General features: G+C 73.7%; 46 protein-coding genes and 1 tRNA gene (1 of these 47 cut by a window edge). 17 read left to right on the forward strand and 30 right to left on the reverse strand.

Going from position 1 to position 56,434, the window contains the following annotated elements; genetic code table 11:
* Positions 1–236: 236 nt before the first annotated feature.
* From M0638_RS18970 to M0638_RS18980, 3 genes are all read right to left on the reverse strand, one after another.
* On the reverse strand, positions 237–2,402 hold the full coding sequence (locus M0638_RS18970; RefSeq protein ID WP_248668578.1) for a DUF6311 domain-containing protein: 2,166 nt from the start codon (positions 2,400–2,402) through the stop codon (positions 237–239).
* Positions 2,403–2,721: 319 nt separating this feature from the next.
* Complete coding sequence (locus tag M0638_RS18975) at positions 2,722–3,438, reverse strand: methyltransferase domain-containing protein (RefSeq protein WP_248668579.1); 717 nt, start codon at positions 3,436–3,438, stop codon at positions 2,722–2,724.
* A gap of 3 nt (positions 3,439–3,441) precedes the next feature.
* Positions 3,442–4,470, reverse strand: a complete 1,029-nt coding sequence (locus tag M0638_RS18980; protein WP_282572160.1) for a glycosyltransferase family 2 protein — start codon at positions 4,468–4,470, stop codon at positions 3,442–3,444.
* 243 nt (positions 4,471–4,713) lie between these two features.
* On the opposite strand from M0638_RS18980, the gene M0638_RS18985 reads away from it, so the two are divergent.
* Positions 4,714–4,965: a hypothetical protein gene (locus M0638_RS18985; RefSeq protein ID WP_248668580.1), complete on the forward strand. Its 252-nt coding sequence runs from the start codon at positions 4,714–4,716 to the stop codon at positions 4,963–4,965.
* Between the two features lie 24 nt (positions 4,966–4,989).
* Here the strand turns inward: M0638_RS18985 and M0638_RS18990 are convergent, their stop codons facing one another.
* From M0638_RS18990 to M0638_RS19010, 5 genes are all read right to left on the reverse strand, one after another.
* On the reverse strand, positions 4,990–5,958 hold the full coding sequence (locus M0638_RS18990) for a Bug family tripartite tricarboxylate transporter substrate binding protein (protein ID WP_248668581.1): 969 nt from the start codon (positions 5,956–5,958) through the stop codon (positions 4,990–4,992).
* Positions 5,959–6,099: 141 nt separating this feature from the next.
* The gene (locus M0638_RS18995; RefSeq protein WP_248668582.1) at positions 6,100–7,194 is read right to left on the reverse strand and encodes a glycosyltransferase family 4 protein; all 1,095 of its coding nucleotides are present in this window, start codon (positions 7,192–7,194) and stop codon (positions 6,100–6,102) included.
* Positions 7,195–7,309: 115 nt separating this feature from the next.
* The gene (ppdK, locus tag M0638_RS19000; protein WP_248668583.1) at positions 7,310–9,985 is read right to left on the reverse strand and encodes a pyruvate, phosphate dikinase; all 2,676 of its coding nucleotides are present in this window, start codon (positions 9,983–9,985) and stop codon (positions 7,310–7,312) included.
* Between the two features lie 62 nt (positions 9,986–10,047).
* Complete coding sequence (gene glyS / locus M0638_RS19005; protein ID WP_248668584.1) at positions 10,048–12,219, reverse strand: glycine--tRNA ligase subunit beta; 2,172 nt, start codon at positions 12,217–12,219, stop codon at positions 10,048–10,050.
* 165 nt (positions 12,220–12,384) lie between these two features.
* Positions 12,385–13,284 carry a glycine--tRNA ligase subunit alpha gene (locus M0638_RS19010; RefSeq protein WP_248668585.1) on the reverse strand — a complete coding sequence of 300 codons (900 nt, stop codon included), beginning with the start codon at positions 13,282–13,284 and terminating at the stop codon, positions 12,385–12,387.
* Between the two features lie 226 nt (positions 13,285–13,510).
* Here M0638_RS19010 and M0638_RS19015 point away from each other — a divergent pair, with 226 nt between their 5' ends.
* Positions 13,511–14,005: a nucleoside deaminase gene (locus M0638_RS19015; protein WP_248668586.1), complete on the forward strand. Its 495-nt coding sequence runs from the start codon at positions 13,511–13,513 to the stop codon at positions 14,003–14,005.
* Between the two features lie 55 nt (positions 14,006–14,060).
* On the opposite strand, the gene M0638_RS19020 is transcribed toward M0638_RS19015, so the two are convergent.
* Positions 14,061–14,525, reverse strand: coding sequence for a hypothetical protein (locus M0638_RS19020; protein WP_248668587.1), 465 nt, complete (start codon positions 14,523–14,525; stop codon positions 14,061–14,063).
* A gap of 182 nt (positions 14,526–14,707) precedes the next feature.
* On the opposite strand from M0638_RS19020, the gene M0638_RS19025 reads away from it, so the two are divergent.
* Positions 14,708–15,076, forward strand: a complete 369-nt coding sequence (locus M0638_RS19025) for a hypothetical protein (protein ID WP_248668588.1) — start codon at positions 14,708–14,710, stop codon at positions 15,074–15,076.
* A gap of 136 nt (positions 15,077–15,212) precedes the next feature.
* On the opposite strand, the gene M0638_RS19030 is transcribed toward M0638_RS19025, so the two are convergent.
* Positions 15,213–16,247 (reverse strand): NAD(P)/FAD-dependent oxidoreductase, encoded by a 1,035-nt coding sequence (locus M0638_RS19030; protein WP_248668589.1) that lies wholly within the window; start codon positions 16,245–16,247, stop codon positions 15,213–15,215.
* Between the two features lie 267 nt (positions 16,248–16,514).
* Between M0638_RS19030 and tsaE the strand changes: the two genes are divergently transcribed.
* The 4 genes from tsaE (at position 16,515) to M0638_RS19050 (ending at position 19,546) form a co-directional block, all read left to right on the forward strand.
* On the forward strand, positions 16,515–17,051 hold the full coding sequence (gene tsaE, locus M0638_RS19035) for a tRNA (adenosine(37)-N6)-threonylcarbamoyltransferase complex ATPase subunit type 1 TsaE (protein ID WP_248668590.1): 537 nt from the start codon (positions 16,515–16,517) through the stop codon (positions 17,049–17,051).
* Between the two features lie 8 nt (positions 17,052–17,059).
* Positions 17,060–18,169 carry an aminoglycoside phosphotransferase family protein gene (locus M0638_RS19040; RefSeq protein WP_248668591.1) on the forward strand — a complete coding sequence of 370 codons (1,110 nt, stop codon included), beginning with the start codon at positions 17,060–17,062 and terminating at the stop codon, positions 18,167–18,169.
* Positions 18,166–18,933 (forward strand): nucleotidyltransferase family protein, encoded by a 768-nt coding sequence (locus M0638_RS19045; protein ID WP_248668592.1) that lies wholly within the window; start codon positions 18,166–18,168, stop codon positions 18,931–18,933. The genes M0638_RS19040 and M0638_RS19045 overlap by 4 nt, the downstream gene beginning before the upstream one ends.
* 154 nt (positions 18,934–19,087) lie before the next feature.
* On the forward strand, positions 19,088–19,546 hold the full coding sequence (locus M0638_RS19050; protein WP_248668593.1) for a hypothetical protein: 459 nt from the start codon (positions 19,088–19,090) through the stop codon (positions 19,544–19,546).
* Positions 19,547–19,693: 147 nt separating this feature from the next.
* On the opposite strand, the gene M0638_RS19055 is transcribed toward M0638_RS19050, so the two are convergent.
* Complete coding sequence (locus M0638_RS19055) at positions 19,694–20,380, reverse strand: lytic transglycosylase domain-containing protein (protein WP_248668594.1); 687 nt, start codon at positions 20,378–20,380, stop codon at positions 19,694–19,696.
* A gap of 369 nt (positions 20,381–20,749) precedes the next feature.
* Entirely contained in the window at positions 20,750–21,496 is a 747-nt protein-coding gene (locus tag M0638_RS19060) for an EAL domain-containing protein (protein ID WP_248668595.1), read from the reverse strand.
* 305 nt (positions 21,497–21,801) lie between these two features.
* On the opposite strand from M0638_RS19060, the gene addB reads away from it, so the two are divergent.
* Complete coding sequence (gene addB, locus M0638_RS19065) at positions 21,802–25,071, forward strand: double-strand break repair protein AddB (protein ID WP_248668596.1); 3,270 nt, start codon at positions 21,802–21,804, stop codon at positions 25,069–25,071.
* A gap of 754 nt (positions 25,072–25,825) precedes the next feature.
* On the opposite strand, the gene M0638_RS19070 is transcribed toward addB, so the two are convergent.
* From M0638_RS19070 to M0638_RS19095, 6 genes are all read right to left on the reverse strand, one after another.
* Positions 25,826–25,901 (reverse strand) — tRNA-Lys (locus M0638_RS19070).
* A gap of 65 nt (positions 25,902–25,966) precedes the next feature.
* Positions 25,967–27,112: a rod shape-determining protein RodA gene (rodA, locus tag M0638_RS19075; protein WP_248668597.1), complete on the reverse strand. Its 1,146-nt coding sequence runs from the start codon at positions 27,110–27,112 to the stop codon at positions 25,967–25,969.
* Between the two features lie 4 nt (positions 27,113–27,116).
* A complete protein-coding gene (gene mrdA / locus M0638_RS19080) occupies positions 27,117–29,066 on the reverse strand; it encodes a penicillin-binding protein 2 (protein ID WP_248668630.1) in 1,950 nt (649 codons plus the stop codon).
* Positions 29,067–29,196: 130 nt separating this feature from the next.
* Positions 29,197–29,736, reverse strand: coding sequence for a rod shape-determining protein MreD (mreD, locus tag M0638_RS19085; RefSeq protein ID WP_248668598.1), 540 nt, complete (start codon positions 29,734–29,736; stop codon positions 29,197–29,199).
* Between the two features lie 109 nt (positions 29,737–29,845).
* Complete coding sequence (gene mreC / locus M0638_RS19090; RefSeq protein ID WP_248668599.1) at positions 29,846–30,718, reverse strand: rod shape-determining protein MreC; 873 nt, start codon at positions 30,716–30,718, stop codon at positions 29,846–29,848.
* Positions 30,719–31,074: 356 nt separating this feature from the next.
* Complete coding sequence (locus M0638_RS19095) at positions 31,075–32,118, reverse strand: rod shape-determining protein (protein ID WP_248668600.1); 1,044 nt, start codon at positions 32,116–32,118, stop codon at positions 31,075–31,077.
* Between the two features lie 318 nt (positions 32,119–32,436).
* Between M0638_RS19095 and M0638_RS19100 the strand changes: the two genes are divergently transcribed.
* Entirely contained in the window at positions 32,437–32,679 is a 243-nt protein-coding gene (locus M0638_RS19100; RefSeq protein WP_248668601.1) for a hypothetical protein, read from the forward strand.
* A 368-nt stretch (positions 32,680–33,047) separates the two neighbouring features.
* On the opposite strand, the gene M0638_RS19105 is transcribed toward M0638_RS19100, so the two are convergent.
* The 4 genes from M0638_RS19105 to M0638_RS19120 form a co-directional block, all read right to left on the reverse strand.
* A complete protein-coding gene (locus tag M0638_RS19105) occupies positions 33,048–34,910 on the reverse strand; it encodes an ABC transporter ATP-binding protein/permease (protein WP_248668602.1) in 1,863 nt (620 codons plus the stop codon).
* Between the two features lie 133 nt (positions 34,911–35,043).
* Positions 35,044–35,700, reverse strand: a complete 657-nt coding sequence (locus M0638_RS19110; protein ID WP_248668603.1) for a hypothetical protein — start codon at positions 35,698–35,700, stop codon at positions 35,044–35,046.
* 40 nt (positions 35,701–35,740) lie between these two features.
* Positions 35,741–35,905 carry a DUF1328 domain-containing protein gene (locus M0638_RS19115; protein ID WP_248668604.1) on the reverse strand — a complete coding sequence of 55 codons (165 nt, stop codon included), beginning with the start codon at positions 35,903–35,905 and terminating at the stop codon, positions 35,741–35,743.
* A 179-nt stretch (positions 35,906–36,084) separates the two neighbouring features.
* On the reverse strand, positions 36,085–36,849 hold the full coding sequence (locus M0638_RS19120) for a PhyR family response regulator anti-anti-sigma factor (RefSeq protein WP_248668605.1): 765 nt from the start codon (positions 36,847–36,849) through the stop codon (positions 36,085–36,087).
* Between the two features lie 93 nt (positions 36,850–36,942).
* On the opposite strand from M0638_RS19120, the gene M0638_RS19125 reads away from it, so the two are divergent.
* The 4 genes from M0638_RS19125 (at position 36,943) to M0638_RS19140 (ending at position 40,404) form a co-directional block, all read left to right on the forward strand.
* Positions 36,943–37,548 (forward strand): sigma-70 family RNA polymerase sigma factor, encoded by a 606-nt coding sequence (locus M0638_RS19125; RefSeq protein ID WP_345893050.1) that lies wholly within the window; start codon positions 36,943–36,945, stop codon positions 37,546–37,548.
* A gap of 70 nt (positions 37,549–37,618) precedes the next feature.
* Positions 37,619–38,173, forward strand: coding sequence for a sigma-70 family RNA polymerase sigma factor (locus tag M0638_RS19130; protein WP_248668606.1), 555 nt, complete (start codon positions 37,619–37,621; stop codon positions 38,171–38,173).
* Positions 38,174–38,245: 72 nt separating this feature from the next.
* Positions 38,246–38,464, forward strand: a complete 219-nt coding sequence (locus M0638_RS19135; RefSeq protein ID WP_248668607.1) for a NepR family anti-sigma factor — start codon at positions 38,246–38,248, stop codon at positions 38,462–38,464.
* Between the two features lie 218 nt (positions 38,465–38,682).
* A complete protein-coding gene (locus M0638_RS19140) occupies positions 38,683–40,404 on the forward strand; it encodes a sensor histidine kinase (protein WP_248668608.1) in 1,722 nt (573 codons plus the stop codon).
* A gap of 79 nt (positions 40,405–40,483) precedes the next feature.
* Here M0638_RS19140 and M0638_RS19145 read toward each other — a convergent pair whose 3' ends face one another.
* The 5 genes from M0638_RS19145 to miaA all read right to left on the reverse strand — a co-directional run bounded on the left by M0638_RS19145 (position 40,484) and on the right by miaA (position 47,168).
* Positions 40,484–42,082 carry a 2-isopropylmalate synthase gene (locus M0638_RS19145; RefSeq protein ID WP_248668609.1) on the reverse strand — a complete coding sequence of 533 codons (1,599 nt, stop codon included), beginning with the start codon at positions 42,080–42,082 and terminating at the stop codon, positions 40,484–40,486.
* A 578-nt stretch (positions 42,083–42,660) separates the two neighbouring features.
* Positions 42,661–43,680, reverse strand: coding sequence for a ketol-acid reductoisomerase (gene ilvC / locus M0638_RS19150; RefSeq protein WP_248668610.1), 1,020 nt, complete (start codon positions 43,678–43,680; stop codon positions 42,661–42,663).
* 60 nt (positions 43,681–43,740) lie between these two features.
* A complete protein-coding gene (gene ilvN / locus M0638_RS19155; protein ID WP_248668611.1) occupies positions 43,741–44,265 on the reverse strand; it encodes an acetolactate synthase small subunit in 525 nt (174 codons plus the stop codon).
* A 27-nt stretch (positions 44,266–44,292) separates the two neighbouring features.
* Entirely contained in the window at positions 44,293–46,089 is a 1,797-nt protein-coding gene (locus M0638_RS19160) for an acetolactate synthase 3 large subunit (RefSeq protein ID WP_248668612.1), read from the reverse strand.
* Positions 46,090–46,178: 89 nt separating this feature from the next.
* Positions 46,179–47,168, reverse strand: coding sequence for a tRNA (adenosine(37)-N6)-dimethylallyltransferase MiaA (gene miaA / locus M0638_RS19165; RefSeq protein WP_248668613.1), 990 nt, complete (start codon positions 47,166–47,168; stop codon positions 46,179–46,181).
* Between the two features lie 23 nt (positions 47,169–47,191).
* Between miaA and serB the strand changes: the two genes are divergently transcribed.
* Positions 47,192–48,103: a phosphoserine phosphatase SerB gene (serB, locus tag M0638_RS19170; protein WP_248668614.1), complete on the forward strand. Its 912-nt coding sequence runs from the start codon at positions 47,192–47,194 to the stop codon at positions 48,101–48,103.
* A 303-nt stretch (positions 48,104–48,406) separates the two neighbouring features.
* Here the strand turns inward: serB and M0638_RS19175 are convergent, their stop codons facing one another.
* The 3 genes from M0638_RS19175 to hflK form a co-directional block, all read right to left on the reverse strand.
* Positions 48,407–50,056 carry a DegQ family serine endoprotease gene (locus M0638_RS19175; RefSeq protein WP_248668615.1) on the reverse strand — a complete coding sequence of 550 codons (1,650 nt, stop codon included), beginning with the start codon at positions 50,054–50,056 and terminating at the stop codon, positions 48,407–48,409.
* A 437-nt stretch (positions 50,057–50,493) separates the two neighbouring features.
* The gene (hflC, locus tag M0638_RS19180; protein ID WP_248668616.1) at positions 50,494–51,546 is read right to left on the reverse strand and encodes a protease modulator HflC; all 1,053 of its coding nucleotides are present in this window, start codon (positions 51,544–51,546) and stop codon (positions 50,494–50,496) included.
* On the reverse strand, positions 51,543–52,784 hold the full coding sequence (gene hflK / locus M0638_RS19185; RefSeq protein WP_248668617.1) for an FtsH protease activity modulator HflK: 1,242 nt from the start codon (positions 52,782–52,784) through the stop codon (positions 51,543–51,545). The genes hflC and hflK overlap by 4 nt, the downstream gene beginning before the upstream one ends.
* Before the next feature lie 284 nt (positions 52,785–53,068).
* On the opposite strand from hflK, the gene M0638_RS19190 reads away from it, so the two are divergent.
* The 3 genes from M0638_RS19190 to M0638_RS19200 form a co-directional block, all read left to right on the forward strand.
* Entirely contained in the window at positions 53,069–54,241 is a 1,173-nt protein-coding gene (locus M0638_RS19190; RefSeq protein WP_248668618.1) for an Mrp/NBP35 family ATP-binding protein, read from the forward strand.
* A gap of 109 nt (positions 54,242–54,350) precedes the next feature.
* The gene (locus M0638_RS19195) at positions 54,351–56,075 is read left to right on the forward strand and encodes an acyl-CoA dehydrogenase family protein (protein ID WP_248668619.1); all 1,725 of its coding nucleotides are present in this window, start codon (positions 54,351–54,353) and stop codon (positions 56,073–56,075) included.
* On the forward strand, positions 56,072–56,434 hold the start of the coding sequence (locus M0638_RS19200) for a tripartite tricarboxylate transporter substrate-binding protein (RefSeq protein WP_248668620.1). Its footprint extends 603 nt past the window's final position; the window shows 363 of its 966 coding nt (coding positions 1–363); the start codon lies at positions 56,072–56,074; its stop codon lies beyond the right edge, outside the window. Before M0638_RS19195 ends, M0638_RS19200 begins: the two co-directional genes overlap by 4 nt.

Consider the following 56,434-nt stretch of genomic DNA (forward strand, 5'->3'; position numbering starts at 1 on the left):
ACCCCTCCGGCCAGGGAAGGCGCTGCCTTCCCTGGAACCCATCCGGCAGGAGGGCGAGGCCCTCCTGCACCTCTCTTCGTTTGCTCGCGGGTGTTTCAACAACCCGGATGTCTCTGCCGAAAGGGGCTTCGTCCTTTGGTGGGAGAGGTACGGGAGAGGGCGACGCCCCCCTGCCGGGGCTCGGGGCAGCGCCCCGATGCCCCCGAGCCGGCCGCACGGCCCCTCAGGGCGCCCCCTCAGGGCGTCTCCACCAGCCCGATCGACTTGATCCCCAGCGCCAGCGCCCGGTCGTCGGCGTTCACCTGCGCGTCGATCGGCCGCACCGCGTCCGGGAATTCGCAGCCGAGCCGCAGCAGGTAGCCGCCCGGAATCGGCATCAGCCGGTCGCGCGGCAGGACCATCACATGGTCCATCTCCCGGATCGCGCCGCTGCCGGTGAAGCGCCCGATCTCGTGGCCGCCGACCGAGAAGATCAGCCGCTGGTGCTCCCAGCGCGGCGGCAGGAAGAACATGCCGGTGATGCGCAGGCCCACCCGCTCCGGCAGGTCCGCCGGCAGTCGCAGCACGATCTCGGCATGCTTGCCGTCGTTCCAGGTATGCGTCGACTCGGGCCGCGACCAGCCGACCGAGAGCGCCCCGGTGCCGCTCTCGCCGCTCACCGTGCGCAGCGTCTCGCCGATGCGCAGCGCCGGCAGGACCTGCTCCGGCCGGATCGGCACCGCGCCGACCGCGGCGGGGTCGGGCACGAAGCGCTTCCCGCCCGGCGCCAGCACGTAGAAGCCGTCCACCTGCACCAGCAGGTCGTCGCCCGCCGGGTCGAGCCCGAGCAGCACCGAGGCGGCGAAGGCCGGGTTGCCGAGGATGTAGACCGTCTCCGGGTCGAAGCGCCCGTTCGCCACCATGGACTCGGCCTCGCGGCGCAGCGCCTCCATGTTCCCGAGGTCCCAGCGCGCCAGGTACACCATGTCGAGGCCGAGGCGGTGATCCGCCGCGAGCGTCGCGATGCGCGACCAGCCGGCCGCATCCATCTGCGGCGGCAGCCGGCGGATGCGCCGGTAGTGCGGCAGGACGGCGCCCCAGAACGGCGCCCCGGGCGCCAGATTCCACTGCGCCGGCGCCGCGAGGTAGCGGTTGCGCAGCGGCAGCCAGCCCGGGCTGGTGTCCCACACCTGCAGGGCCAGCGCCGCCGCCAGCACCGCCGAGGCCGCCCGGCTGCCCCAGCGGCGCACCAGCACCAGCACGGCCAGCATCGTCAGCAGGTACAGCATCGGCCAGACGAAGCGCGCGGCGCTGCGCAGCACGTTGGCGATCCGCAGCGCCCAGGGCGGGAAGGGCAGCCAGCGCTCGAAGGTGCCGATGCTGGGGCGGTAGGTGACGGCGAAGGCCAGCAACCCCAGCAGCACCAGCAGCAGCGGCACGTACTGCCAGGAAAGGGCCGGACGCCTGCCGCGCCGGCCGACGAGCAGCGCCACCAGCGCCGCCGCCCAGGCCACGAGGCCGCCGAGGCCGGGGAAGACCGGCGACTCGGTCAGGGTGGTGCCGAGCGGGATCGGCGGCAGCAGCCGCGACCAGCCATCCGGGTGCAGCAGGGCCAGCAGGTTGAAGCGGTACTCGCCGTAGCCGGCCGAGGTGTAGCCGGTGCCGATCAGGAAGAAGCCGCTCAGCCACAGCAGCAGGAACACGCCGAGGACGCCGCAGGCCGCCTCCGCGAGCGTGGCGCCCCAGGAGCGGCCGAGGAGCAGCCGGCGCAGCAGGTCCGCCCCCCACAGCGCCGCCACCATCACCAGGATGTAGGAGTGGATGCCGGCCGCCAGCACCAGCAGCCCGACCCAGAGCACCCCCTGGCGGCGCCAGGGCGGCGCCACCGCCAGCCACAGCGCGAACAGGATCAGCCAGTGCGAGGAGAGCGCGTAATGGCCGCCGATCCGGAACAGGAAGACCGGTGCCGCGACCAGCAGCCCGGTGCCGAGCAGCCGCGGCAGCGGCCGCGTGGTCGCCTGCCCCATCAGCAGCCAGCCGCCGAGCGCCTGCAGCAGGAAGCACAGCAGCACCCACAGGCCGAGATACTGCGGCAGCGGCAGCACGCCCGACAGCGCCTTCAGCGGCATCGCCAGGATCGGGATGATGTCGGCATTGTAGATCGAGGAGCCGAGCTCCAGCCCGTAATCCGGGTTGGCGCCCGGCGGGAAGTGCCAGGGCGACTGCACGAAGAAGCGCCAGGCGAGCACGTAGGTCGACGGGTCGCCCTGGTTGAGCCAGCCGGTGCGCGCCGGATCGAGGATCGCGAGGCCGCCGATCGCCACGAAGGCGCCGAAGCCCATCAGCACCGCGAGCGCGGCGCCGAGAGCGGTGATCCCGGGTGGCTGCGGCTCCATGCCGGCCCGGGGCGCGGCTGAACGCATCGGCTCGATCAAGTTGATCCCCCTGCTGACATCGTGCCGGCCACCCCGCGGCGTCCTGCCGCGTCGGCCCGCACGGAACTGCCCGTCATGCGGCGGGCCGGCCCCCTGCCCGCCCCCTCTCCGGCCCCGGCGTGCCCGCCGCGCCCGCGCGCGGTCCCCTGGCCGGCGTGATCGGGATTCCCGCGGGCCGGCCCGTACCGGTCAGCGCCGGCGCGGACCGGCGCGATTCACCGGTCCGGCGCGCGGCCGGGGCCCGCCCCTCCGGACGGGCCCGCGCGCCATGCCGGTCCGCGCGAGCCGGGGCCCGCGCGGGGCGGCGTCAGTCCTTGCGCGCCCGCACGAAGGCGGAGAGGCCGCCGGCCCGGTTGTAGGGGAACCAGGGCAGCTCGGCGCGGCAGACCGCCTCCAGCGCCGCGTTGCTCAGCGCGCCGTGTTGCCGGAGGCTGCTTTTCGGCGCCGCCTCGTCCTTGCCCAGCACCTTGCCGCCGAGCCGCACCCCGGCCACCAGCGGCAGGATCGAGGCGAAGTAGTAGGCGCCCCGCTCCACGACGAAGCCCGCGCGGCGCAGCACGTCCTCGATCTGCTTCAGGGTGTAGCGGCGCTCGTGGCCGAGGAACACGTCGTGCCCGCTCCACAGCCACTCGAAGGCCGGCACCGTCACCACGCAGCGCGCGCCGGCGGGCAGCTTGGCGAAGTACTCGGCGGCGAGGCCGACATCGTCCGGGACGTGCTCCAGCACGTCCATCATCAGCAGCAGCCCGGCCTCGCTCCGCCCGACCTGCCGGCGGAAGCGGATCGGCTTGCCCGCCTCCTGCTCGTCGTGGTCGTCCGGGTAGTTCGGGTCGACGCAGACCGCCTCGGCCAGCGCCGTGTGCCGCAGCAACTGGCGCGCGAAGAAGCCGGAGCCCGCGCCGACATCGAGCAGCGAGCCGGGCGAGAGATCGGCGGTCAGCCGCGCCAGCGCCGCGTACTTGGCGCGGTAGTACCAGTGCGCGCCGATGGCGTCGCCCAGGATGTCGGATTCCCTGAGGTCCAAGTCTCAATGCTCCGTGTCGGGCGGACCGATCTCGCGCGCCACCAGGTAGAGCGGCCGCCCCTTCACCTCGACGAAGAGCCGGCCGAGATACTCGCCGATCACGCCGAGCGAGAGGAGCTGCACGCCGCCGAGGAACAGCAGCACCGCCATCATCGAGGGATAGCCGGGCAGGTCGATGCCGAGCACCAGCACGCGCACCACGATGAACATGGCGTAGAGGAAGGAGAGCAGCGCGATGACGGCGCCGAGATAGGTCCAGACGCGCAGCGGCACGGTGGAGAAGCTCGTGATGCCGTCCAGCGCGAAATTCCACAGCCGCCAGTAGTTCCACTTGCTTTCGCCCGCCGCCCGCTCCGCGCGCTCGAAGGGCACGCCGACCGTGCGGAAGCCGACCCAGGCGAACAGCCCCTTCATGAAGCGCCCCCGCTCCGGCAGCCGCCGCAGCGCCTCGACCACGGCCCGGTCCACGAGGCGGAAATCCCCGGCGTCGGGCGGGATGCGCGTGTTGGCCACGCGGTTGAACGCGCCGTAGAACCAGCCGGCGGTCATGCGCTTGAGGGCGGTGTCGCTGCTGCGGTCGGCGCGGCTGCCGTAGACCACCTCGTAGCCCTCGCGCCAGCGCGCGACCAGGGTGGGGATCAGCTCCGGCGGGTCCTGCAGGTCGACGTCGATCAGCACCACCGCGTCGCCGCGCGCCCGGTCGAGGCCGGCGCTCATCGCCGCCTCCTTGCCGAAATTGCGCGACAGCGCCACGACCCGGATCCGCCGGTCCGCGGCGGCGAGCCGCGCCAGCAGCGCGACGGTGCCGTCCGTCGAGCCGTCATCGACGAACAGCAGCTCGAAGCGCAGCCCGGCGCCCTCCAGCACCGCGACCACCGCGTCCAGGAACAGCGGCACCGCCTGCTCCTCGTTGAGCACCGGCACGACGAGGGTCAGCAGCGGGTCGGCCGGCCGTGGGCGGGCCTCGGCGGGCATGGTCGGGACGGGCGCGTCGGCGACCGTCGCGACGGGATCGGGCGGGATTGGCGGCATCACATCTTGTTGGCGGCGCGGCAGCGGGGCTTTGGCATAATCCCCCAGGGGCGGCAACCGCCCCGGCGCGCCTCGGCCGCGCGTCGGCGGCGAGAGTCAGCCCTCCGCTTCGACACCGTGCGGTGACCGAGGAATTGGACGATGCCCCTCAAAAGTGGCACGATTGGACCACAATTGATCGCTGGACGTGTGCAGATGCCGGTCAGGAGTATCGTGGCGGAACTTACCGACCATGAAGCGCGCATGCTCGTGCTCGAAATGTCCGTCGCCGCGCTGATCGCCCAGCTTCCGCAGGCCTCCCTGGAGGAGGTGGTCGGGATGCTTTCCTTCGTCGCCGGCGCGGCGGAGGAGGCCGAGGACGTGGCCGTCCCGGCCGGCGAGGAGCAGCTCGCCCAGATCCGCCACTGGGCCCATGAGATGCTCGGCCGCGTCATGGTGTCGCGCAAGGCGTCGCGGGGCACCGCGCCGCAGGACCGGTCGCAGGACAAGCGGTAGAACGGGGCGCCGCACGGGCCCGCCTCAGTTGTTGGTCACCCCGGCCTGCCGCACGATCGGCCCCCAGCGGTCGAATTCCGCGCGCACATAGGCGTCGGTCGCGTCCGGGTCCATCCACAGGCTGTCCGAGCCCAGCTCGGCGAGCCGCGCCTGCATCGCCGGCTCCTCCAGCAGCCGCCTGGTCTCCGCCGCCATGCGCTCCAGCACCGGCTGCGGCGTGCCGCGCGGCGCGAACAGCCCGGTCCAGGAGCGCACCTCGTAGTCCGGCACGCCGCCCTCGGCGATGGTGGGCAGTTCCGGCCGGCTGCGCAGCCGCGCGCGGCTGCCGACGCCCAGGATACGGACCTGCCCGGCCTCGTGCGCCGGCAGCAGGGTCGGCAGGTTGAGGAAGGCGATCGGCACCGTGCCGGCGATCAGGTCGGTCAGCGCCGGGCCGCCGCCGCGATAGGGCACGTGGTTCAGCGGCACCCCGGCGCGCAGCCGGAACAGCTCCCCCGCCAGGTGGTTGCTGCTGCCGACGCCGCTGGAGGCGAAGCTCACGCCGCCCGGCGTCGTGCGCAGCTTCGCCAGCAGCCCGGCGAGATCGGCGACGCCGACCGAGGGATGCACCGCCAGCGCGTTCGGCACGTCCACCAGCATGGACATCGCCACCAGCGCCTCGCGCGGGTCGTAGCCCTGGTCCGGCACCACGAGGTGGTTGAAGACGTGGTTGGAGGCGGAGGAGACCAGCAGCAGGTGCGAGTCCGGCCGCGCCCGCGCCACCTGCGCCATGCCGATCGCCCCGCCGGCGCCGGTGCGGTTCTCCACCACGAAGGAGCGGCCGTAGGCGGCCTGCAGGCCCGGCGCCAGCAGCCGCGCCACCACGTCGTTCGAGCCGCCCGGCGCGTAGGGCACGACCAGCGTCACCGTGCGCTGCGGCCACGCCTCCTGCGCCTGCCCCGGCCGCACGGCCGCGAGCAGCGCCAGCGCGGCGGCGAGTCCCCGTCGTTGCATGGACGCCCATCCCTTCCTGTTGGCAGGCAGGATGGCAGCTTCGGCGGTCGCCGGGGAGGCCGCCCATCCGGCTCCCGCGATCCGCCGGGGCCGGTCCGGCGGGGGGCGCCGCCATCCCCGATGCCGGGTCTCGCCGCCGCCTCAGCCGAGCAGGCTCTCCCGCAGCGACGTCCAGCGCCCCACCACCGCGCCCAGCTCGAAGCCCGCCGCCCGTGCGCGCCCCCGCGCCGAGAGCGCCGCCCGCAGCGCCGGATCCCCCGCGAGCCGCCGGAACGCCGCCGCCAGCGAGGCCGGGTCCTCGTGGTCCACGTAGACCGCCGCGTCGCCCGCCAGTTCCGGCAGCCCGCCGCGCCGCGTCGTCACCAGCACCGCGCCGCAGGCCAGCGCCTCCTGCGCCACGCGCGGATAGGGGTCGTGCCAGCGGCTCGGCACCGCCGCCACGGCCGCGCGCGAAAGCGCCGCCAGCGTCTCCGCATTGTTGCGGAAGCCCAGCATGTCGATCCCCGCCGACGCCGCCAGCGGCCGCAGCGCGGCGGTGAAGGGCGTCTCCGGGCTGTCGGCGCGGAAGCGGTCGGCGCCGATGACCGCGGCGCGCCAGCCGGGCATGTCGGGCAGCGCCAGGGCGCAGGCGCGCACGAAGGTGTCCGCGCCCTTGTCCGCCGCGAGCCGCCCGACGAAGAGCAGCACCTTCCCGCGCTCCGCCGACGGCGGCGGCAGCGTGTCGAGGCGCAGCCCGTTGTGCATCACCAGCGCCCGCCCCGGCGGCGCGCCCGTTCCGCCGGCTGCGAGATCGCCGGTCAGCCGATCGAGGATGTGGCCCGAGACGCAGCACACGGCGCCGAGCCGCCCGAGCAGCGCCCGCCGTTCGTCCGGCGTCCGCGCCCGGCGCATGCCGCGCGGGTCGTTGTGCAGCACCAGCACCACCGGCACGCCCGGCAGCCCGCGCGCGAGGCGCAGCGCCACGTCCGGCCGGTTGTGCACCTCCACCACGTCCGGGCGATCCCGGCGCAGCGCCCGCAGCGCCGCCGCCGCATAGGCGGCGTTGCTGCCGAGCAGGCGCAGCAGCGGCCCCGGCCGCACCGGCAGGAAGCGCAGGCCCGGATAGGGAGGCGAGTCGGAAGCCGCCCCCAGCACCGTGGTCTGCCAGCCGGGCGGGCTGGCGGCGGCGAGGTCGCGCACGATCAGCGCGATCGCCCCGGCACGCCCCTCGGAGAAGCCCTCCTTCGGCGGCAGCACGATGGCGACCCGCCGGGGCGGGCCGCCCGCCGGTGACCCGGACGCGCTCAACCCGGACGCCCCGCCCCGCGCCGGGCGCCCGGCGCGTCGCCGGGGCGCGCCGGCACGGCGTGGCTCATGCGGTGCGGTCGACCCCGCCGCCCGACAGCGCCGCCTGCGCCGCGGCCAGCCGCGCCACGGGCACGCGGTAGGGCGAGCAGGAGACGTAGTCGAGCCCGGCCTTCTCGCAGAACTGGATCGAGGCCGGGTCGCCGCCATGCTCGCCGCAGATGCCGAGCTTGAGGCCGGGCTTGGTCGCCCGCCCCTTCTCGGCGGCGATCTCGACCAGCGCGCCGACGCCATCCACGTCGAGCGAGACGAACGGGTCCTTCGGCAGGATGCCCTTCTCGACGTAGGTCGGCAGGAACTTGCCGGCATCGTCGCGCGAGAGGCCGAACACGGTCTGCGTCAGGTCGTTGGTGCCGAAGGAGAAGAAGTCGCCCACCTCGGCGATCTTGTCGGCGATCAGCGCCGCGCGCGGCAGCTCGATCATGGTGCCGACCAGGTATTCGATGGTGGTGCCGGTCTCGGCGAACACGGCCTTGGCCACCTTGTCCACCTGCGCCCGCGTCACCTCCAGCTCGCGCACCATGCCGACGAGCGGGATCATGATCTCGGGCACCAGCGCCTTGCCGCTCTCCTTGCCGATCTCGACCGCCGCCTCGAAGATGGCGCGCGCCTGCATCTCGTAGATCTCGGGATAGGTGATGCCGAGGCGGCAGCCGCGATGCCCGAGCATCGGGTTGGCCTCCTTGAGGTCGTCGGCGCGCCGGCGCATCGCCTCGACGTCCACGCCCAGGCTCTCCGCCAGCTCCGCCAGCTCCTCCTCCTTGTGGGGGAGGAATTCGTGCAGCGGCGGGTCGAGCAGGCGGATCGTCACCGGCAGCCCCGCCATGATGCGGAACAGCTCGACGAAGTCCTTGCGCTGGAAGGGCAGCAGCCGGGCGATGGCGTCGCGCCGCCCCTCCTCGGTCTCTGCCATGATCATCTGCCGCACGGCGCCGATGCGCTCGGGGTCGAAGAACATGTGCTCGGTGCGACAGAGGCCGATGCCCTCGGCGCCGAACTTGCGCGCCGTGTCGGCGTCCATCGGCGTCTCGGCGTTGGCGCGCACCTTGAGTCGGCGCACCTCGTCGGCCCAGCCCATCAGCGTCGCGAAGTCGCCCGAGAGCTGCGGCTCGATCATCGCGACGGTGCCCACGAACACCTCGCCCGTCGCGCCGTCGAGCGTGATGGTCTCGCCGCCGCGCACCACCACGCCGCCGGCCGAGAGCTGCTGCGAGTTGTAGTCCACCGCGACCCCGCCTGCGCCCGCGACGCAGGGCCGGCCCATGCCGCGCGCCACCACCGCGGCGTGGCTGGTCATGCCGCCGCGCGTGGTGAGGATGCCCTTGGCGGCGTGCATGCCGTGGATGTCCTCGGGGCTGGTCTCGATGCGCACCAGGATCACCGCCTCGCCCTTGGCCGCGCGCGCCTCGGCCTCGTCGGCCGAGAACACGACGATGCCGCAGGCGGCGCCCGGCGAGGCCGGCAGGCCCTTGGAGAGCAGCTTGCGCGGCGCCTTGGGGTCGAGCGTCGGGTGCAGGAGCTGGTCGAGCGAGCCGGGCGAGACGCGCTTGACCGCCTCCCTGCGGTCGATCAGCGCCTCGTTCGCCATGTCGACCGCGATGCGGAGCGAGGCGGCGGCGGTGCGCTTGCCGTTGCGCGTCTGCAGCATGTACAGCTTGTTCTGCTGCACCGTGAACTCGATGTCCTGCATGTCCGCGTAGTGGCGCTCCAGCGTCTCGCGCACCTTGCAGAGCTCGGCGTAGGCGCCGGGCAGCGCCTCCTCCATCGAGATCTCGCCCACCTTGGCGCGCGCCTTGGAGAGCGGCTGCGGCGTGCGGATGCCCGCCACCACGTCCTCGCCCTGCGCGTTCACCAGGAACTCGCCGTAGAACACGTTCTCGCCGGTCGAGGGGTCGCGCGTGAAGCACACGCCCGTGGCGCAGTCCTCGCCCATGTTGCCGAACACCATGGCCTGCACGTTGACCGCGGTGCCCCAGCTCGCCGGGATGTCGTTCAGGCGCCGGTAGGTGTTGGCGCGCGGGTTCATCCAGGAGCCGAACACGGCGCCGATCGCGCCCCAGAGCTGCTCGGCCGGGTCCATCGGGAAGGGCTTGCCGGTGACCTCGGCCACCATCGCCTTGTAGCTGGCGACGACGTGCCGCCAGTCATCGGCGTCGAGCGCCGTGTCCTCGGAGACGGCCTTCTCGAGCTTCGCCTCCTCGATGATCTCCTCGAAGCGGTGATGGTCGACGCCGAGCACCACCGAGCCGTACATCTGGATGAAGCGCCGGTAGCTGTCCCAGGCGAAGCGCGCATCGCCCGAGGCCTTCTCCAGCCCCGCCACCGTGGTGTCGTTGAGGCCGAGGTTCAGCACCGTGTCCATCATGCCCGGCATGGAGACGCGGGCGCCGGAGCGGACCGAGACCAGCAGCGGCTTCGCCGGATCGCCGAACTTGTTGCCGACCGCCTCCTCGACGCGCGCCAGCGCCGCGTCCACCTGCGGCTTCAGCTCGGCCGGGTAGTTGCGGTCGTTGTCGTAGAAGGCTGTGCAGACCTCGGTGGTGATGGTGAAGCCGGGCGGCACGGGCAGGCCGATCGAGGCCATCTCGGCCAGGTTGGCGCCCTTGCCGCCGAGCAGGTTGCGCATGTCGGCGCGCCCCTCGTTGCGGCCGGCACCGAAGCTGTACACCCACTGGTGGGTCATCCGGGATCCCTTCCCCTGTCGCGCCGTCCGGGCGGGCGCGCGGCCCGCCCGGTGCGGCGACCTCAGCCTTCGATCTTCGAGAAGTCGGCGACGGCGTCCATGGCGGCGCGCAGTCGCGAGAGCAGTCGCAGGCGGTTCACCCGGAGCGCCGGGTCGGCGTCGTTGACGATGACGCGGTCGAAGAACGCGTCGACCGGGACGCGCAGCGCCGCCATCGCATCCATCGCGGCGGTGAAATCCTCGCGCGCGGCCGCCTCCTTCACCGCGGCCGAGGCCGCGTCCAGCGCCGTCGCCAGCGCCCGCTCCTCGGGCAGGCGCAGCAGCCCGGCATCGCCGCCCGGCGCGAAGCTGCGCCCGTCGCGCTTCTCCTCGATGCGCAGGATGTTGGCGGCGCGGCGGTAGGCGGCGATCAGGTTCGCGCCGTCCTCGGTGCCGAGGAAGCGGCGCACCGCCTCGGCGCGCGCCAGCACGCGCACGAGGTCGTCGTCGCGCTCCTCGGCGTCGAGCACGGCGGCCACGATGTCGTGCCGCGCCCCCTCGGCTCGGAGCTGCACGCGCAGCCGGTCCTTGATGAAGCCCACCACGTCGTCCACCACGCCGGGCCGGTCCTCGGCCAGCAGCGCCACGCCGCGCTTCCACCAGGCGTCGGCGCCGCCCTGGCCTGCCAGCGAGGAAGCCGGCGCCGCCAGCGCCACCACGCCCTCGTAGGCCGCGTCCGCCACCGCGAAGAGGTCGAGGCGCAGCCCGTTCTCGCGGATGATGCGGATCACGCCGAGCGCCGCCCGGCGCAGCGCGTAGGGGTCGCCCGAGCCGGTCGGCGGCTCGCCGGCGCGGAAGAAGCCGACGAGCTGGTCGAGCTTGTCGGCCAGCGCCACCGCCACCGCGACCGGCTCGGCCGGCACCGCGTCGCCCGGCCCGAGCGGCCGGTAGTGCGCGGTCACGGCCTCGGCCACGCGCGCCTCCTCGCCGTCGGCGCGGGCGTAGTAGCCGCCCATCACGCCCTGCAATTCGGGGAACTCGCCCACCATGCCCGAGGCGAGATCGGCCTTGGCCAGCTTCGCCGCGCGCGCCGCCAGCGCGGGGTCGGCGCCCACCATCGGCGCGATCGTCGCGGCCAGCGCCTCCAGCCGGCGCACGCGCTCGCCCTGCGTGCCGAGCTTCGCGTGGAACACCACCGTGTCCAGCCTCGGCAGGCGTGACTCGAGCGTCTCGCGACGGTCGTTGTCCCAGAAGAAGCGGGCGTCGGAGAGGCGGGCGCGCAGCACGCGCTCGTTGCCCGCCACGATCGCGGCGCCGCCATCGGCGGGCACGATGTTGGCCACCAGCGCGAAGCGCGGCGCGGCGCGGCCATCCGGATGGCGCAGCGCGAAGTAGCGCTGGTTCACCCGCATGGTGGTGCGCATCACCTCGGGCGGCAGGTCCATGAAGGCGTCGTCGATGCGCCCGAGCAGCGGCACCGGCCATTCCACGAGGCCGGCCACCTCGGCCAGCAGCCCCTCGTCGGGAACCACCTCCAGCTCCTCGTCGGCGGCGAGCGCGGCCACGCCCTCGCGGATCGCGGCGATGCGCCTGCCCGCATCCGGCACCACGTAGCGCCCGGCCAGGGCGGCGAGGTAGTCCTCGGCATGGCGCACCGCGAAGGCGCCGGGCGCGTGCACGCGATGCCCCTCGGTCTCGTCGCCCGGGACCAGGCCGTGCCCGTCGTCATCCCGGCCGGCTTCCATCTGGCGCAGCCCGAAGCGCACCACCTCGCCGTCGAACAGGCAGAGGATGCGGCGCAGCGGCCGCACCCAGGCGAAGCTGCCGCCATCGCCCCAGCGCATCGACTTCGGCCAGGGAAAGCGGCGCAGCAGCCCGGGCAGCGTCTCGGCCAGCAGCGCGGCGGTGGGTCGGCCGGGCCGGCGGATCACGGCGTAGAGATAGGCGCCCTTGCCGGTGTCGCGCGCCTCCAGCTCCTCGCGCGTCAGGCCGGTGGCCCGGAGGAAGCCCTCCAGCGCCGGGCCGGTGGCGTCGGCGCGCGGGCCGCGCCGCTCCTCCTCCACGGCCGGCGTCGCGGCGGGCAGCACGGCGATCAGCGCGATGCGGCGCGGGCCGTACAGGGTGCGCACCGCCTCGGGCGCGAGGCCGGCCGGCTTCAGCGCCTCGGTCAGCAGCCGCGCGAGGTCGTCCGCCGCCCGCGCCTGCATGCGGGCCGGGATTTCCTCGGAGAAGAGTTCCAGCAGGAGTTCAGGCATCGGGATGCAGGCTTCTTACCGATACGGGCAAGGTCATTGCCCTTGTACAACTCAGGGTACAATTCAGCGGCGTGGTCCGCCCGGGAAAAGCGCCGGCCCGGCTCCGCCCGGCGAGGATCCGCTCCGGTGGCCGGCCCTGGCGCGGCCGGCGTGGCCCGCGACGCCTCAAGGCCGCGGGGCCGATCCGGCCGGCGACCCGCTGCCGCCGCCCGCCACCCAGGCCTCGCAGCAGCGCTTCGCCAGCGCCCGCACGCGGCCGATGAAGGCGGCGCGCTCGGTCACGCTGATGGCGCCGCGCGCATCCAGCAGGTTGAAGCTGTGGCTGGCCTTGATGCACTGGTCATAGGCCGGCAGGGCGAGGCCCCGCCCCACCAGCGCGGCGCATTCGCGCTCCGCGTCCTCGAAGTGGCGGAACAGCAGGCCGGTATCGGCATGCTCGAAGCTGTAGGCGCTGTACTCGCGCTCGGCGCGCAGGAACACGTCGCCGTAGGTGACGCCCCGGCCGTTGAAGTCGAGGTCGTAGACCCGCTCCACGCCCTGGATGTACATGGCGAGGCGTTCCAGCCCGTAGGTCAGCTCCACCGCCGGCACCTCGCAGGGGATGCCGCCGACCTGCTGGAAGTAGGTGAACTGCGTCACCTCCATCCCGTCGCACCACACCTCCCAGCCGAGGCCCCAGGCGCCGAGCGTGGGGCTCTCCCAGTCGTCCTCGACGAAGCGGATGTCGTGCTCGAGCGGGTCGATGCCGAGACGGCGGTAGCTTTCCACCAGCAGGCCCTGCGGGTCGGCGGGGCCGGGCTTCAGGATCACCTGGTACTGGTAGTAGTGGCCGAGCCGGTTCGGGTTCTCGCCGTAGCGCCCGTCGGAGGGGCGGCGGGAAGGCTGCACGTAGGCGGCGCGCCAGGGCTGCGGGCCCAGGGCACGCAGCGTGGTCGCCGGGTGGAAGGTGCCCGCCCCCATCTCCATGTCGTAGGGCTGCAGGATGACGCAGCCCTGCTCCGACCAGAAGTTGTGCAGTCGCAGGATGATGTCCTGGAAGCTCGGCGGCTTCCCTCGTGTGCTCATGCGCGGCAGGAACCCCGACCAACGGAACCGGTCAAGGGACCGGGTGTGCGGTGCAGCATAAGGGGATGCCCGTGGCCTGGGCAAGGCAAGCCGTCCGGACGTGCAACCGATGCGCTCCTTTCGCCCCCGGATCCGTGCCAACCGGGCCCACACCCCCGGCCCTGATCCTGGGACTGGCAGCCCGGACCGCTCCGGCCGAGGATGGTCGGGCGCGAAGGAGGATGCTGTGTACGAGGAACGCTTCATGCGCCGGGCCATCGCCCTCTCGGCCCGGGCGCTCGACCATCCCGGCAGCGAGCCCTTCGGCGCCGTGGTGGTGCGCGACGGCGCGATCGTCGGCGAGGGCTTCAACCGCGCCGCCGCGCACCACGATCCCACCGCGCACGGCGAGATCGAGGCGATCCGCGACGCCTGCCGTCGCCTGCGATGCACCGACCTCGCCGGCTGCGAGCTCTACACCTCCTGCGAGCCCTGCGCGCTCTGCGCGGCGGCGATGGCGATCGCCGGGATCGGCACCTTCCACTACGCCGCCTCGCTCGACCAGTCGGAGCGCGCCCTCGCCGCCCTGCCCGCCGGGCTGCGCCCCGCCATCACCCCGGCCGCGATCCGGGCAGCCGCCGCGACTCCGGGCCGCGACCGCGCCAGCCAGATGCTCGATGCCGAGGCGGTCGCGGTGCTGGAGCGCTGGGCGGCCCGGGCAGGGTCCGGTCCCGGGGCCTGACGCGTCACCCGGCGGTCTGCTTCCTTGCCGGCCGGACGGACGGATCCGGGAGCCGTCATCGAGGCGGCGCGGGCGGGCGGTCCGGCCGGCGCACCGCCCAGTAGGTCGCCCCGCCCGCCAGACCGCCCGCCATCCCCACCACCAGGAAACCCGCCGCCACGTCCGGCGTGATGTCCGACGCCCCGGCCAGCCGGAACAGGACGGCCGGCAGCAGCATCGCCACGCCGCCGGCCAGCACGCCGGCCACCGCGTGGTCGCGCAGCCCGGTGCGGCGCAGCCGCCGCAGCAGCGCGTCCGTTGCCCAGCAGGCGAGCGCGACCAGCGGCGCCACGACGATCAGCATGACGTGTCCGCCGACCAGGGCGGCCAGGAAGAGGGCCACTATCCCGGCCGGCCAGGCCGCCGGCTCCGTCACCAAGCAGGCGAAGGCGAGGGCACCGGCCAGATAGGCCGCCGGGATCGCCGTCAGGGTGGCGCCGAGGCGGCTTCCCGCGACCGGCGCCGCCCCGGATGTCCCCATGCCCGCTGCCCGTCGCATCGCCATACCGCGCACCCTGGCAAGGCCTGCTTACGGACCGGCACCGTTCCGGCGCCGCGACCCTGGCACCGCGACCCTGGCGCCGCGCCCCTGGCGCCGCGATCGGGCGAACCCTGCGATGCCTGCCGCGTTGCCCCGGGCAGCAGCCAGGAAAGGCGAACGCCATGTCCGATCACAAGTCGACCAGGTCCGCGGAGCAGAAGGTCGAGACCGCCGTGGTCGATACCTTCCCCGCCAGCGACCCCTCCTCCGCCACCGCCGCCGCCGGCAGCCGGGCCGTCGATCCCGCCGACATGATGCACGCCGCCGGCTCGCAGCCGGAGGGCGCCACCTCGCCGGTCGCCGCCCGTTTCCCGGACAGGGAGGCCGCCAAGCTGGCCGTGGAGAAGGTGGTGCGCGAAGGCCCGCTGGACCGTCGCCGCGCGGAGATCACCACGGACGACGACGGCGCCGTGGTCGAGGTGCAGGCCACCCCCGCCGACGCCCACCGCGTCGCCGACCTGCTGACCCAGGAAGGCGGCCAGCGGATCTGAGCGGATCGCCGTCGGGCGGATCCTTGCCGGGCGCACCGCCGTCGGGCGGACGCGCCCGCGGCGCGCTTGCGGTGGGAGGATCGGGCGGCGCTCCGGGCTGCCCGATCGGTGCGCGCGGTAAGGCCCCTCGCCGGGCTCAGTGGCCGCCGGGCACGCCCTTGCTGGTGGAATACTCGAAGTGCAGCGCCTCGCCCGGGAAGACGCGCGGGTGGATGGCGTGCGCGGCCATCGCCGCCTCCGAGAAGCCCTGGAGGATCAGCTTCAGCTTGCCCGGATAGGTCGCGATGTCGCCGATCGCGTAGACCCCGTCCATGCTGGTGGCACAGGTGGCGGGTTCCACCGCGACGTGGTGCCGGTCCAGGCCGAGCCCCCACTCCGCGACCGGACCCAGCTCGGTCGATAGCCCGTAGAAGGGCAGCAGCACGTCGGCCGGCACGGCCTTCGTCTCGCCCTTCAGGGTCGCCAGCACCACGGCGGTGAGGCTGGTGCCGTCCCCCTCCAGCCCGTGCAGCTGGTACGGGATCGCCAGTTCCACCTCGCCGCGCGCCGCCGCCGCGTCCAGGCGGGCCGCGCTTTCCGGGGCGGCGCGGAATTTCGGCCGGCGGTGCACCACCGTCACCTTCGCCGCCACCTCCTTCAGCGACAGCGCCCAGTCCACCGCCGAGTCGCCGCCGCCGGCGATCACCACCCGCTTGCCGCGGTACTCCTCGCGGCGCGCCACCAGGTAGCGCACCGCGCCGCCCGCCTCGTAGCCCGCCAGCCCCTCCAGCGGCGGCCGGTTCGGCCCGAAGGCGCCGGCGCCGGCGGCGATGATCACCGCCCTGGCCCGCACCACGTCGCCACCCGAGGTGCCGAGCACGAGGCGCCCCTCCGGCCCCTCCCCCTCGCGCGCCAGCGTCTCCACCCGACGCCCGAGCAGGTAGAGCGGCGTGAAGGGGGCCGCCTGCGCCTCCAGCCGCTCGATCAGCGCGCCGGCGTCGATCGCAGGATGCGCCGGGATGTCGTAGATCGGCTTCTCCGGATAGAGCGCGCTGCACTGGCCGCCGACCGCGTCCAGCGCGTCGATCACCACGCATTTCATCCGCAGCATCCCGCACTCGAACACCGCGAACAGGCCGGCGGGACCGGCGCCGATCACGGCGACGTCGGTCTCGATCGAGGTCTGGGTCATGGGCTGCTCCACTCGGTTCGGCCGCCGCGCGCCCCGCGCCGCGGCCCGGTCCGGACCCGCGGGCCCGAACCTGAAGTCCAGGACTGGGAGCCGGCCGCGGCGCGCGGGGGGCGCCGGCCCGGCATGCGCGCGCGGCGGCATCCGGCCCCTTGCGCGAACGGCGCCTCATAGGGGAGATGGGGCGGGGATCATAGCCGGAATGGAGGCGCGGGGACGGCGGGGCCATCCGCCGCGCCGCCGCGCGCGCCCCATGGGACAGATTCGGGGATGGATGCGACGACCGTGACCTTGCCCGACCTCGCCGCCACGCACCGCCTCGCGGCGCGCTGCGCGTCGATGCTGCGGCCGGGCGACGCCGTGCTGCTCGACGGCCCGCTGGGCGCCGGCAAGAGCGAGTTCGCCCGCGCCCTGCTGCGGGCCCTGGCCGGCGACCCGGCGCTGGAGGTGCCCTCCCCGTCCTTCACCCTGGTCCAGGGCTATGCCCTGCCCGGCGGCCCGGCCGGGAGCGCGGCCCACCACCTCGACCTCTACCGCCTCGCCGGCCCCGACGAGATGGCCGAGCTGGGCTGGGAGGAGGCGCGCGAGGGCATCGTGCTGGTGGAATGGCCGGACCGGCTCGGCCCGCTCCGCCCGGCAGACGCCCTCGCCATCACCCTCGCCCCGCTGCCCGCCGACCCGGATGCCCGGCTCGCCACCCTGTCCGGCTGGCCGGATCGCCTGCCCGCCCTGCTCGATGCCCCGGCGGCCAGCGGGACATCCGGCGGGACATCCGGCGGGACGCCCGGCGCGGCAAGGAGCGCATGAAGGACCGCATGCGACGCGACCCCGACGACTTCCTCGCCGCGCACGGCTATGGCCGGGCGCGGCGCGAGCCGCTGCCCGCCGATGCCAGCTTCCGCCGCTACGTCCGGCTGCACCCGGCGGCGCCCGGCCAGCCGGCGGCGCTGCTCATGGACGCACCGCCACCGGAGGATGTCCGCCCGTTCCTGCGCATCGGCGGCCACATCGCCTCGATCGAGCTGTCGGCGCCGCGCATCCTGGCGGCGGACGCCGCGGCCGGCCTGCTGCTGCTGGAGGATTTCGGCGACGCCACCCACGCCGCGCTGCTCGACGCCGGCGCCGACCCGCTGCCGCTCTACCTGGAGGCCGCCGAGACCCTGGCCGCGCTGCACGCCGCGCCGCCGCCGCCCGGCCTGCCGGCCTGGGACGGCGCCGCCATGGCCAGCGCCGCCGCCGGCACCTTCCTCGACTGGTGGTGGCCCGCCGCCTTCGGTGCCCCGCCCTCCGCCGCGCGGCGCGCCGGCTTCCTGGCGGCGGTGCGCGACATGCTCGCCCCCTTCCCGGGCGCCGCGCTGGTGCACCGCGACTACTTCCCCGCCAACCTGATGCGCCTCGAAGGCCGCGACGGGCCCCGTCGCACCGGCATCCTGGACTTCCAGGACGCGGCGCTCGGCCATCCCGCCTACGACCTCGTCTCGCTGGTCGAGGATGCGAGGCGCGACGTGCCGGCGGCGGTGCGCGAGGCCGCCATCGCCCGTTACGCCGAGGGCAGCCCCGGCCTGGACACGGCGGATTTCGCCGCCGCCATGGCCGCGCACGCGGCGGTGCGGCACCTGCGCGTCGCGTCGCTCTGGGTGCGGCTCGAGCGGCGCGACGGCAAGCCCCGCTACCTGCGCCACGGGCCACGCTGCTGGGCGCTGCTCGACCGCGCGCTGCGCCATCCCGCCGCCGCGCCGCTCGCCGCCTTCCTCGACGCCGAGGTGCCGGCCGCCCTGCGCCGCAACCCCGACCCGGTCCCGTCCGATCTCCTCCCCGGTCCGCTTCCCCCCGGTCCGCTTCCCCCCGATCCGCTCCCCCCCGATCCGCTCCCCCCCGATCCGCTCCCCCCCGATCCGCTCCCCAAAGAGGGAAACGCCCCATGATCCAGCCCCGCCACGCCATGGTGCTGGCCGCCGGCCTCGCCACCCGCATGCGGCCGTTGACCGACGACACCCCCAAGGCGCTGCTGCGGCTCGGCGGCCGCAGCCTGCTCGACTGCGCGCTGGACCGGCTGGAGGCGGCGGGCATCGCCCGGGTGGTGGTGAACGCGCACTGGCATGCCGACCAGATCGAGGCCGCCCTGGCGCGGCGCGCCGACGCGGAGGAAGGGCCGGCGACCGTGCTGCAGTACGAGGAGGTGCCGCTGGAGACCGGCGGCGGCGTGCTGCGCGCCCTGCCCCTCCTGGGCGACGCGCCCTTCGCAGCGGTCAACGGCGACGCCTACTGGCTGGACGGCCCCACCCCGGCGCTGCGCCGCCTCGCCGCCGCCTTCGACCCGGCGCGCATGGACGCGCTGCTGCTGCTGGTCCGCGCCGCGCAGGTGGATGGCGAGACCGGGCGCGGCGACTTCCTGCTGGACCCGCTCGGCGCCGCGCGACGGCCGCGCGAGCGCGAGATCGCGCCCTATGTCTTCGCCGGCGTGCAGATCCTCGCTCCCGCCCTGTTCGGGCCGGACGCGGAGGGCGCGGCCTCCGGAGAGGCGGCGGCGGGGAAGTTCAGCCTGAACCGCCTCTACGACCGCGCCATCGAGGCGGGCCGCCTCTTCGGGCTGGTGCATGACGGCGTATGGTTCCATCTGTCCACCCCGCCCGATCTCGACAGGGCGGAGGCGTCGCTGCGCTCCGGGCTGGTCAAGGCGCAGTTCTGAACTTCTCCCCCGGCCCGGCCCGCATCCCCGGCCCGCCCCCGCCGGATGCCCGATGCGGGGCCGCGCCGGGGCGGCGTGGCGACGCGGCGGCCGGTTCCATCCGGCCGCCCGCGTTCCGGCGGCGCGGGGCGCCGCCATGGGAGCAGAGGACGGCATGGGCAGTGACAAACCGGGCTTCGCCTTCGACGCGGCCGGCATCCGCGCCTGGATGGACCGGCAGCGTGCCGAGCGCGAGGCGGAGCTTCGCGAGGCCGCGCGGCAGCGCCGGCAGGAGCAGCGGGCGCTGCACCGCGCCTTCCGCGAACGCCAGGTGCCACCCGACGCGCTCGAGCGGCTGCAGACCCTGGTGCGCCGCACCGCCCAGCGCGGCGAGCGGGAGGTGCTGGTCCTGCGCTTCCCCTCGGACTGGATGCACGACAGCGGCCGCTCCATCACCAGCGGCCAGCCCGACTGGCACGACAAGCTCGACGGCTTCGCGGCCCGCGCCTACGAATTCTACCGGCGCGAGCTGCAGCCGCGCGGCTTCGACCTGCGGCCGGTCATCATGGACTATCCGGACGGCAAGCCGGGCGATGTCGGCATCTACCTGAGCTGGAAGACCGCGACCGACTGACGCCACCGTCACCATCGCTGTCCGGGCCGCCGCCCGGGTCTCGCCGCCGGCGGCACGCCGCGGCGCGCCGTGGCCCGCCGCCTGCCGCGGGCCCGTTACCCCGGCGTGGATTCCCGCCCCGGCCGTCTCCGGCCGCCGGGCGGCCGCTCATCCCCGGCGCCGCGCCTGCAGCCTTTCGCGGAGCGCGCGGATTCGGGCCTCGTGCGCGGCCCAGTAGCGCTGGCTGTCGGCCTCGGTGCGCTGCCCGGTACGCAGCCGCACCAGCTCCGGCCGGGTCAGCCCGGTCCCGACCACCCGGCCCGGCGCGGCCACGCCGGCCGGCATGGCCGCCGCCGCCGGCAGCGCCACCCCGGCCGCCAGCGGCGAGCCGATGCCGGCAAGGTAGCCGACCGCGCGGCGGCAATACTCCACCGAGAGCGGCGACATCCATTCCTCGCCGTGCCCGGCGCGGTACTTCATCAGCGCGCGGCAGACATCGCCCTCGGCGAGCTGCCAGGCGCGGGCCAGGTACGCCACGGCGAAGCGAAGGTTGGTGGTCGGCTCGCGCAGTTCCTCCGGGGTGCCCCGGAAGCCCAGCATCGCGGCGGTGTTGGGCAGGATCTGCATGATCCCGACCTCGCCGTCGAGCCCCGTCGCCTCTGGGTCGTAGGCGCTCTCCACCACCGCCACGGCGTCGGCGAGGGCCGGCGGCAGGCCGCGCTGCTCGGCCAGCCGATGGACCTCCGCGACGTAGCGGGCACGGCGCGCGGCGAAGGGCGTGGCGGGGGGCACCGGCACCGCCGGCAACGCGGCGCCGACGGCCGGCCCGCCGGCAAGCCGACCGGTCGCCGGCACGGCGGCCGAAGCCGACGGGACCCCGGCCGCCGCCCTGCCGGAGGCCGGCGGCGCGGCACCGCCCGGCGCCGTCGCGGCTAAGGGGGCGGCTTCGGAAACGGCTGCCGGCGACGGCGGTGTTGCCGGCTGCCCCCGGACCGGGCCGGCAAGGCCGATCAGGATGGCGAGACCGAGCAGCGGCGCGCCATGGCGGCACGCATGCGTGAAGGCCGGCGGCTCGGCCCGGGCCGGGCCCGCCGGCCGCCGAAGCGGATCAGGTTGGTAGGACACGGTCGCATTCTCGGCAGGCGGGCGGCCGTTCGCAAGCGCGTCGCGCGGCCTCTCCGCCCCGGGGGCCTGCCGGGGACGCCCGAACGTCCGCGGGCCGGCTCAGGACGGCAGGGTGACCGTCGGCAGCGCGCCGACCTCGGGGCGTGCGAACAGGAAGCCCTGGAACAGCGTCACGCCGAGATCGCGCAGGGCACGATACTCCCCGACGGTCTCCGTGCCTTCGGCGATCACCACGACGTCCAGCTCGGCGCAGATGTCCACCACGCCGCCGACGATCACCCGCCGGGCGCGGTCCGTGTCGACGCCACGGATCAGGCCCATGTCGAGCTTCAGGAAATCGGGCTGGAAGTCCGCCAGCAGGCCGAGGCCGGCATGGCCCGCGCCGAAATCGTCGATGGCGACTCGCATGCCGTATTCGTGCCAGGTCCGCACGTGCCGGCGCAGCGCCGCGCGGTCGTCGATGCGCTCGCTCTCGGTGATCTCGACGACGATCGAATGCGCGGGGACGCCGGCCTTCTCGGCCGCGCCCAGCATCGTCTCGAGGAAGCCGTCGCGCATCGGCACCGATCCCGGCAGGCAGTTGATCGACAGCGCGGCGCCGGTCGCGGCCAGGCCGAGCGCGCCGGCGCTGCGGATCGCGGAAACCTTGCAGGCATGGTCGAAGGCGGAGCGGTTCGAGAGATGGATGCCGGACAGCACGCTGCCCGCCGCCTGGCCTTCCGGCCCGCGGACGAGCGCCTCGTAGGCGAAGATCGCCCCGTCGTGCCCGGTATCCACGATCGGCTGGAACGCCATCGCGACGGGCCATTCGGTGCTTGAGGGATCGGCGTTGCCCCGCTTGGGCATCTGTTGGCATCCGTTGCTTCCGGCCTGCTTCTAATGTGATACCCGCCTCGCAATTGCGACCCCCTTTCCCGGGGGATAACGCGGCAGTGACCGGCCAAACCCTTGATCCGCCAAATCGTTTCGGTCTTGTGAGCGAATTCCGACGTTGCGGACGCGCTGCTCGCGTCTTACGGCGATGCACAACAACCCAGGCGCGCCACCAGGTGGACCTATGCCCCGGATCCATCGCCGCCGATGGGATGCAGGAAGGTCTGCGCTATCCTGCGCGGCAGCGCGGCCGCTCCCCGACGCGCCGGATTCACCCGATGAACCTGTTCGACATTCCCGCCCACCTGCCCTTCCTCGACTGCCTCGCCTCGGGTGTCCTGGGAATGACGGCACCGGAGACGCCGGAGGCGCTCTCGCGCGTCACCATCCTGCTGCCGACGCGCCGCTCGGCCCGGGCGCTGCGCGAGGCCTTCCTGCGCGCCGCCGGGGACCGGGCGCTGCTGCTGCCGCGCATGCGCGCGCTGGCCGGCCTTTCCACGGAGGATGCGGACGAGCTGGCGCTGCCGACCCTGCTCGACCTTCCCCCCGCAGTGGAGCCGCTGCGCCGCCAGGGCGTGCTGACCGAGCTGGTGCTGCGCCTGCCGCCGCATTTCGGCGGCCCCGGCTCGCCCGAGCAGGCGTGGCAGCTCGCCGGCGAGCTGGCGACGCTGCTCGACGAGATCGCCCTGGAAGGCTGCGACCCCGAGAATCTCGCGACCCTGGTGCCGGAGGCGCATGCGCGCCACTGGGAGGTGACGCTCACCTTCCTGCGGGCGGTGATCCAGGACTGGAACCACTGGCTCGGCACGCAGGACCTGCTGGATGTCGGCGTCCGCCGGGTGCGGGCGCTGGAGGCGCAGCGACTCGCCTGGGAGGCGGCGCCGCCGGCCGATCCGGTGATCGCCGCCGGCATCGGCCTCGGCACCACCATCCCCGCCGCCGCCGCGCTGCTGCGGTGCATCGCCCTGCTGCCACGCGGCGCGGTGGTGCTGCACGGCGTCACGGAGGAGTCGGCCGCGGTCCGGGACGCGATCGGCGCCGCCCCCTCGCATCCCTTCTCGGGCCAGGTAAGGCTCCTGCGTGCCATGGAGGCGCCGCGCGACGGCATCCGCCGCTGGCCGGGCTGCCTGCACGGGGCGCCGGCCGCCGCCGGGGGGCCGCCGGAGGCCGTCGTGCCCGAGGGCCGCGCCGCCCTGCTCGGCATGGCGCTCCGCCCCCCGGCCGGGATGGATGCCTGGCAGGTGCGCGAGCCGGAACGCTGGGCCCCGGCCCTGGCCGGCCTGTCGCTGCTCTCGGTGCCCGATGCCCAGGCCGAGGCCGTCGCCATCGCCCTGGTGCTGCGCGAGGCGCTGGAACGCCCCGGCGCACGGGCCGCGCTGGTGACGCCCGACCGCGACCTCGCCCGCCGCGTCTCGGCCGAGCTGATCCGCCACGGCATCGCCGCCGACGACTCGGCCGGCGAGGCCCTGGTGCAGACGCCGGCCGGCGCCTTCGTGCGGCTGATCGCGCGCATGGTGGCCGAGGATTTCGCGCCCGTACCGCTGCTCGGCGTGCTGAAGCACCCGCTTTGCGCCGGCGGCTGGGACCGGACGCGCTGGCTGCGGGCCACCCGCCTGCTGGAGCGGCGCGCGCTGCGCGGCCCCCGTCCCGCCGCGGGGCTGGCGGGGCTGCGGCACACGCTGCGCGTCGCCTTCCGCGGCGATCCGGTGCCTGTGGCCGGGGCTGGCGGGGCCGGGACTGGCGAGGCCGGGGCTGGCGGGGCCGGAGCGGGCGAGGACGGAGCGGGTGCGGACGGGCAGCGCGGGATCGGGGCGCCCGGCACCGACCTATCGGGCGCCGACCCGACGGGCCGAGAGACGGCCGCCGACGAGGAGCGGCAGGCGCGCCGGGCGGCGGAGCTCGCGGAATGCCTCGGCCTGCTGGACCGGCTGGAGGAATGCCTCGGCGGCTTCGCCCTGCCCGCCGGCGTCACGCGGGCACCCGCGGCGATGCTGGCCGACCACCTCGCCGCCGCCGAGGCCCTGGCCGCCACCGACGAGACGCCCGGTGGCCTGCGCCTCTACGCCGGCGAGGAGGGCGAGCCGCTGGCCGACCACTTCGCCGCCCTGCCCCCGGCCCTCGGCGCGCTGCCGCCGGTCGCCGCCACCGCCTGGCCGGCCCTGTTCGACGCCACCCTCGCCGGCCTCGCCGCCCGCTCCGTCCGCGCGACGCGCGGGCGCCACGGCGAGGCGCATCCGCGCGTCGAGATCCTCGGCCTGCTGGAGGCGCGGCTGCTGCGCTTCGACCGGGTGGTGCTGGGCGCGCTCGACGAGGCCGTCTGGCCGCTCGCCACCGATCCCGGTCCCTGGATGAGCCGGCCGATGCGAACCCGCTTCGGCCTGCCGGAACCGGAGGCCCGCATCGGCCGCGTCTGCGCCGATTTCTGCCTCGCCGCCTGCGCCGCGCCGGAGGCGGTGCTGAGCCGCGCCGCCCGACGCGCCGGCGCTCCCACCGTGCCGGCGCGCTGGCTCACCCGGCTGCAGGTCTTCCTGGCAGGCCAGCGGGGAGACGGGCACGGCGACGGCGCGACGGGTGGCCTCGTCCTGCCGCCGAATCCCGCCGCCGCCTGGGCGGCGGCGCTCGACCTGCCGGCGGGCGGCGCCGCGCGGCCCTGCGAGCGGCCGGCCCCCCGCCCGCCGCGCGACGCACGGCCGGACCGCATCTCGGTGACCGAGGTGGCGACGCTGATCGCCGACCCCTACGCCTTCTACGCGAAGCGCGTGCTGCGGCTGCGCCGGATCGACCCGATCGATTCCGATGTCGGCGCCACCGATTACGGCATGCTGGTCCACGACGCGCTCGCGCGCTTCGTCCGCCGTCTCGACGCGGTAGCCGGGTGGCCCGGGGCCGAGGCGGCCGGGGAATGGTTCGCCGAGGCCGCCTCGGCGGCGCTGCGCGAGGCCGGAGCGCGCCCCGGCCTGGCAGCCTTCTGGCGGCCGCGTCTCGAACGCATCGGCCGCTTCGCGCTGGCGCAGGAGCGTGCCCTGCGCGAGGCGCGCGGCGTCCGCGGCAGCCACGCCGAGGTGCCGGGCGAGCTGACGGTCCGTCGTCCCGGCGGGGAGGTTCTGCTGGTGGGCAAGGCCGACCGCATCGACCTGCTGGCGAACGGGATGCTGTCGATCATCGACTACAAGACCGGCGCGCCGCCGAGCACCCGGGCCGTCATCGAGGGCCGGGAGCCGCAATTGTCGCTGGAGGCGGCGATGGCGGCCGAGGGCGCGTTCCGGGGCCTGCCGGGCCGGCCGGTTTCGTCCCTGACCTACTGGCGCGTTTCCGGCGGCCCGGTGGCGGGCGAGGTGAAGCCGGTCGGCTGGGGTCCGGAGGAGATCGAGGAGCAGGCGCACGCGGCGCTGGCACAGCTCGGCGCGCTGGTGGATGGCTTCCTGCTGGGCGACCGCCCCTTCCTGGCAAGGCCGCACCCGGCGCGGCAGCCCACAGGCGGGGACTACGATCATCTGGCGCGCGTCGCCGAATGGGCGGGCGCGGAGGATGCGGAGACGGCCGGCTGAGGGGACGGCCCGAGGGGACGGCATGCGCGGCGCTGCGGCCGCCTTCATGCGGCGCCGGGGCCGGGCTGTTCTGTCGGGTGATGGAAAAGGGGAGAACGCCCCAGGCTCCGCCGCCTTATGCGGCGGTCGGGGCCGGAGCGGACGTTCTTCTCGGGAGGCTCAGGCTTCGTGCGGCGATGCCGGCAGCTTCGGCAGATGCCCCGTGGCAACCGCGATGCGGGCCGTGAGGTTGGCCGCGACCAGGGCGGCGACGACGATCAGGAAGGTCAGACTGGACATGGGTGGGATCCTTGTGCCGGACGCCCTCCCTAAACTTCCCACAAGATAGGTACCGCACCGCAAAAATTCAAGTTTTTCAATGTATTAATAAAAGGTGATCGCTGGTTGCGGCAACCGTGCCATGCAGTTGCGCCGGCCCTTTCGATGCCTCTTCAACTTCCGGCGGGCCCGGTCGTGGAGATATGCTCATCGATTCATGCTGTCGGAAGAGGCTGGTGGTTGCGCCGGAATTCGTCCGCCACGGCCGGCGGATAGAACCGGTGGGTCCCGCCTAACCGGGATCGGCTTTGGGGGCGCCGTTCGACAGGCGTCCTCCTGGCTTGGCCGCCCACGTTCCACGTCTTGCGGATGTGAGGCATGCGAGCCGGGCTGGACGGCTCAAGGCAACCGTGGGGTGCCGTGCCGCGCGGGACTGACGTACCGGTGATCGGAGGAAAGAGAACGGCGCGACGTCATGACCGGATCGGGAAGGTCATGGTGGGCGCAGTAGGATTCGAACCTACGACCCGCTGATTAAGAGTCAGCTGCTCTACCAACTGAGCTATGCGCCCGCCGTGGCCCGCTTAATAACGTCCCCAGCCGCCTTGTCCAGCCCCGGCGTGCCGAAACGCGTCCCTCACTCGCGCGTGGGACCCATGTCCGCATCGCGGTGGACATGCACGCTGAGCAGCAGGCCGAAGCCGAACATCGTGGTCAGCATGGCCGAGCCGCCATGCGAGATCAGCGGCAGCGGCACGCCGCCCACGGGGATGGAGCCCGTGACCATGGCGACGTTCACGAACACGTAGAGGAAGAAGTTGGTCGCCAGCCCGATCGCCAGCAGCCGGCCGAACTGGTGGCGGCAGCGGAACGCCACCGCGAAGGAGAAGGCCACCACGAGCCCCAGCAGCGCCAGCACCGACAGCGCGCCGACCAGCCCGAACTCCTCGGCGATCATGGTGAAGATGAAGTCGGTCTGCTTCTCGGGCAGGAAGTTCAGGTGTCCCTGGGTTCCCTGCAGGAAGCCCTTGCCCCAGAGCCCGCCGGAGCCGAGCGCGATCTTCGACTGGATGATGTTGTACCCCGCCCCCAGCGGATCGCTCTCGGGGTCGAGGAAGGTGGTGATGCGCGCCTTCTGGTAGTCGCGCAGGTGTTCGTAGGCGATCGGCGCCGCGATGCCGGCCGCCCCCAGCACGCCGGCGAACTTCCACCAGCGCACCCCGGCGCCCCAGAACACCGAGCCCGCCACCATCGCCGTGATCATCGCCGTGCCGAGGTTGGGCTGCTTCAGGATCATCCCGACCGGCAGCAGGGTCGCGAGGATCGGCGGGATCAGGAAGATCGGGTTGCCCACTCGCTCCCAGCTCGCCCGCCGGAACCAGGAGGCGAGCGCCAGGGCCAGCGCGATCTTCATCAGCTCCGAGGGCTGGAGCTGGATCGGCCCGAGCTCGATCCAGCGCTGCGCCCCCTTGCCCACATGCCCCTGCAGCGCGACCAGCACCAGCAGGCCGACCGTCGCGGCGTAGATCGGCCAGGCGAGGCGCGCGATCAGGCGGATGTCCACCAGCGCCAGCGACAGCATCATGACCAGGCCGAAGCCGAAGCGCAGCGCGTGCCGGCCGGCATAGGGCTCGGCCGCGCCGCCGCCCGCCGAGTACAGCGCCACGTAGCCGACCGCCGCCACGGCACAGAGCATCAGCACGAAGATCCAGGGGATCTGCCAGAACTTCTGCAGCAGCCCGCCGCTGCGGTCCCGGGTCAGCAGCCGCCGTTCGAGGAGCATGCGGCTATCTCCGTTGCCCGGCACCGGGCGGCGGGGACGGGGAAGCCCCGCCGGCCGGGGCCCCGGCCGTTCCCGCGCCGGCCGTCCCGGCTGCCGGCTGGGCATCCGCCACGCGCTGCCCGCCTTCCGGCGCGCGCCTGAAGCGGTTGATCGTGTCCATCATGATGTCGCGCGCGAGCGGCGCCGCGGCCAGCGAGCCGCCGATGCCATGCTCGACGATCACCGAGATCGCGTACTGCGGGTTGTCGTAGGGCGCGTAGCCCACGAACAGCGCGTGCGGCCGCCACTCGCGCGGCAGGTTCTCCACCCGGAAGCCGCGCTCGCGCTCGGCGCGGGAGACGCGGCGCACCTGGGTGGTGCCGGTCTTGCCGGCGAACACCGTGCCGTCCGGCAGCCGCGCGACGCGCGCCGTGCCGCCGCCCTCGTTCACCACCGCCCACATCCCCTCGCGCACCAGCCGCATGTCGCGGTCGGGGATGCCGAGGGCGGGCCAGTAGTCGGGGCGCATCACGCGCTGCGGCTGGCCGCCCACGCTGCGCGTCAGGTGCGGCTGCAGCGCGCGGCCGGAGGCGATCCGCGCCGTCATGGTGGCGAGCTGGAGCGGGGTGAGCTGGTAGAAGCCCTGGCCGATGCCGTGCACCACCGTGTCGCCGAGGTTCCAGGGCTTGCCCTTGGAGATGCGCCATTCGCGGGTCGGCATCAGCCCCTTGCGGGTGCCCGGCAGCTCGATCTCGAGGTCGACGCCGAGGCCGAAGCGGCGCGCCATGGCGGCGATGCGGTCGATGCCCACCCGGCGCGCCACCTCGTAGAAGTACACGTCGCAGGAGAGCTTCAGCGCCGCGTGCAGGTCCACCGCGCCGTGGCCGCGGCGGGAGTGGCAGTGGAAGCGCGTGTCGCCGAGGTCGAAATGGCCGGGGCAGAAGATCCGCTCGCCCGGCCCCACCACCTTCGCGTCCAGCGCCGCCAGCGCCACCATCGGCTTGAAGGTGGAGCCCGGCGCATAGAGGCCGGCGGTGCACTTGTTGATCAGCGGCGTCGAGCGGTTGCGTGTCCACTCCCGCCACTGCGCCGCCGAGACGCCGGCGTTGAACAGGTTGGGGTCGAAGGAGGGCTTGCTGGCCATGGCCAGCACCTCGCCGTTGCGCGCGTCCAGCACGACCACCGAGGTGCCCTCGTCGATCCGCTGCCGCACCTGGCGCTGGAGCTGGGCGTCCACCGAGAGCAGGACGTCCTGCCCCTGCTGCCCCTCGTGGCGGTCCAGCTCGCGGATCACCCGGCCGACCGCGTTGACCTCGAGCTGCACGGCGCCGGCGCGGCCGCGCAGGATGCGGTCGTGGAAGCGCTCCACCCCGGCGCGGCCGACGCGGATGCCGGGCAGCTCCAGCAGCGGGTCGTCGCCGATGTCCGCCTCGGCCGGCGGCGCCACGTAGCCCACGATGTGCGCGAGGTGCTCCGCCTCCGGGTACATCCGCGTCGTGCCGACGTCGGTGATGATTCCCGGCAGGTCGGGCGCGTTCACCTCGATGCGCGCCATCTCCTCCCAGGTGAGGAACTCGCGCACCGTCACCGGCACGAAGCGGCGGTGCCGGCGCACGTCGCGCTCGATGCGCGCCCGCTCGTGCTCGGCCAGCGGCACGATGCGCGAGAAGGTCTCCAGCGTCGCCGCCACGTCCTGGGTCTGCTCGGCCACCAGCAGGGCGCGCCAGTTCAGCCGGTTGCCGGCGATCACCTTGCCGTCGCGGTCCAGCACGCGGCCGCGCGGCGGCGGGATCAGCCGGGCGCTGACCCGGTTCTCCTCGGCCAGCGTCGCGTAGCGCTCCCCCTCCTCCACCTGCATCCGGTAGAGGCGCTGGCCGAGATAGCCGAGCAGGCCGAGCTGCCCGAGGCCGAGCAGCGCCACCCGGCGGGTGAAGATGTTGCGCCGGCGCTCCTCCTGCCGGCGGGCCGCGTTCATGCCGCGCTCGCGCCGGCGCCACTGGAATTTCGGCCAGCCCAGCCTCACGCCACCATCCTCCGCGCGTCGACCTGCCGCGGCCGGCCGGCGCCGGCGCCGCGGATGGCGGGGCGCCGCGGCCGCCGCGGGCTCACGCCGCGCTCTCCGCATGCAGCATCGCAAGATGGGCCCGCCCGAGCAGCCAGGCGAGGCTCGGATAAAGCCCGGCAGACATGCCCACGGCGTTGAGGCCGGGCGCGATCGGCGGCACGCGCCAGCCCAGCACGGCCTGGAGCACCCAGCCAAGCCCCCCCGCGCCGAGCGCGAAGCCGCAATAGGCCAGCCAGACCACCAGGAAGGAGCGGCGCACCAGCGCCCGCCGCCAGCGCATCGCCAGCCCGTGCGTGATCAGCAGGATCAGCACCCCGATGCCGAGCGGCCCGAAGCTCAGCAGGTCGTGCAGCAGGCCGAGCGGGAACACGGCGAGCGGCGGCATGTAGGCCGGGCGGAACAGCGACCAGAAGAACACGCAGGGCAGCGCCACCGCCCAGACCAGCCCCGGCGGCCCGACCGGCGCGGCCGCCAGCACCATGAGCAGCGCCGTGAATGCCACCGGGAAGGTGGCCCGCGCCGTGGCGTCGAGGCGGCGCAGCAGCCCCGGTGCCGGCTCCGGCTTGCCGTGCACGGACATCGCGCCTAGCCCGCCGCCCGCGCGGGCGGAAAATCCCGCAGGAACAACGCGCAGGAGCGGTTTCCTCGGGTCGGGCCGAAGCGGCTGGGCATGGCGTGACGGGACTGTCCTAGCGCCTGGGGCGGGATTCGCGCGGCTCCGGCCGCGCGACCGATTCCGGCGGCAGGATGCCGGACAGGCCGTAGTCGAACAGGCGCACCAGATCGAGCCGGTCGAGGCGGGCGAACATCTCCACCTCGGGCGCGCCGGAGCCGGAATAGTGGATCACCCCGACCGGCAGCCCGGCCGGAAAGGCGTTGGCCTCGGCGCTGGTCACCACACGCTCGCCCTCGGCCGGGGTGACGCCCTCGGGCCAGTACTGCACGCGCGGCCGGGCGCCGTTGGTGCCGACCAGCACGGCGCGCGCCCGGCTGCCCTCCAGCGTCACCGGGATGCGGCTGTTGAGGTCGGTCGCCAGGAGCACGCGGGCGGAGCGGCTGCCCACTTCCGTCACCCGCCCGACCAGCCCCCGCTCGTCGAGCGCGATCTGCCCCTTGCGCACCCCATGCTCCGGCCCGATGGCCAGCAGCACGGCGCGGGCATAGGTGCCGCCGCCATCGGCGACGACGCGGGCGGTCTGGAAGCGCGGCGCCGGGTCGGGGATGAAGGCGAGCTGGCGGCGCATCATTGCGTTCTCCGCCTCCAGCGCCAGCGCGACCGCCTGCCAGCGGCGGAGCTGCTCGTTCTCGTCGCGCAACCGGGCGTTCTCGGTGCGCATCTCGAGCAGCGCGCGGGCTTCCGCCACCGTGTCGCGCACCGCCGCCACGGGCCGGGCCAGCACGCCGTAGATCGGCGTCAGCGCGTCGGCGAGCGCCATGCGCACCCGCTCGGCCAGCATCGTATCGGCCTTGCCGAGCAGCATGGTGCCGAAGGCGGCGGCGATCAGCACGGGCAGCGACAGGCGCGCCAGGGCCTGGCGAAGCGGGATGCTCAGTCGGATCACAGGCCCCCCGTCGGGGCGCGCGGCCCGGTTCGGATCGTCATGCCTCGCGGCGGCCGCCGCCATCCGGGGCGGCCACCACGGCCGTCCCGCCCATCACAGCCATCCGGACCGCATCCATCCGGGCCACAGCCGTGCCGGCCCGCCGCCTGCCGCAACGCCGGCGCCGCCGGAAGTTCCGGCCCGACCCTCCCGTGGCCCGGCAACCGGGAGCGCGGCGGAGTGCCGGAGGAGATCCGCGCGGAACGCCTCTGTTTCCAACGGCCTGGGAACCTTTCCTCATAGCCCGAGGCAGAATCCGGCACGGCACTGGGCAGGTCGCGGCGTGACCGGGCCGGCGAGCGGCCCGGCCGGCATCATCAGTACATCGAACTCAGTACGTGGCGAAGCCGCTTCATCTCCTCAAGGGCCCGGCCGGTGCCGAGCGCCACGCAGGAGAGCGCTTCCTCGGCCGCCACCACCGGCAGGCCGGTGGAATCGCGCAGCACCTGGTCCAGCTTGTGCAGCAGCGCCCCGCCGCCGGTCAGCACGATGCCCTTGTCCACGATGTCGGCGGCCAGCTCCGGCGGCGTGTTCTCCAGCGCCACCTTCACCGCCTCGACGATCGCGGTCACCGGCTCGGCCAGGCTCTCGGCCACCTGCCGCTCGCTCACCGTCACCTCGCGCGGCACGCCGTTCATCAGGTCGCGACCCTTGACCTCGGTGTAGCGGCCCTCGTCGCCGTCCTCCGGCGCGCAGGCGGCGCCGATCTCGAGCTTGATCCGCTCGGCCGAGCTCTCGCCGATCAGCAGGTTATGGTGGCGGCGGATGTAGTTGATGATCGACTCGTCCATCTTGTCGCCGCCGACCCGCACGGAGCGGGCATAGACGATGCCGCCGAGCGAGATCACCGCCACCTCGGTGGTGCCGCCGCCCACGTCCACCACCATGGAGCCGGAGGGCTCGGTGACGGGCAGGCCGGCACCGATCGCGGCCGCCATCGGCTCCTCGATCAGCAGCACCTTGCGGGCGCCCGCGCTCTCGGCGCTCTCCTGGATGGCGCGGCGCTCCACGGCGGTGGAGCCGGAGGGGACGCAGACGATGATCATCGGCGAGGCGAACGACCGGCGGTTGTGCACCTTGCGGATGAAGTGCTTGATCATCTCCTCCGCCACCTCGAAGTCGGCGATCACGCCGTCCCGGAGGGGGCGGATGGCGGCGATGTTGCCGGGGGTGCGGCCGAGCATCAGCTTGGCCTCCTCGCCCACCGCCAGCACCTGCTTGCGCCCGCGCAGGTCGGCGATCGCGACCACGCTCGGCTCGTTCAGCACGATGCCCCGACCCTTCACGTAGACCAGCGTGTTCGCCGTGCCGAGGTCGATGGCCATGTCGGCCGACAGAAAGCCGAACAGCCGAGAGAACATTCGCGCAACCTTCCGTTACTGAGAGCGCCGGGGCAGCCATGGGCAGGCCCCGTGGCAGCAGACGCCCGCCGCGCGCCGCAACACCGGCGGGCGCGGTCCGGAGGGCGGCCGGCGGGGGCCAAGGGGACCGGGAACGGCGGGGAGGCTTAGCCGCCCCCCGTCTCCCGCTCAAGCCGGAAATCCGGCCCGGGCGGCCCACGGCGAGGGCATGGGAGGCGCGCATGCGGCCGCCTCGTGGCTGCCCCGCGCAACCGGCCGGTCGGCGCCACGTTCTTCCGGTGCGACGCGCCACGACGGGCGCCCATAGGAAAAACGAGGATGCGCAGGACTCCCATCACCCTTCTGGCCCTGGCGGCGCTCGGCCTTGCCGGGTGCGGCTATTCAACGGGCGACCGCGCCGTTTCCGGCGGCCTGATCGGCGCCGGTACCGGGGCCGGCGTCGCGGCGCTGACGGGTGGCAACGCCGGCACCGGCGCCCTGATCGGCGGCGGCGTCGGCGCGGTCGGCGGCGCGGTCACCAGCGGACGCGACGTCAACCTCGGCCGCCCCGTCTGGCGCTGAGGCCGGCCAGAGCATTTCAAGCCGGGTGTACTCACCCGGCGACCCGGAAAATGCGAAGAACCAAAGGCTGAAGCCGTTCCGGCCTGATACAGCCGGGCCGGAACGGCTCCAGCGCGGAAAGGTCGTGCCGGAACGGCCCGCCGGCGGACGGGGATGCCGTGCGGCGTTGATGCACCGCATCGTGCCAAGCAAAACCGTCGCCACCCTCTCCCAACGGCCCCACTAACGCGCTCCGCCCGCGGCTCGCCACGGACCGCCCTCCCGGATGAACGCGCCGACGAACGCGATGGCCGCATGGAACCCGTTCCATGCGGCCATCGTCATGCCTGACCCGATGTTCCCGCTCCGGCCCTCCTCACGGGCCTTCGTCAGCCCGAGCGCAGGGCGACGGAGGGTGCCGGACGTCGCAGGAGGCGCCGCAGCCGGCCGCGCCGCGACGGTACCGACGCGGTCGCCCGCCGCTGCCGGGCGATCAGCCGCGCGCCGCTCGATGCGCGGATCAGGGTCAGGGTCCGGTCGTGATAGGCATCCAGCCCCGGCCGGTGCCCGATCGAGATCAGGCTGCTCCCGGCCAGTTCCCCGCGGAAGAGGCTCAGCATGGCGTGCTGGTTCTCCTCGTCGAGCGCCGCCGTCGCCTCGTCCATGAACACCCAGCGCGGCCGGTGCAGCAGCAGCCGGGCGAAGGCGATGCGCTGCTGCTCGCCGAGCGAGAGGATGCGGTCCCAGCGCTCCGTCTCCTCCAGCCGGGCGGCGAGATGGGCGAGGCCGCAGCGCTCCAGCGCCGCCGCCACCGCCGCCGCCGGGAAGTGGCGCGCCGGCGCCGGATAGGCCACCGCGGCATGCAGCGTGCCGAGCGGCAGGTAGGGCCGCTGCGGCATGAACATCATCTCGCGGCGCGGCGGGATCCGGATGCGGCCCGATCCCCATGGCCAGACGCCGGCGATGGCCCGGAACAGGGTGGACTTGCCGGTACCGCTCTCGCCCACGATCAGCACCTTCTCGCCCGCCGCGATCTCGGCGTCGGCGCTGTCGATCAGCACGTCGCCGTCGGCGTGCTCGATGCGCAGCGCGTCGAAGGCCACCACCTCGCGCCCGTCCGGCAGCGCCCCCTCCTCCACCGCGATCACCGCCTCCTTCTCCATTGCCTCGGCCGCTTCCAGCGTGTCCTCCAGCGCCATCACGCGCTCCAGGTGGCTGCGCCAGTCGGCGAGACGCGGGAAGTTGTCGACGAACCAGTTGAGGCTGCCCGTCACCTGCCCGAAGGCCGAGGAGATCTGCATCAGCACGCCGAGCGTGATGGCGCCGGCGAAGTAGCGCGGGCTCGCTACCAGGATCGGGAACACGCCGGCGACCATGCCGTAGGCGGAGGTCAGCCACATCAGCCGCCGCTCCGAGCGCATCAGATCGCGCATCACCGAGACGACGTTGTCGAAGGCGGCGCGCAGGCCGCGCGCCTCGTCCGGCTCGCCGCGGATCAGCGCCACGCTCTCGCTGCTCTCGCGCAGACGCACCAGCGCGAAGCGGTGGTCGCTCTCGGCCGCGTTGCGGCGGATGTTGATCGAGACCATCGGCCGCCCGATCAGCCAGGTCAGCCCCGATCCCGCCAGCGCGTAGAGCAGCGCCGCGAACACCATGTAGCCGGGGATGTCGAACCCGTCCGCGCCGAACGCCCCACCCAGAGCCACGTGCAGGGGCCCGGACAGCGTCCACAGGATGCCGACGAAGGAGGCGAGCGTGATGAGCGACTGGATCAGTCCCACCACCAGGTCCACCGCCATCGCCGTCGCCCAGCGCGTGTTCTCGGAGATGCGCTGGTCCGGGTTGTCGGCGGTGTCCGGCAGGAAGTTGAGCTGGTAGTGGCGGCCGCGCCGCAGCCAGCGCTCCTGCAGGTCGTTCACCAGCCAGCGCCGCCAGCGCAGTTGCAGCGTCTGCTTGGCCCAGAGGTGGAACACCGCCGTCGTCATGCTGGCGAAGGAAAGGAACAGGAACAGCCACATCTGGCCCAGGAAGCCGGCGCGGTCCCGGCTCTCGAGGGCGTTGAAGAAGTCCCGGTTCCAGAGGTTGAACCAGACCTGCACGCCGATCTGCAGGACGGTGAGCAGCAGCACCAGCCCGGCGAGGCCGCGGGCCGACCAGCGTTCCTCCGAATTGAAGTAGCCGCCGGCGAGTCGCAGCGTGCGCCGCACGAGGCCTTCGCGCCGACGGGGCGCGGTGCCGTCCAGGGGCATCATCGCGTCTCCGCCGGCCGTCCGGGCCGGGGATGGGTCCGCCCGTCCGCGACCCGGGCCGTCATCGTCCGCTCCGTCCGGGGACGCGCCGTCGGGTAGGCCGGCAGGCGGACGGTCGGGCTCGGCCATGGTGCACTCAAGGGGTGGCCGACGCGGTCGGGCGCAGCGACCCGGGTTCGGCGCCGATGCGCCGTGCCAGCACGGCGCGGCCCTCCTGGCCGGCATAGCCCGGCCCTTCGGCGGCGAGGGTGGCGCCGGGCGTGAGCAGGTCCCGGAACCGTTCCGCCGCGCCGGCCGGCAGCAGCACCGACGTTCCGTCCTCCAGGATCGCGCCCGTCACCTCGCCCTGCGGCGTGTAGTAGGGCGCCTTCACCCGGCCTTCGACGCTCAGTTCCCGCATCGGGGCCGCATCGGGCCGTTCCGGGACGCGCCTGTACAGCCGCTCCACCAGCACGGGCGGCGAATCGGCACCCGCGGAGAAGGCCAGGATGGTGATCACCGGGGCGTTGCGGATGCGGATCCCCCAGACCGTCAGCGGCCGCCCCTCCGCGGCGACGCGTCGGACCGCGGCGCCGATATCGGGCGGGAAGACCACCTGCGGCCCCTCCCGGAACAGCAGCCCGTCCGTTCCGCCGCGCGGATCGACCAGGAACCGCTCCACCGTGCCGGTGAAGGAGGGCAGTTGCGTGGGATCGAACCAGAGCCCGCCGGCGGGGCGATCCGCCTGGCGGCTGGCCGTCGGCTCCGCCGCCACCGACGGAGCGCGGGCGACCGGAAGGACGAGCGCCGCCATGAGCACGGCTGGCCCGACCGACCCGGCCGCCCGCGCCATCTCAGGCACCCCGGAAGACGCCGAACACCAGCGAGATCAGGAAGAGCACGAGGAAGATGGTGAAGAGGATCTTGGCGATGCCGGCGGAGGCCGAGGCGATGCCGCCGAAGCCGAACAGGCCGGCGACCAGCGCGATCACGAGGAAGATGAGAGTCCAGTAAAGCATGGCCCGTCTCCGAATGTCCCAGTCGGCCATTCGAACGCGGAGCCGTGAGTGCGGTTTCGGAGCGGAACGAAGGCTGCGTTGCCATCATGCCGACGTGACGATCCCGCCGGACGACGTCGTGACGGCTCTGGCGGGTTCACGGCGTCCGGACGGGCATGACGCTTCGGCGGCCGCGGCGATCAGGCCGCGGGCGGGGCCATCGGCACGCCGCGCGTGACCGCCTGGTAGGTGGCGATGGCGAGGGTGATCGGCTCGAAGGGCTTGGTGATGACGAAGGCGGGCTCCACCGTCTCGCCCGTCAGCAGCCTCTCCGGGTAGGCGGTGACGAAGATCACCGGCGCCTCGTGCCGCCGCAGGATGCGCGCCACCGCGCTGGTGCCGTCGCCGCCGGCGCCGAGGTTGATATCGGCCAGCACCAGGCTCGGCTTCTCCGCCTCGGCCAGCGCGACCGCCTCCTCCTCCGAGGCGGCGATGCCGACTACCTCGTGGCCGCAGCCTTCCACCAGCCCCTGGATGTCCATGGCGATGATCGGCTCGTCCTCGATGATGAGGACACGCGCGGAGGCGTTGTCCCGCAGCCGCCCGCGGGCCGCGCCCAGCCGGTCGGCCGCTGCCGCCGGCTCCAGCCCGACGGCCGCCGCCGCCGCGTCCAGCGACAGGTCCTCCAACGCGGTGAGCAGCAGCAGCATGCGCTCGGTGAGGCCCATCGCGGCGTCGGGCACCCCCGCCTCGGAAGCGAGCCGGGCCCGCTCGCCGATCGCCTTGTAGAGAGCCAGCCGCGCCTGCGCGTCCACCGCGAGATCTTCCCGCGCGCCGCCCTCCAGCAGGCCACGCAGCGCCTCGGCCACCACCGCGTCGCCGCGCTTCTGGCTGCCGCTGAGCGCACGCGCGTAGCGACGGGCGTAGGGGAGCGCCCGGATCAGCGCCTCGCGCTCGCCGCTCATCGCCACGTCGCCCGCGGCCGGCGGAAAACCCCGTGCATGCCTTGACGTTCCGATCCTGTACTCGAGATCACGCTTTGCCTCGGCTTCGCGCTCGTGATCGCGCCGGATGCGCGCCCCGCCTTGACGTGGCGTGGCAGCCGGTGCGTGGTCCGCATTGATATGGATACCCTGACAGCCGAACAAGCCGCGGCCCCCGATTTTCGCCGCGCCCTCGCGGAGTTGTTGCCGGAATTGCGCGCCTTCGCGCGGTTCCTGGCAGGCGGCCGCGCCGAGGCGGACGATCTGGTGCAGGATGCCCTGCTGCGCGGCCTGGCGTCGCAGGCGCAGTTCGTGCCCGGAACCAGCCTTCGCGCCTGGACCTTCACCATCCTGCGGAACACCTACTACGAGCAGCACCGTCGGCGCCGGCGCGAGACGGCCCGGATCCAGCAGGGCGCCCCGGTCGAGGAAGCGGCCGAGGGCGCCGCGCTGACGCAGCAGGAGGCGCACGCCGACCTGCGCGACCTCGGCCGCGCGCTGCGCACCCTGTCGCCGACCTTGCGTGAGGCGCTGGTCCTGGTCGGCGCGCAGGGGCTTTCCTACGAGGAGGCGGCGACGGTTTGCCAGGTTCCCGCCGGCACGATGAAGGCCCGCGTCTCCCGCGCGAGGGCGGCGCTCGCCGCCACTCTCGATCCCGTGAAGGGAAAAGCGTCGCGGTAACGCATTCGCGACGCAACGGCCCCGGGGGCGGCGTCATTGATCGGGCAGGAAAGCGGAAGAAGGCCTCCCGATGAAGAACGACTTCCACGACCAGATGATCGCCCTGCTGCCGAAGCTGCGGGTTCAGGCCCTGGCGCTGACCCGCAACCGGGCCGCCGCCGAGGATCTGGTGCAGGATGCCGTCGCCAACGCGCTCGCCGCGCAGAACAGCTTCACGCCGGGTACGAATTTCGCCGCCTGGATGCATCGCATCCTGCGCAACCGCTTCATCAGCACGCTGCGCAAGCAGCGCGAGACCACCGACATCGAGGATCTGCCGATGTCCGCCTTCGCGGTGAGCGGCGCGCACGAGGACCGCATGGTCCTCAAGGAGCTCGGCGCCGCCGTGAACCGCCTGCCGTCCGATCAGCGCGAGGCGCTGTTCATGGTGGTGCTGCAGGGGCTCTCCTACGAGGAGGTCGCGGCGGCCACGGGCTGCGCCGTCGGCACCGCCAAGAGCCGGGTCTTTCGCGCCCGCCGGCAGTTGCAGGCCTGGCTGATGGGCGAGGACGCACCGGAGCGCGTCGCGACGACGGAGCACGCCACGCGCCGACTGCCGCTTGGCGAACGCCACGCCGAATTTTAACCTTCGTGCCGGATGGTGGCGGGCGGCGTCCTTTCGGTCGACACGGCCGCCCGCCTTGGATCGGCCAAGGCGATGAATGACACTGACCCCAAGGCGAGAGGCAAGGGCGGGCGTCGCAAGACGCCCCCGCAGGACGTTGAGCCGCCCGAGGAGACCGAGGGTGTCGACGCGGCCTTCGATATCTGGCTGCGCAAGGGCCTGCATCAACTCTATGATGACGTGGCGGCGGAACCGGTGCCGGACGAGTTGCTGCGGCTGATCGAGGAAGACCGGAATCGGCGCAAGAGCTAGGCCGGCCCCGACGGCGGACCGGACTGCAGGATGATCCCTGCCGCTCTTTCCCGCAGTGGGAGGAAGGCCGGCTTCCTGCTTCGGGCCGGCATCGGCTTGCCGCGCCCTGTCATCATGGTTGCGGCGAGAACGTGTTGCCTGATCGAATCCACATAGTCGGACGGTGTCGCCTGCCCGTCCAGTTGCCTCGCTGAAGCGGAAAGGAAGGTAGCCTTTCCATGCAACGCCTGTTGCCGGCATCGATCCGTGGTCGGTTACTGGCCCTGCTCCTGCTCGCGCTGCTGCCGGTCGCGGTGGTCGTCGTCGCCAACGCGATCGGCGCCTATCAAGACGCGCTGCGGGATTTCGAGCACCGCGTGGAACTGGAGCGCGACGCTGCCGGCGCCCGCCATGCCGCCGTCATCGAGGCCTCGCGTCAGCTGCTCGGTGTCCTGGCGATCACGCTGCCGTCCGATCCGGCAGCCTGTTCCCGCCTCCTCGGCCGACTCGGACCGATCGAATCCGACCGCTACCAATCCGTGAGCGTGCTGGATGCCGATGGCGTCGTGCACTGCGCTTCGAGGGGCGACGCCATCCCTGATCGCCTCGGCGACACGCCCTGGTTCGCCGAGCTCCGCAGCCGCCGGGAGTTCACCATCAGCGGCGTGACCACCATGGATCACGTGGCTCCCACCCTGCTCACCGCCCAGCCGCGCGTCGACGGCTCGGGCGACTTCGCCGGCGCCGTGGTCGCCGCCACCCCGTTGCAGCACTTCCTCGGCCAGCCGGGCAACGAGGGGGAGGACCAGCCCAGGCTCTGGCTGCTCGGGGGCGACGGCACGGTCCGCCCTCTCGCGCCGACCACCCTGAACCTCGCCCTCGACGACGAGCAGCGCGACCAGGTGCAGGCCGGGCATACCATCCATCTCACTTCCGAGGCCGGCTCGCTCCTGCTCGCCCCGGCACGCCTCGGGCGCGATCTGATCCTGCTCGTCGGCCAGCCGGCGACGGAGGCGCTGAGCAACGCCCGCCTCGAGGGGTGGAAGCGCATCGCGGAGTTGACGGCCCTGTTCTCGCTCTGCCTCGCCGCGGTGGCGATCGGGGCGCGCTGCACCATCATGCAGCCGCTGCAGCAGCTCCGCGCGGCGCTGATCCGCTGGCGCGAGAGCGGCGGCAACCTGACGGAAGACGACCTCGCCGGCCTGCCGGTCGAGGTGCGCGACGTCGCCGACACCTTCCGCCGCGCCACGGAAAGCCTCGCCACCCACGAGGCGGAGCTGCGCCACACCCTGGAGCAGCGCGACCTGCTGCTGGCCGAGATCCATCACCGGGTGAAGAACAACCTGCAGGTCGTCAGCTCTCTCCTGAACCTGCAGTCGCAGCGCATCCGCGAGCCCGGCGCGCGCAAGGAGTTCGAGGCGGCGCGCGACCGCGTGCGGGCGCTCGCCACGCTGCACCGCCACCTCTACGCGCACCACGACCACGAGACCATCGACCTGCGCGCCTTCCTGGAGGAGCTGACCGACCAGCTCTTCCAGGCGATGGGCGAGCGGCCGGACGAGCGCGTCTCGCTGCGCATCGCGGCCCCTGCCCTGCGGATCTCCTCCGACCAGGCGGTGCCGCTGGCGCTGGTCATCACCGAGGCCGTGAGCAACGCGCTGAAATTCGCCTTCCCCAACGGCAGGCGCGGCACGCTCTCGGTCACCCTCACCACCGCGGACGACAAGGCACGCCTCTGCATCCGCGATGACGGCATCGGCGTGCCGCCGGCCGAGATGACCCAGAAGCGCGGCCTCGGCGGCCAGCTCGTGCGCGGCCTGGCCCGGCAGCTCGGCGGTACCCTCTCGGTGGAGAGCGATGCCGGCACCACCGTGCGGCTGGACTTCCCGCTGCGTGCGCCGGTGATGCGCCCGGCCACGCTGAAGCCTTCCGGAATTGCCGCCGGGACCGTTCCCGCCTGATCTGTCGGGCGGGAACGGTCCCGGCTTCACGCGGGTATCCGAGGCGGGCGAGGCGTTCCCGCCCCGCCCGCGGCCTGTCCTACGCCGCCGGCTGGCGCGACGGCACGATCTCGGCCGGCGCCGTCCGCTCGCGCTTGACCAGCAGCTTGTTCAGCGCGTGCACGTAGGCACGGGCGGAAGCCACGATGGTGTCGGTGTCGGAGCCCTGCCCGTCCACCAGCTTGCCGTGCTCCTCGAAGCGCACCGTCACCCGCGCCTGCGCGTCGGTGCCGCCGGTGATCGACTGCACGGCGTAGAGCTTCAGCGCCACCTCGTGCGGGAAGACCTGGCGGATGGCGTTGAAGGTGGCGTCCACGGCGCCGTCGCCGACCGCCATGCCCTCGCGCTCCTCGCCGTCGATCTCCAGCTTCAGCGTCGCCATGGGGCGGGTGTTGAGGCCGGTCGCGACGGTCAGCCCGACCAGCTTCACGCGGTCATGCGCGCGCAGCACCTCGTCGTCCACCAGCGCCGCCACGTCCTCGTCGTAGACCACCTTCTTGCGGTCGGCGATGTCCTTGAAGCGGCGGAAGGCGTCGTTGAGCTGGTTGTCGCCGATCTCCGGATAGCCCAGCGCGCGCAGCTTGTCGCGGAAGGCGGCACGGCCGGAATGCTTGCCCAGCACCAGCGAGTTGGTGGTCCAGCCGACGCTCTCGGGCGTCATGATCTCGTAGGTGGAGGCGTCCTTCAGCACGCCGTCCTGGTGGATGCCGGATTCGTGCGCGAAGGCGTTGCGGCCGACGATCGCCTTGTTCGGCTGCACGTCGAAGCCGGTGATGGTGGCCAGCAGCTTGCTGGTCCTGAGCAGGCTGGTGGTGACGATGTTGCTGCGGAAGGGCAGCACGTCGCGCCGCGTGCGCAGCGCCATCGCCACCTCCTCCAGCGAGGCGTTGCCGGCGCGTTCGCCGATGCCGTTGATCGTGCTCTCGATCTGCCGCACGCCCGCCCGCACCGCGGCCAGCGTGTTGGCCACCGCCATGCCGAGGTCGTTGTGGTTGTGCGCCGAGAAGATCACCTTCTCCGCCCCCGGCACGCGCTCGCGCAGCGCGCGGAAGATCGCGGCGATGTCCTCCGGCATGGAGTAGCCGACCGTGTCGGGGATGTTGATCGTCGTCGCGCCGGCCCGGATCGCGGTCTCGACGCAGCGGCACAGGAAGTCGATGTCGGAGCGGCTGCCGTCCTCGGCGCTCCACTCCACGTCCGCCGCGTGGTTGCGCGCCAGCCCGACGGACGAGGCGATCGACTCCAGCACCTCCTCGCGGCTCATGCGCAGCTTGACGCGCATGTGCAGGTCGGAGGTCGCCAGCACGATGTGCACGCGCGGCCGCGCCGCCGGCTTCGTCGCCTCCACCGAGCGCATGATGTCGGCCTGGTGCGCGCGGCTGAGGCTGGCCACCACCGGCCCGTCCTTGGAGAAGCGCTGCGCGATCGACTTCACGCTGTCGAAGTCGCCGGGCGAGGCGATGGCGAAGCCCGCCTCGATCACGTCCACGCCGAGATCGGCCAGCGCCTCGGCCATGCGCAGCTTCTCCTCCAGGTTCATGGAGAAGCCGGGAGACTGCTCGCCGTCGCGCAGCGTGGTGTCGAAGAAGATGATGCGGTCGTCTTCCAGCTTGCCGAAGCTGGGATGCTCGATGGCCATCGGTGCGGTTCCTCGGTTTCTGACTTGTTCCAACCCCTGCCCCGGCGCCTCGATGGCGGCTCGGGTCCCCTGAACGGTGCCGGCGCGCGTCAGCGCGTGCCGGGCGTCACGCCCAGGGGCTGTTAAGTCGGCGGATAAGTCGAAGGAGGAGGGGCAGGCGCGCGCCGGCGCGGGCGGAAAGCCCGTTCAGCTCGGCAAGGGTGGCGCGCAGGGTCATCGGGTCCGGATGTACCTGCCGGCGGCGCGGGCCGCAAGCACGCATCGTTGCGGAAGGCGGTGGCCAGGGCTGTCCCCGGCGCGGGGCCGGAAGCAAGGGAGGGCGTTGCCCTCCCCTGCACCCCTCCCACCAAAGGGCGAAGCCCTTTTGGGAACCCCGTTCGCAAGCAGGCCCCGACGGCGGAACCGTCGAGGCCGCAGAACGCCGGCGGAGGTCCGGGAACCTGATCGGACGCAGTGCGTCCGACCCTGACGGATGGGGTCTGGGGAAGGCAGAGCCTTCCCCAGGAGCGGATGAGGTCCGGGGAGGGTGGAGCCCCTTTTCCCGGAACGGCGGGGTCCGCCGCCCCGCCGTCGCCGTCTCAGTTCCGGCTCTTGTCCACCAGCGCGCCCTTCCTGATCCAGGGCATCATCTCGCGCAGCTTCTCGCCCACCTGCTCGATCGGGTGCTCGGCGAGGCGGCGGCGGGTCGCCTTGAAGCTCGCCTGGTTCACCTTGTTCTCCAGCATCCAGTCGCGGGCGAACTTGCCGGTCTGGATGTCGTCCAGCACGCGCTTCATCTCGGCCTTGGTCTCGGCGGTGATGATGCGGGGCCCCGTCACGTACTCGCCGTACTCGGCGGTGTTGGAGATCGAGTAGTTCATGTTGGCGATGCCGCCCTCGTAGATGAGGTCGACGATCAGCTTCACCTCGTGCAGGCACTCGAAATAGGCCATCTCCGGCGCGTAGCCGGCCTCGACCAGCGTCTCGTAGCCCGCCTTGATCAGCTCGACGAGGCCACCGCAGAGCACGGCCTGCTCGCCGAACAGGTCGGTCTCGCACTCCTCCTTGAAGGTCGTCTCGATGATGCCGGCGCGGCCGCCGCCCACCGCCGAGGCGTAGGAGAGCGCGATCTCCAGCGCGTTGCCCGAGGGGTTCTGCGCCACGGCGACGAGGCAGGGGACGCCGCCGCCGCGCTGGTACTCGGAGCGCACCGTGTGGCCCGGGCCCTTCGGCGCGATCATGAACACGTCGAGGTCGGGGCGCGGGTCGAGCAGGTTGAAGTGGACGTTGAGGCCGTGCGCGAAGGCCAGCGCCGCGCCTTCCTTCATGTTGGCGTGCAGGCTCTCGCGGTAGAGGTCGCCCTGGCCCTCGTCCGGGGTCAGCACCATCACCACGTCGGCCCACTTCGCCGCCTCGGCGGGGGTCATCACCTTGAAGCCGGCCGCCTCGGCCTTCTTCACGCCGGCGGAGCCCTCGCGCAGCGCGACGACCACCTCCTTCACGCCGCTGTCCTTCAGGTTCAGCGCATGGGCATGGCCCTGGCTGCCGAAGCCGACGATGGCGACCTTCTTGCCCTTGATCAGGTTAACGTCGGCGTCGCGGTCGTAGTAAACGCGCATGTCTGCGCTCCTTCCTTGCAGATTGGATTGGGGCCGGTCGAACGTGTCCGTGGCGGGCGCTCAGCCCTGGAGGCGGCCCGTGCCGCGCGAGATGGCGGCCACGCCCGTGCGCGAGACCTCGATCAGCCCGATCGGCCGCATCAGCGCGATGAAGGCGTCGAGCTTCTCGCCCGACCCCGTCATCTCGAACACGAAGCTCTCGTTGGTGGCGTCCACCACGCGGGCGCGGAAGGCGTCGGCCAGCCGCAGCGCCTCCATCCGCGCCTCGCCCTTCCCGCCCACCTTGATCAGCGCCATCTCGCGCGCGACGTGCGGCCCGTCCTGCGTCAGGTCGGCCACCTTGTGCACCGGCACCAGTCGGTCGAGCTGCGCCTTGATCTGCTCGATCACCATCTCCGTGCCGGAGGTGACGACGGTGATGCGCGAGAGCCGCCGGTCCTCGTTCACCGGCGCCACGGTCAGGCTGTCGATGTTGTAGCCGCGCCCCGAGAACAGGCCGACCACGCGGGCCAGGATGCCCGCCTCGTTCTCCACCAGCACGCCGATCGTCGCCGTGCGGAAGCCGCTCTTGTCGTTGCCGGGCATGTTCCGGATTCCCTCAGACCCGCCCGCTCAGACCAGCACGGTCTCTTCGTCGATGATCATGACGGGATCGTCCGGATTGCCGGAGCCCAGGATCATCTCGTTGTGCGCGGCGCCCGAGGGGATCATCGGGAAGCAGTTCTCCTTCTGGTCCACGCAGATGTCGGCGATCACCGGCCCCGGCGTCTCCAGCATGCGGCGGATCACCCCGTCCAGCTCCTCGACGCAGGTGGCGCGCAGCCCGGTGCCGTGGAACGCCTCGGCCAGCCGCACGAAGTCCGGCAGCGCCTCGGAGTAGCTCTCGGAGTAGCGGCTGCCGTGCAGCAGCTCCTGCCACTGGCGCACCATGCCCATGTACTGGTTGTTCAGGATGAACACCTTCACCGGCAGCCGGTACTGCGCCAGCGTCGCCATCTCCTGGATGTTCATCAGGATGCTCGCCTCGCCGGCGATGTCGATCGAGAGCGCGTCGGGGTGCGCGATCTGCACCCCCATCGCCGCCGGCAGGCCGTAGCCCATGGTGCCGAGCCCGCCCGAGGTCATCCAGTGGTTCGGCTTCTCGAACCTGAAGTACTGCGCCGCCCACATCTGGTGCTGGCCGACCTCGGTCGCGATGAAGGTGTCGCGCCCCGTCTCCCGGCACAGCTCGTAGAGCCGCCGCACCGCGTATTGCGGCTTGATGATCGTGCCCTGCTGGTTGAAGCGCAGGCTGTCGCGGGCGCGCCAGGCGTCGATCTGCCGCCACCACGCCGACAGCGCCTGCCGGTCCTGCTGCGTGTCGTCGGCCTTCCACGCCGCGATCAGCGCGCGCAGCACCTCGGCGGCGTCGCCCACGATCGAGACGTCCACCTTGACGTTCTTGTTGATCGAGGAGGGGTCGATGTCGGCATGGATCTTCTTCGAGTTCGGCGCGAAGGCGTCCAGCCGCCCGGTCACGCGGTCGTCGAAGCGGGCGCCGACGTTCAGCATCACGTCGCACCCGTGCATGGCGAGATTCGCCTCGTAGGTGCCGTGCATCCCCAGCATGCCGAGGAATTGCGGGTCGCTGCCCGGGAAGGCGCCGAGGCCCATCAGCGTGTTGGTGCAGGGAATGCCGGTGAGGTGGATGAACTCCGCCAGCAGCGCCGAGGCTTCCGGCCCCGCGTTGATCACGCCGCCGCCCGTGTAGGCGATCGGCCGCGCGGCGCGCTTGAGCATCGCGACGGCCTCGCGGATCGCCCCCGCGTCGGGCACGGTCTGCGGCCGGTAGGAGCGGTGCTCCTCGCGCGGCGCGCCGGTGTAGGGGCCCTTGCCGATCAGGATGTCCTTGGGCAGGTCGATCACCACCGGCCCCGGCCGCCCGGCGCGCGCCACGTAGAAGGCCTCGTGCACCGTGCGCGCCAGGTCCTCCACGCGCTTGACCAGGTAGTTGTGCTTGGTCGCGGGGCGCGTGATGCCGGTCGTGTCCGCCTCCTGGAAGGCGTCGTTGCCGATCAGGTGCGTCGGCACCTGCCCGGTCAGGCAGACGACGGGGATGCTGTCCATCAGCGCGTCCACCAGCCCGGTCACCGCGTTGGTGGCGCCGGGGCCGGAGGTCACCAGCACGCAGCCCACCTTGCCGGTGGAGCGCGCATAGCCCTCGGCCGCGTGCACCGCGGCCTGCTCGTGCCGCACCAGGATGTGGCGGATCGCGTTCTGCTGGAAGATCGCGTCGTAGAGCGGCAATACGGCGCCGCCCGGATAGCCGAAGATGACCTCGACGCCCTGCTCCTTCAGCGCGCGAAGGACGATCTCGGCGCCCGACAGGGTCGGGGTTTCGGTCGTGGCGTCGGCCGGGGTCACGGACATCGGTTCACTTCCTCGAGCAGCACTTGCCGTCCCGCACTTGGGTGCGGTGCGGCAGGGCGCGCAGGGTTAACCCGCCACGATCCGGTGCGTCAACGCCGCGAATCAACAAAAGCGAAGATTTCCTCCCTACCGCTTTCCTGAAATTGCGCGCCCTCCGCATACCGCGCATGGATCATATGCATGTCGGGCGGGGCGGCCAGCGCATGGTGCCGGAACCAGGTGCGCTGGCGCTTCGTGTACTGGCCGGTGTTGAGGATCGCCCGCTCCGCCGCCGCTGCCAGCGTCATCCGCCCCGCGAGATGCGCCGCCAGCTCCGGCACGCCGTGAGCGCGCATCGCCGGCAGGGCCGGGTCGAGGCCCTGGGCCAGCAGCCCGCGCACCTCCTCGATCGCACCCTGGCGCAGCATGGCGGCGAAGCGGGCCGCGATGGCCGCGCGCAATCCGTCGCGCGGCGGGTCGAGCAGGATGGCGGCGAGCCGCCAGGGCACGGGGCCGGTCGAGGCGCCCTCGCGCTGCCAGGCGGCCAGCCCCCTGCCCGTGCCGCGCCATACCTCCCAGGCCCGCGCCACGCGCTGGCTGTCGCCGGGCCGCAGACGGGCGGCCGTCTCCGGGTCCGCCGCGGCGAGGCGCGCATGCAGGGTTTCGGGGCCCTCGGCCGCCAGCAGCCCGCGCGCCTCGGCCCGCGCGGCGTCCGGCACGGCCGGGATCGCCGAAAGCCCCTGCGTCAGCGAATGGAAGAACAGCCCGGTGCCGCCGCACAGGATCGGCAGCCGCCCCGCCGCCCGCGCCGCCCCCATCGCCGCCAGCGCCTCTCCGCGCCACCACGCGACGCTCGCCGCCGCGGCCGCCGGCCGCACCCCGTAGAGGCGGTGCGGCACGCGCCGCTCCTCCGCCGCCGTCGGCCGCGCCGTCAGCACCCGCAGCTCCGCGTAGAGCTGCATGGAATCCGCGTTGATCACAACGCCGTCGAAGCGTTCGGCAAGGTCCAGCGCCAGCGCGGACTTCCCGCTCGCCGTCGGCCCGGCCACGAGGAGCGCCCCCGGCAGCGCGAAGGGCAAGCCCGATTGCGCCCCGCTCATGCGGCGGGCATGGTCCGCGCCAAATGACCCTCCTCACCCTGATCGCCGCCCCCGGCGCGCTGGATGCCGCCACCGTGGAGCGCGTCCGCGCCGCCCTGGCCGAAGCTCCCGGGGGCGCCGGCCCCCCGGACTGGCTCTCGCCCGGCGAGGCGGCCGACCTCGCCCTTCCCGGCCTCGCCCCCGAAGCCGCCGACGCCGCCGCCCGCGCCGCCCTGGCCGGCGCCCCCGTGGACGCCATCGCCCAGCCGGACCCGAGCCTCGCCGCCCCGCGCCGGAAGCGCCTGCTGCTGGCCGACATGGACAGCACCATCGTCGTCGGCGAGACGCTGGACGAGCTGGCCGCCTTCGCCGGGCTGAAGGAACGGATCGCCGCCATCACGGCCCGCGCCATGAACGGCGAGCTGGACTTCCGGGCGGCGCTGCGCGAGCGCGTCGGCATGCTGCGCGGGCTTCCGGTGGACGCGCTGGACGGGACCTGGGCGCGGACGCGGCTGATGCCCGGCGCGGCCGCGCTGGTGGCCACCATGCGGGCCAACGGCGCGCACTGCGCCCTCGTCTCCGGCGGCTTCTCCTACTTCACCGAGCGGGTGGCGGCCGCGATCGGCTTCCACGAGAACTTCTCCAACCGGCTGATCGTCGAGAACGGTCACCTCACCGGCGCGGTGGGCGAGCCGATCCTCGACCGGGACGCCAAGCTGGCGACGCTGCGCCGGCTTGCCAAGCAGGAAGGGATCGACCCCGCCGCCGCGCTCACCGTCGGCGACGGCGCCAACGACCTCGACATGCTGCGCGCCGCGGGCCTCGGCGTGGCGTTCCAGGCTAAGCCGGTGGTCGCGGCGGCCGCCCGGGCAAGGGTGGACCATGCCGACCTGCGGGCGCTGCTGTTCGCGCAGGGATACCGTTCCTCGGAGATCGTGGAGCGGTTCGGCGGGTGATGCGGAGCTCCGCCCCGCGCCCCGCCCGGAAAGGCTCCGCTGCCTTCCCCGGGCCCATACGCCGGAGCCCGAAGGGGAGATAGGGAGGCCCCGGCCCGCATTCGCTCGGGGGTGTGACGGTTCGACCGCTCGCGCCGAAAAGCCGATGGGGGGTCCGGGGGGCTTCGCCCCCGGCGGGGATCGAAGGGGCAGCGCCCCTCGCCGGAGGGGTATGGGGAGGGCGGAGCCCTCCCCTATGGCGAGTCCGGGTGTGGGGAAGGCGAAGCCCGCCCCGTTGGCAAGGCGGGGGCCGCCGCGCGGGCCTCAGCCCGGGCTGCCGCCCGACGCCCCGCGCAGCCGCAGCGGCACCCAGCGCTGCCCGCCCTGCCCCTCGATCAGCAGCAGCGCCGTCCCGCGGTTCTGCCGCCGCAGCCGTTCCAGCCGCTCGCTCACCTCGCCCGGCGTCGTCACCGGCTCCTGCTGGACCTCGACGATCACGTCGCCCGCGCGCAGGTCGCGTTCGGCACCGGGGGTGTTCGGCGCCACCTCGGTAATCACCACGCCCTTCTGCTCCGGCCGCAGGCTGAAGCGCTCGCGCAGCTCCGGCGACAGCGGCGCCACCGTGAGGCCGAGGCCGGTCAGCTCCGTCTGGCGCGGCCCCTGCTGCGGCTGGCTGCCGCCGGCGCTGGCCTGCTGCGGGTCGTTCGGCAGTTCGGCCACCGTCACCTGCACGGTCTGCTCGCGCCCGTTGCGCCAGACCACCACGGGCACCGTCTTGCCCACGGGCGTCTCGGCCACGGTGCGCGGCAGGTTGCGCATCTCGCGCACCTCCTGCCCGTCGAAGCGCAGGATCACGTCGCCGTTCTGGATGCCCGCCGCCGCGGCGGGGCCGCCATCCATCGCCCGCGCCACCAGCGCGCCGCGGCCGTTGTTGTTGTGCAGGCCGAGGCTTTCCGCGATCTCGTCGGTCATCTGCTGGATGTTGACGCCGAGCCAGCCGCGCCGCACCCGCCCGCTCTCGCGTAGCTGCGAGACGATGTTGCGGGCGAGGTTCGAGGGGATCGAGAAGCCGATGCCGATCGAGCCGCCGGAAGGCGAGTAGATCGCCGTGTTGATGCCGATCACCTGGCCCTGCATGTTGAACAGCGGGCCGCCGGAATTGCCGCGGTTGATCGCGGCGTCGGTCTGGATGAAGTCGTCGTACATCCCCTGCCGGATGTCGCGCCCGCGCGCCGAGACGATGCCGGTGGTGACGGAGCCGCCGAGGCCGAACGGGTTGCCGATCGCCATCACCCAGTCGCCGACCTGCGCCTCGTCGGAATTGCCGAACGGCACCGCGGTCAGCCGATGGTCGGTCCTGATGCGCAGCAGGGCGATGTCCGTGCGCTCGTCGGTGCCGACCAGCTCGGCGCGGATCGTCGTGTTGTCCTGCAGGATGACGTTGATCTCGTCGGCGCCGTTGATGACGTGGTTGTTCGTCACGACGTAGCCGGCGGCGTCGATCACGAAGCCGGAGCCGAGCGACTGCCCGCGCCGCTGCGGCTGCTGCTGCTCGCCGCGCTGGCCGCCCCCGGGGCCTCCCCGCCCGCCGGGACGGTTGCGCTCCAGGAAGTCGCGGAAGAACTCCTCGAACGGGCTGCCCGGCGGGGCCTGCGGCACCTCCGGCCCCTCGGCGCGCGGCCCGCTGCCGCGCCCGCCGGGCAGGCCCTGCGTCGTCGAGATGTTCACCACCGCCGGCAGGAGCTGCCGCGCCAGCGGCGCGAAGGAGACGGGCGCGTTGGGCAGCGGCGCCGGTGCCGGCGCGTTGGAGGCGGGCGCCGATCCGGGCGGCGCGTTCATGGCCGGCCCGGCAGGCGGGGCGGCGGGTGGGGAGGCCGGGGCCGGGACGGGCGCCTGCGCCCGGGCGGCGGTGATGAGCCCGGAGGGCGGCACGGCCGCCGCCGTCGCGGCCAGGACCAGGATGGCGATGCGCATCAGTCGGCTACTCCGCGTGGGAAGAAGGCTTGTTGGGCTTGGGCCGCGCCGCCGCCACGCCGCCCCGGGGCCTGGCGGTGGGGCACGGCGCCCGCCGGAACCCGGCGGCCCGGGGGGCCGGCACGGGGCGGGGGACGGGGAGCGGACCCCGGGGCGGATCCCCGGGCCGCGCCCCGTGCCGAGCGGACGTCGGGAGCGGCGCGGGGTTCCCCGGCCGGAGCGCTCCGGCCGCCATCGCCCGCGGCCGCCGCCGTCCGACCGGCGGGCATGGTGTCACCGCTCGGGCCGCCGCGCCATGGGCCAGGAAGGCCGGGGCCGGAACGGTCGAGAGAAGAGGTCGGGGGGACCGAACGGGGGACGGGCGGGAGCCGGAAAACCGGCCGCGGACGAGCCCGAGGGGCGGGCGGCGTGCCGCCCGCCCCTCCGGCGGTCGGCCGCTACTGCGGCGTGGCGGCGGGGGCCGGCGCCGGGGGCTGCGCCGCCGGGGAGGGCGTCCCCGGCGCGGCACCGGAAGGCGGCGCGCCGAGCGGCGGGATGACACCCGGCACGGGCGGCGCGCGCGGCTCCAGCGGCGGCTCCGGCACGCGCGGCGGCGAGGGCACCGGCGCCGCGGCCGGGTTGGAGCGCACCGCGGGCGCCTCGCGGAAGTAGCGGAACAGCGCCGAATCCGGCGTCAGCACCATCCGCGTCTCGCCCTCGCTGAAGGCGGTGCGATAGGCCTGCATGGTGCGCCAGAACTGGAAGAAGGCCGGGTCCTTGCTGAAGGCGCTGGCGAAGATGCGGATCGCATCCTGCTCGCCCTGGCCGCGCAGCACGTCCGCCTGCGCCTGGCCCTCGGCCAGGATCACCGTCCGCTCGCGGTCGGCGGAGGCGCGCACGCGGGCCGCCACCTCGGCGCCCTCGGCGCGCTGCTCGCGCGCCACGCGCTCGCGCTCGGACTGCATGCGCGAGAGGATGGCCTGGGTGTTCTCCTCCGGCAGGTCGGCGCGGCGGATGCGCACGTCCACCACCTCGATGCCGAAGCGCTGCGCCTCCTCGTTCACCTGCCGCTGGATCTCGTTCATGATCCTGAGCCGGTCGGTCGAGAGCACCGCGATCAGGGTCTCGCCGCCGAGCACGCGGCGCAGCGCCGAGGACATGATCGAGGAGAGGCGCGCGCGGATGCCGGCCTCGTTGGCGCCGACCGTCTGGTAGTACTGCAGCGGGTTGGTGATGCGGAAGCGCGCGAAGCTGTCCACGATCAGCCGCCGCTGGTCGCCCAGGATGACCTCCTCGCCCGGCGCCTCGAAGTCGAGCAGGCGGCGGTCGAAGGTGGTGACGGACTGGATGAACGGCACCTTGGCGGCGAGGCCCGGCTCCTGGATCACGCGGATCGGCTGGCCGAACTGCGTCACCAGCACCTGCTGCGTCTGGTTCACCGTGAAGAGGGACGAGGCCGCGACCAGCACGATCACGGCCAGCGCCACGAGCAGCCCGAGGGAGCGCGTCATCGCGTCGCCCCCCCGCCCTGGCCGGCGGCCGGCCGGGCCGGCTGGACCACCGCGGGCTGCTGGCCGGGCGGCGCCGGCAGCGGCCTGCCGCCGCGCCCGCCCTCGTTCAGCGGCAGGAACGGGATCAGCCCCTGCAGGCGGTCATCGACCACGATCTTCGGGTTCAGCCGCAGGATCTCCTCCATCGTCTCGAGGTACATGCGCTGCACCGTGATGTCCTGCGCCTGCTGGTAGGCGCTGAGCACGTAGAGGAAGCGCTGCGTCTCGCCGTTGGCGCGCGCCACCTGCGTCTCGCGGTAGCCGGTCGCCTCCTGGATCAGCCGCTGCGCCTCGCCGCGCGCGCGGGGGACGATGTCGTTGCGGTAGCTCTCGGCCTCGTTGCGGGCGCGCTCGCGGTCGGCGGCGGCGCGCTGCACGTCGCGGAACGCCTCGATCACGGCGCCCGGCGGGTCCACCTTCTGCAGCTGGACCTGGAGGATCTCCACGCCCGAATTGTACTGGTCCATGATCGCCTGGGCGCCCTGGCGCACCTGCTGCTCGATCTGCGCGCGCGCCTCGGTCAGCGCCGGCTGGATCGGCGTGCGGCCGATCACCTCGCGCATCATGCTCTCGGCGGCCGACTTCACCGTCTGGTCCGGGTTGCGCGTGCTGAACAGGTAGCGGCCCACATCGCCGACGCGCCAGAACACGGCGAAGTCGATGTCGATGATGTTCTCGTCGCCGGTGAGCATCATGCTCTCCTCCAGCACGTCGCGCGCCGGGGTCGGCCGCTGCACCGGGCTGTCGCCCGAGGCGCGGAAGCCGACGTCGACGCGGCGGATGCCGGTGACGTTGGGCGTCATCACGGATTCGACCGGCCAGGGGATGTGGTAGTTCAGGCCCGGCGGCGCGGTGCGGTCGAAGCGCCCGAAGCGCAGCACCACGCCCTGCTCGTAGGGCTGCACGCGGTAGAAGCCGCTCGCCGCCCAGACCGCCAGCACCAGCACGGCCAGCAGGCCGATGCCCTTGCCGCTTCCCCAGCGGCGCGGCAGCACGCGGCGCACGGAGTCCTGCGCCTGGCGGATCAGCTCGTCGAAGTCGGGGCCGCGGCCGCCGCCGCCGGGCGAACCCCAGGGGCCGCCGGACTGGCCGCCGCCGGAGGGACCGCCCGGGCGCGGGTTGCCCCAGGGGCTGGGCCCGCGCCCACCATCCCCCTGGCCGCCGCCCGGTTTCGAGCCGCCATTGTTGTTCCAGGGCATCGGGTCGTGCGCCTCCGTTCCCGTCCAATCGTTGTCGGCCGTACCGGAACCCGGCGCTGCGCGGGAGGGGGTGCATGCGCGACGCGGCCCGGCCATATCAACCCGGGTCGGGCTCCGGCACCCGGCGGCCCGTGCTGAGCAGGGCGCGCCCGGCACGCCGGAGACGACGCCGTCGCCACGGCGCGCGAACCCACCGCCACGAGGCCCGCGCGAGCGGGCACCATGGCGGGTGACTCCCGGCGAGGCGGCCGCGATATTGGTCGAAGACAGAGGTTTTTCAAGCGATGGCTGAAACAGGACCGGAGGCGGCCGGAGGGCTGGCGGAGGCCGTGCGCACCGCGCTGCGGCAGGTGCACGACCCCGAATCCGGGCGGAACCTGGTCGAATCGGGGATGGTGCAGGGCCTCACCGCCCGCGACGGCCTCGTGCAATTCGCCCTGGAGGTGCCGCGCGAGCGCGCGCCCACGATGGAACCGCTCCGTGCCGCCGCCGAGCGCGCCGCCGCCGCCGTGCCCGGCGTGCTGAGCGCCACGGCCGTGCTCACCGCCCATCGCCCCGCCCCCGGCGGCGGCATCCGCCGCGAGTCCGGTCCGGCAGGCGGGCACGGGCAGGCGGCGCCCGGCCACGCCCATGGCGCGCCGAAGGGCGTCGGCCCCGGCGGCGCGCCGCTGCTGCCCGGGGTGAAGGCCGTGGTCGCCGTCGCCTCCGGCAAGGGCGGCGTCGGCAAGTCCACCACCGCCGTCAACCTCGCCGTGGCGCTGGCCGCGCAGGGGCTGCGCACCGGGCTGCTGGACGCCGACATCTACGGCCCCTCCCTGCCCCGCATGCTCGGCCTGAATGCGCGCCCGGCGGTCGAGGGGCAGCGCCTGCACCCGCTCTCGCGCTGGGGCCTCAAGGCCATGTCGATCGGCTTCCTGGTCGAGGAGGAGACGCCGATGATCTGGCGCGGCCCGATGGTGATGGGCGCGCTGGAGCAGATGCTCGGCCAGGTGGAGTGGGGCGAGCTCGACATCCTCGTCGTGGACATGCCCCCCGGCACCGGCGACGCGCAGCTCACCATGAGCCAGCGCGTCCCCCTCGCCGGCGCCGTCATCGTCTCCACGCCGCAGGACGTGGCGCTGATCGACGCGCGCCGCGGCGTGCGCATGTTCGAGAAGGTGCGCGTGCCCGTGCTCGGCCTGATCGAGAACATGAGCTACTTCTGCTGCCCCGCCTGCGGCCATCGCGCGGAGATCTTCGGCCATGGCGGCGCGCGTGCCGAGGCGGCGCGCATGGGCGTCGAATTCCTGGGCGAGCTGCCGCTGCGCCTCGCCATCCGCGAGCTGGCCGATGCCGGCACCCCGATCGTCGCCGCCCGGCCGGAAAGCGAGGAGGCCCGCGCCTATGCCGGCATGGCGGCGCGCCTCTGGGAGAAGGTGTCCGAACCCGCCGCCGGCCCGCGCATCGTCGTGGAGTAACCGCGCGGAGTGTAACGTGGAGTAGCCGCGCGGAGTGTAACGTGGAGTAGCCACCCGGAGAGGGCGTGGAGTAGCTTCCCCCGGAAGATCAAGGTTCCGGGGAACGCCCATGCACATCCGCCCGCCCTCCCCTTCTCCCGCGCCGCCGGTCGGCGCCGAGGCCGTGCCCGACAGCTTCGGCATCAACCTCCACCGCGCCGACCCCACCCTGGCGCGCCTCGCCGGCCTCTACCTGCCGGCCGACCTCGCCGCCCACCTCGCGCCGCATCTCGACCGGCTCGGCGCGCTGGCCGGCGGCGAGCTGGACGCGCTGGCCCGCGAGGCGGACCGCAACCACCCCGTCCTGCAGCCGCGCACAAGGCGCGGCGAGGACATCCAGCGCATCGACTACCACCCGGCCTACCGCGCCATGGAGCGGCTGGCCTTCGGCGAGTACGGGCTGGCCGCCCTGTCGCACCGCGCGGGCGTGCTGGGCTGGAAGGCGCCGATGCCGGCCGCCGCCAAGTACGCGCTCACCTACCTGTTCGTGCAGGCGGAATTCGGCCTCTGCTGCCCGGTCAGCATGACCGACAGCCTGACGCGCACGCTGCGCAAATTCGGCGCGCCCGAGCTGGTCGCCCGCTACCTGCCCGCGCTGACCAGCCAGGACCTCGACGCGCTGAGCCAGGGCGCCATGTTCATGACCGAGCAGGGCGCGGGCTCCGACGTCGGCGCCACCGCCGTCATGGCCGCGCCCAACCCGGACGGCACCTGGGCGCTGACGGGCGACAAGTGGTTCTGCTCCAACGCCGATGCCGGCCTCGCCATGGTGCTCGCGCGCCGCGCGGACGGCCCGCCCGGCCTCAAGGGCGTCTCGCTCTTCCTGCTGCCGCGCACCCTGCCGGACGGCTCGGCCAACCGCTACCGGATCGTGCGGCTGAAGGACAAGCTCGGCACCCGTTCCATGGCCAGCGGCGAGGTGCGCCTCGAAGGGGCGACCGCCTACCTCGTCGGCGATCCCGGCGCGGGCTTCCGGCAGATGGCCGACATGGTCAACAATTCCCGCCTCTCCAACGGCGTGCGCGCCGCCGGCATGATGCGCCGCGCGACCACGGAGGCGATCTTCATCGCCACCCGCCGCGTCGCCTTCGGCCGCCGCCTGATCGAGATGCCGCTGATGCGGCGCCAGCTTTGCAAGATGCTGGTCCGCGCCGAGCAGGCGCGCAGCATGATGTTCCAGACCGCCGACGCGCTGCGCCGCGCCGATGCCGGCGAGGATGGCGCCTACCCGCTGCTGCGCATCCTGACGCCGCTCATCAAGTTCCGCGCCTGCCGCGACGCGCGCATGGTCACCGGCGACGCCATGGAGGTGCGCGGCGGCTGCGGCTACATCGAGGAATTCTCCGACGCGCGGCTGCTGCGCGACGCGCATCTCGGCAGCATCTGGGAGGGGACGAGCAACATCGTGGCGCTCGACGTGCTGCGCGCCGCGCAGCGCGAGGGCGCGCTGCCGGTGCTGCGCGACCATGTGCGCGGCCTGCTCGGCAATGCCGGCACGCTGCCCGAGGCGCCCGCGGCGCTGGACCGCGCCGTGGCCCTCGCGGAGCGCGCCCAGGCGGAGCCGGCGCTGGCCCGCCAGGCCGCCTCGGCGCTCTACCACCTCACCTCGGCCGCCGCGATGGCCTGGGAGGCGGCGCGCCTGAACGACCCGGACCGCGCCGCCCTGGCCGCCATGGTGCTGCGCCACCGCGTGCTGCCGCGCGACCCGCTGGAGGCCGGGGACCCGGATGCCGAGGCCGCCGCCACGATCCTCGCCAACGCGGCCGCGGCGCTGGAAGCGGGGCTGCCGGCATGATCGCGCGCCGCTCGGCGCTCGCCGCGCCCCTCCTCCTCGCCCTGCCCGCGCGGGCGCAGCCCGCCGGCAACGCGCGCCCGGTCACGCTGGTCGTGCCCTTCGCCCCCGGCGGCCCCACCGACCTGATCGCCCGCCGGCTCGCCCTCAGCCTGCACCCGCTGCTCGGCGAGACCGTGCTGGTCGAGAACCGCGCCGGCGCCGGCGGCAATGTCGGCGCGGAAGCGGTCGCCCGCGCCGCGCCGGACGGGCGCACCGTGCTGTTCGGCACCTCCGGCCCGCTCGCCATCAACAGGGCGCTCTACCCAGGCCAGACCTACGACCCGGTGAAGGACTTCTCGCCGATCGCGCCGCTCGGGCGC

This window comes from Roseomonas acroporae (assembly GCF_023223525.1).
Taxonomy (GTDB): domain Bacteria; phylum Pseudomonadota; class Alphaproteobacteria; order Acetobacterales; family Acetobacteraceae; genus Roseomonas_E; species Roseomonas_E acroporae.

Excerpts from the sequence above, each read along its gene's own strand:
- M0638_RS18970 (WP_248668578.1), bottom strand. The coding sequence starts at position 2,402 with ATGCGTTCAGCCGCGCCCCGGGCCGGCATGGAGCCGCAGCCACCCGGG.
- M0638_RS18980 (WP_282572160.1), bottom strand. The coding sequence starts at position 4,470 with ATGCCGCCAATCCCGCCCGATCCCGTCGCGACGGTCGCCGACGCGCCC.
- M0638_RS18985 (WP_248668580.1), top strand. The coding sequence starts at position 4,714 with ATGCTCGTGCTCGAAATGTCCGTCGCCGCGCTGATCGCCCAGCTTCCG.
- M0638_RS18990 (WP_248668581.1), bottom strand. The coding sequence starts at position 5,958 with ATGCAACGACGGGGACTCGCCGCCGCGCTGGCGCTGCTCGCGGCCGTG.
- ppdK (WP_248668583.1), bottom strand. The coding sequence starts at position 9,985 with ATGACCCACCAGTGGGTGTACAGCTTCGGTGCCGGCCGCAACGAGGGG.
- glyS (WP_248668584.1), bottom strand. The coding sequence starts at position 12,219 with ATGCCTGAACTCCTGCTGGAACTCTTCTCCGAGGAAATCCCGGCCCGC.
- M0638_RS19010 (WP_248668585.1), bottom strand. The coding sequence starts at position 13,284 with ATGAGCACACGAGGGAAGCCGCCGAGCTTCCAGGACATCATCCTGCGA.
- M0638_RS19020 (WP_248668587.1), bottom strand. The coding sequence starts at position 14,525 with ATGGGGACATCCGGGGCGGCGCCGGTCGCGGGAAGCCGCCTCGGCGCC.
- M0638_RS19025 (WP_248668588.1), top strand. The coding sequence starts at position 14,708 with ATGTCCGATCACAAGTCGACCAGGTCCGCGGAGCAGAAGGTCGAGACC.
- M0638_RS19030 (WP_248668589.1), bottom strand. The coding sequence starts at position 16,247 with ATGACCCAGACCTCGATCGAGACCGACGTCGCCGTGATCGGCGCCGGT.
- tsaE (WP_248668590.1), top strand. The coding sequence starts at position 16,515 with ATGGATGCGACGACCGTGACCTTGCCCGACCTCGCCGCCACGCACCGC.
- M0638_RS19040 (WP_248668591.1), top strand. The coding sequence starts at position 17,060 with ATGCGACGCGACCCCGACGACTTCCTCGCCGCGCACGGCTATGGCCGG.
- M0638_RS19045 (WP_248668592.1), top strand. The coding sequence starts at position 18,166 with ATGATCCAGCCCCGCCACGCCATGGTGCTGGCCGCCGGCCTCGCCACC.
- M0638_RS19050 (WP_248668593.1), top strand. The coding sequence starts at position 19,088 with ATGGGCAGTGACAAACCGGGCTTCGCCTTCGACGCGGCCGGCATCCGC.
- M0638_RS19060 (WP_248668595.1), bottom strand. The coding sequence starts at position 21,496 with ATGCCCAAGCGGGGCAACGCCGATCCCTCAAGCACCGAATGGCCCGTC.
- addB (WP_248668596.1), top strand. The coding sequence starts at position 21,802 with ATGAACCTGTTCGACATTCCCGCCCACCTGCCCTTCCTCGACTGCCTC.
- rodA (WP_248668597.1), bottom strand. The coding sequence starts at position 27,112 with ATGCTCCTCGAACGGCGGCTGCTGACCCGGGACCGCAGCGGCGGGCTG.
- mrdA (WP_248668630.1), bottom strand. The coding sequence starts at position 29,066 with ATGAACGCGGCCCGCCGGCAGGAGGAGCGCCGGCGCAACATCTTCACC.
- mreD (WP_248668598.1), bottom strand. The coding sequence starts at position 29,736 with ATGTCCGTGCACGGCAAGCCGGAGCCGGCACCGGGGCTGCTGCGCCGC.
- M0638_RS19095 (WP_248668600.1), bottom strand. The coding sequence starts at position 32,118 with ATGTTCTCTCGGCTGTTCGGCTTTCTGTCGGCCGACATGGCCATCGAC.
- M0638_RS19100 (WP_248668601.1), top strand. The coding sequence starts at position 32,437 with ATGCGCAGGACTCCCATCACCCTTCTGGCCCTGGCGGCGCTCGGCCTT.
- M0638_RS19105 (WP_248668602.1), bottom strand. The coding sequence starts at position 34,910 with ATGATGCCCCTGGACGGCACCGCGCCCCGTCGGCGCGAAGGCCTCGTG.
- M0638_RS19110 (WP_248668603.1), bottom strand. The coding sequence starts at position 35,700 with ATGGCGGCGCTCGTCCTTCCGGTCGCCCGCGCTCCGTCGGTGGCGGCG.
- M0638_RS19115 (WP_248668604.1), bottom strand. The coding sequence starts at position 35,905 with ATGCTTTACTGGACTCTCATCTTCCTCGTGATCGCGCTGGTCGCCGGC.
- M0638_RS19120 (WP_248668605.1), bottom strand. The coding sequence starts at position 36,849 with ATGAGCGGCGAGCGCGAGGCGCTGATCCGGGCGCTCCCCTACGCCCGT.
- M0638_RS19130 (WP_248668606.1), top strand. The coding sequence starts at position 37,619 with ATGAAGAACGACTTCCACGACCAGATGATCGCCCTGCTGCCGAAGCTG.
- M0638_RS19135 (WP_248668607.1), top strand. The coding sequence starts at position 38,246 with ATGAATGACACTGACCCCAAGGCGAGAGGCAAGGGCGGGCGTCGCAAG.
- M0638_RS19140 (WP_248668608.1), top strand. The coding sequence starts at position 38,683 with ATGCAACGCCTGTTGCCGGCATCGATCCGTGGTCGGTTACTGGCCCTG.
- M0638_RS19145 (WP_248668609.1), bottom strand. The coding sequence starts at position 42,082 with ATGGCCATCGAGCATCCCAGCTTCGGCAAGCTGGAAGACGACCGCATC.
- ilvC (WP_248668610.1), bottom strand. The coding sequence starts at position 43,680 with ATGCGCGTTTACTACGACCGCGACGCCGACGTTAACCTGATCAAGGGC.
- ilvN (WP_248668611.1), bottom strand. The coding sequence starts at position 44,265 with ATGCCCGGCAACGACAAGAGCGGCTTCCGCACGGCGACGATCGGCGTG.
- M0638_RS19160 (WP_248668612.1), bottom strand. The coding sequence starts at position 46,089 with ATGTCCGTGACCCCGGCCGACGCCACGACCGAAACCCCGACCCTGTCG.
- miaA (WP_248668613.1), bottom strand. The coding sequence starts at position 47,168 with ATGAGCGGGGCGCAATCGGGCTTGCCCTTCGCGCTGCCGGGGGCGCTC.
- serB (WP_248668614.1), top strand. The coding sequence starts at position 47,192 with ATGACCCTCCTCACCCTGATCGCCGCCCCCGGCGCGCTGGATGCCGCC.
- M0638_RS19175 (WP_248668615.1), bottom strand. The coding sequence starts at position 50,056 with ATGCGCATCGCCATCCTGGTCCTGGCCGCGACGGCGGCGGCCGTGCCG.
- hflC (WP_248668616.1), bottom strand. The coding sequence starts at position 51,546 with ATGACGCGCTCCCTCGGGCTGCTCGTGGCGCTGGCCGTGATCGTGCTG.
- hflK (WP_248668617.1), bottom strand. The coding sequence starts at position 52,784 with ATGCCCTGGAACAACAATGGCGGCTCGAAACCGGGCGGCGGCCAGGGG.
- M0638_RS19190 (WP_248668618.1), top strand. The coding sequence starts at position 53,069 with ATGGCTGAAACAGGACCGGAGGCGGCCGGAGGGCTGGCGGAGGCCGTG.
- M0638_RS19195 (WP_248668619.1), top strand. The coding sequence starts at position 54,351 with ATGCACATCCGCCCGCCCTCCCCTTCTCCCGCGCCGCCGGTCGGCGCC.